64 protein-coding genes and 1 pseudogene (1 of these 65 only partly in view) are annotated in these 56,454 nt (G+C 52.5%); 12 read left to right on the top strand and 53 right to left on the bottom strand.

Annotation, left to right across the window (positions count from 1 at the left end):
* From NE584_RS10240 to NE584_RS10210, 7 genes are all read left to right on the top strand, one after another.
* Window positions 1–583, top strand: the end of a protein-coding gene (locus NE584_RS10240; RefSeq protein WP_256182726.1) for a S1 family peptidase. 626 nt of this gene lie to the left of the window's left edge; 583 of the gene's 1,209 nt are visible here — the last part of the coding sequence; its start codon lies off the left edge, out of view; its stop codon occupies window positions 581–583.
* 239 nt (window positions 584–822) lie between these two features.
* On the top strand, window positions 823–1,485 hold the full coding sequence (locus tag NE584_RS10235; protein ID WP_256182725.1) for a DUF2599 domain-containing protein: 663 nt from the start codon (window positions 823–825) through the stop codon (window positions 1,483–1,485).
* Between the two features lie 10 nt (window positions 1,486–1,495).
* On the top strand, window positions 1,496–2,341 hold the full coding sequence (locus tag NE584_RS10230) for a thioredoxin family protein (protein WP_256182724.1): 846 nt from the start codon (window positions 1,496–1,498) through the stop codon (window positions 2,339–2,341).
* A 52-nt stretch (window positions 2,342–2,393) separates the two neighbouring features.
* Window positions 2,394–2,813 carry a hypothetical protein gene (locus NE584_RS10225; protein ID WP_256182723.1) on the top strand — a complete coding sequence of 140 codons (420 nt, stop codon included), beginning with the start codon at window positions 2,394–2,396 and terminating at the stop codon, window positions 2,811–2,813.
* 246 nt (window positions 2,814–3,059) lie between these two features.
* Window positions 3,060–3,809, top strand: a complete 750-nt coding sequence (locus tag NE584_RS10220; protein ID WP_256182722.1) for a hypothetical protein — start codon at window positions 3,060–3,062, stop codon at window positions 3,807–3,809.
* Complete coding sequence (locus NE584_RS10215) at window positions 3,802–4,749, top strand: hypothetical protein (RefSeq protein ID WP_256182721.1); 948 nt, start codon at window positions 3,802–3,804, stop codon at window positions 4,747–4,749. Before NE584_RS10220 ends, NE584_RS10215 begins: the two co-directional genes overlap by 8 nt.
* Before the next feature lie 14 nt (window positions 4,750–4,763).
* Window positions 4,764–5,435, top strand: a complete 672-nt coding sequence (locus NE584_RS10210) for an ATP-binding cassette domain-containing protein (RefSeq protein ID WP_256182720.1) — start codon at window positions 4,764–4,766, stop codon at window positions 5,433–5,435.
* 50 nt (window positions 5,436–5,485) lie between these two features.
* Here the strand turns inward: NE584_RS10210 and NE584_RS10205 are convergent, their stop codons facing one another.
* The 11 genes from NE584_RS10205 to NE584_RS10155 form a co-directional block, all read right to left on the bottom strand.
* On the bottom strand, window positions 5,486–5,986 hold the full coding sequence (locus tag NE584_RS10205) for a helix-turn-helix domain-containing protein (RefSeq protein WP_108980455.1): 501 nt from the start codon (window positions 5,984–5,986) through the stop codon (window positions 5,486–5,488).
* Between the two features lie 33 nt (window positions 5,987–6,019).
* A complete protein-coding gene (locus NE584_RS10200) occupies window positions 6,020–7,054 on the bottom strand; it encodes a hypothetical protein (RefSeq protein ID WP_108980456.1) in 1,035 nt (344 codons plus the stop codon).
* Window positions 7,032–7,181, bottom strand: coding sequence for a hypothetical protein (locus tag NE584_RS10195; RefSeq protein WP_170116213.1), 150 nt, complete (start codon window positions 7,179–7,181; stop codon window positions 7,032–7,034). Before NE584_RS10195 ends, NE584_RS10200 begins: the two co-directional genes overlap by 23 nt.
* 11 nt (window positions 7,182–7,192) lie before the next feature.
* Window positions 7,193–8,020, bottom strand: coding sequence for a C39 family peptidase (locus NE584_RS10190; RefSeq protein WP_108980457.1), 828 nt, complete (start codon window positions 8,018–8,020; stop codon window positions 7,193–7,195).
* Between the two features lie 14 nt (window positions 8,021–8,034).
* Entirely contained in the window at window positions 8,035–8,514 is a 480-nt protein-coding gene (locus tag NE584_RS10185) for a hypothetical protein (protein WP_108980458.1), read from the bottom strand.
* Between the two features lie 65 nt (window positions 8,515–8,579).
* Entirely contained in the window at window positions 8,580–10,406 is a 1,827-nt protein-coding gene (locus NE584_RS10180) for a VirB4 family type IV secretion system protein (protein ID WP_108980459.1), read from the bottom strand.
* 15 nt (window positions 10,407–10,421) lie between these two features.
* Entirely contained in the window at window positions 10,422–11,366 is a 945-nt protein-coding gene (locus NE584_RS10175; RefSeq protein ID WP_108980460.1) for a phosphoadenosine phosphosulfate reductase family protein, read from the bottom strand.
* Between the two features lie 2 nt (window positions 11,367–11,368).
* Window positions 11,369–12,067 carry a hypothetical protein gene (locus NE584_RS10170; protein WP_256182719.1) on the bottom strand — a complete coding sequence of 233 codons (699 nt, stop codon included), beginning with the start codon at window positions 12,065–12,067 and terminating at the stop codon, window positions 11,369–11,371.
* Between the two features lie 29 nt (window positions 12,068–12,096).
* Window positions 12,097–12,471 (bottom strand): hypothetical protein, encoded by a 375-nt coding sequence (locus NE584_RS10165; RefSeq protein ID WP_108980461.1) that lies wholly within the window; start codon window positions 12,469–12,471, stop codon window positions 12,097–12,099.
* Window positions 12,468–12,878 carry a DUF3846 domain-containing protein gene (locus NE584_RS10160; RefSeq protein WP_256182718.1) on the bottom strand — a complete coding sequence of 137 codons (411 nt, stop codon included), beginning with the start codon at window positions 12,876–12,878 and terminating at the stop codon, window positions 12,468–12,470. Before NE584_RS10160 ends, NE584_RS10165 begins: the two co-directional genes overlap by 4 nt.
* A 17-nt stretch (window positions 12,879–12,895) precedes the next feature.
* On the bottom strand, window positions 12,896–14,113 hold the full coding sequence (locus NE584_RS10155; protein WP_368670719.1) for a hypothetical protein: 1,218 nt from the start codon (window positions 14,111–14,113) through the stop codon (window positions 12,896–12,898).
* A gap of 774 nt (window positions 14,114–14,887) precedes the next feature.
* Here NE584_RS10155 and NE584_RS10150 point away from each other — a divergent pair.
* Window positions 14,888–16,114: an IS110 family transposase gene (locus NE584_RS10150; protein WP_108980464.1), complete on the top strand. Its 1,227-nt coding sequence runs from the start codon at window positions 14,888–14,890 to the stop codon at window positions 16,112–16,114.
* 120 nt (window positions 16,115–16,234) lie between these two features.
* Here NE584_RS10150 and NE584_RS10145 read toward each other — a convergent pair whose 3' ends face one another.
* The 38 genes and pseudogenes from NE584_RS10145 to NE584_RS09960 form a co-directional block, all read right to left on the bottom strand.
* On the bottom strand, window positions 16,235–16,786 hold the full coding sequence (locus tag NE584_RS10145) for a DUF6550 family protein (protein ID WP_108980465.1): 552 nt from the start codon (window positions 16,784–16,786) through the stop codon (window positions 16,235–16,237).
* A gap of 152 nt (window positions 16,787–16,938) precedes the next feature.
* Entirely contained in the window at window positions 16,939–17,484 is a 546-nt protein-coding gene (locus NE584_RS10140) for a hypothetical protein (RefSeq protein ID WP_108980466.1), read from the bottom strand.
* Window positions 17,481–17,876 (bottom strand): DUF4320 family protein, encoded by a 396-nt coding sequence (locus tag NE584_RS10135; RefSeq protein WP_368670718.1) that lies wholly within the window; start codon window positions 17,874–17,876, stop codon window positions 17,481–17,483. Before NE584_RS10135 ends, NE584_RS10140 begins: the two co-directional genes overlap by 4 nt.
* 17 nt (window positions 17,877–17,893) lie before the next feature.
* Window positions 17,894–18,766 (bottom strand): secretion protein F, encoded by an 873-nt coding sequence (locus tag NE584_RS10130; RefSeq protein WP_108980468.1) that lies wholly within the window; start codon window positions 18,764–18,766, stop codon window positions 17,894–17,896.
* A gap of 6 nt (window positions 18,767–18,772) precedes the next feature.
* The gene (locus tag NE584_RS10125; protein WP_256182727.1) at window positions 18,773–19,228 is read right to left on the bottom strand and encodes an XF1762 family protein; all 456 of its coding nucleotides are present in this window, start codon (window positions 19,226–19,228) and stop codon (window positions 18,773–18,775) included.
* Between the two features lie 137 nt (window positions 19,229–19,365).
* A complete protein-coding gene (locus NE584_RS10120; RefSeq protein ID WP_108980470.1) occupies window positions 19,366–20,295 on the bottom strand; it encodes a type II secretion system F family protein in 930 nt (309 codons plus the stop codon).
* Window positions 20,292–21,668, bottom strand: coding sequence for a CpaF/VirB11 family protein (locus tag NE584_RS10115; protein WP_108980471.1), 1,377 nt, complete (start codon window positions 21,666–21,668; stop codon window positions 20,292–20,294). The genes NE584_RS10120 and NE584_RS10115 overlap by 4 nt, the downstream gene beginning before the upstream one ends.
* Window positions 21,658–22,413: an AAA family ATPase gene (locus NE584_RS10110; protein WP_108980472.1), complete on the bottom strand. Its 756-nt coding sequence runs from the start codon at window positions 22,411–22,413 to the stop codon at window positions 21,658–21,660. Before NE584_RS10110 ends, NE584_RS10115 begins: the two co-directional genes overlap by 11 nt.
* A complete protein-coding gene (locus NE584_RS10105) occupies window positions 22,403–23,260 on the bottom strand; it encodes a Flp pilus assembly protein CpaB (protein ID WP_108980473.1) in 858 nt (285 codons plus the stop codon). Before NE584_RS10105 ends, NE584_RS10110 begins: the two co-directional genes overlap by 11 nt.
* Window positions 23,261–23,278: 18 nt before the next feature.
* Window positions 23,279–23,725, bottom strand: coding sequence for an A24 family peptidase (locus NE584_RS10100; protein WP_108980474.1), 447 nt, complete (start codon window positions 23,723–23,725; stop codon window positions 23,279–23,281).
* The gene (locus tag NE584_RS10095) at window positions 23,722–24,417 is read right to left on the bottom strand and encodes a DUF3848 domain-containing protein (protein ID WP_256182717.1); all 696 of its coding nucleotides are present in this window, start codon (window positions 24,415–24,417) and stop codon (window positions 23,722–23,724) included. Before NE584_RS10095 ends, NE584_RS10100 begins: the two co-directional genes overlap by 4 nt.
* A gap of 132 nt (window positions 24,418–24,549) precedes the next feature.
* Complete coding sequence (locus NE584_RS10090; RefSeq protein WP_368670720.1) at window positions 24,550–25,851, bottom strand: DNA cytosine methyltransferase; 1,302 nt, start codon at window positions 25,849–25,851, stop codon at window positions 24,550–24,552.
* A 17-nt stretch (window positions 25,852–25,868) separates the two neighbouring features.
* A pseudogene (locus NE584_RS10085) lies at window positions 25,869–26,285 on the bottom strand (DUF3849 domain-containing protein); the annotation flags it as partial.
* Between the two features lie 65 nt (window positions 26,286–26,350).
* On the bottom strand, window positions 26,351–26,674 hold the full coding sequence (locus tag NE584_RS10080) for a hypothetical protein (protein WP_108980476.1): 324 nt from the start codon (window positions 26,672–26,674) through the stop codon (window positions 26,351–26,353).
* 9 nt (window positions 26,675–26,683) lie between these two features.
* Window positions 26,684–26,893, bottom strand: coding sequence for a mercury transporter (locus tag NE584_RS10075; protein WP_087359735.1), 210 nt, complete (start codon window positions 26,891–26,893; stop codon window positions 26,684–26,686).
* Window positions 26,894–26,904: 11 nt separating this feature from the next.
* Window positions 26,905–27,741 (bottom strand): conjugal transfer protein TrbL family protein, encoded by an 837-nt coding sequence (locus tag NE584_RS10070; protein WP_108980477.1) that lies wholly within the window; start codon window positions 27,739–27,741, stop codon window positions 26,905–26,907.
* Between the two features lie 70 nt (window positions 27,742–27,811).
* A complete protein-coding gene (locus NE584_RS10065) occupies window positions 27,812–28,099 on the bottom strand; it encodes a SpoVG family protein (RefSeq protein ID WP_108980478.1) in 288 nt (95 codons plus the stop codon).
* Between the two features lie 60 nt (window positions 28,100–28,159).
* A complete protein-coding gene (locus tag NE584_RS10060) occupies window positions 28,160–28,423 on the bottom strand; it encodes a DUF6133 family protein (RefSeq protein WP_108980479.1) in 264 nt (87 codons plus the stop codon).
* A 75-nt stretch (window positions 28,424–28,498) separates the two neighbouring features.
* A complete protein-coding gene (locus tag NE584_RS10055; protein ID WP_108980480.1) occupies window positions 28,499–28,861 on the bottom strand; it encodes an Mbov_0395 family pilin-like conjugal transfer protein in 363 nt (120 codons plus the stop codon).
* Window positions 28,862–28,877: 16 nt separating this feature from the next.
* Window positions 28,878–30,434: a VirD4-like conjugal transfer protein, CD1115 family gene (locus tag NE584_RS10050; protein ID WP_108980481.1), complete on the bottom strand. Its 1,557-nt coding sequence runs from the start codon at window positions 30,432–30,434 to the stop codon at window positions 28,878–28,880.
* Window positions 30,435–30,443: 9 nt separating this feature from the next.
* Entirely contained in the window at window positions 30,444–30,890 is a 447-nt protein-coding gene (locus NE584_RS10045) for a TRAG family protein (RefSeq protein ID WP_108980482.1), read from the bottom strand.
* Window positions 30,891–31,003: 113 nt separating this feature from the next.
* Complete coding sequence (locus NE584_RS10040; RefSeq protein WP_108980483.1) at window positions 31,004–31,375, bottom strand: hypothetical protein; 372 nt, start codon at window positions 31,373–31,375, stop codon at window positions 31,004–31,006.
* 146 nt (window positions 31,376–31,521) lie between these two features.
* Window positions 31,522–31,980 (bottom strand): hypothetical protein, encoded by a 459-nt coding sequence (locus NE584_RS10035; RefSeq protein WP_256182716.1) that lies wholly within the window; start codon window positions 31,978–31,980, stop codon window positions 31,522–31,524.
* A gap of 263 nt (window positions 31,981–32,243) precedes the next feature.
* The gene (locus tag NE584_RS10030; RefSeq protein ID WP_108980453.1) at window positions 32,244–32,612 is read right to left on the bottom strand and encodes a hypothetical protein; all 369 of its coding nucleotides are present in this window, start codon (window positions 32,610–32,612) and stop codon (window positions 32,244–32,246) included.
* Window positions 32,605–32,892 (bottom strand): hypothetical protein, encoded by a 288-nt coding sequence (locus NE584_RS10025; protein WP_081029173.1) that lies wholly within the window; start codon window positions 32,890–32,892, stop codon window positions 32,605–32,607. The genes NE584_RS10030 and NE584_RS10025 overlap by 8 nt, the downstream gene beginning before the upstream one ends.
* Window positions 32,893–32,895: 3 nt before the next feature.
* A complete protein-coding gene (locus NE584_RS10020; protein ID WP_108980452.1) occupies window positions 32,896–33,579 on the bottom strand; it encodes a hypothetical protein in 684 nt (227 codons plus the stop codon).
* 17 nt (window positions 33,580–33,596) lie between these two features.
* On the bottom strand, window positions 33,597–33,923 hold the full coding sequence (locus NE584_RS10015) for a hypothetical protein (RefSeq protein ID WP_108980451.1): 327 nt from the start codon (window positions 33,921–33,923) through the stop codon (window positions 33,597–33,599).
* 124 nt (window positions 33,924–34,047) lie between these two features.
* On the bottom strand, window positions 34,048–35,367 hold the full coding sequence (locus NE584_RS10010) for an ATP-binding protein (RefSeq protein WP_108980450.1): 1,320 nt from the start codon (window positions 35,365–35,367) through the stop codon (window positions 34,048–34,050).
* A 152-nt stretch (window positions 35,368–35,519) separates the two neighbouring features.
* Window positions 35,520–36,755: a MobP3 family relaxase gene (gene mobP3, locus NE584_RS10005; RefSeq protein ID WP_108980449.1), complete on the bottom strand. Its 1,236-nt coding sequence runs from the start codon at window positions 36,753–36,755 to the stop codon at window positions 35,520–35,522.
* Window positions 36,736–37,218 (bottom strand): ribbon-helix-helix protein, CopG family, encoded by a 483-nt coding sequence (locus NE584_RS10000; RefSeq protein WP_108980448.1) that lies wholly within the window; start codon window positions 37,216–37,218, stop codon window positions 36,736–36,738. The genes mobP3 and NE584_RS10000 overlap by 20 nt, the downstream gene beginning before the upstream one ends.
* Before the next feature lie 232 nt (window positions 37,219–37,450).
* The gene (locus NE584_RS09995; protein ID WP_108980447.1) at window positions 37,451–38,353 is read right to left on the bottom strand and encodes a hypothetical protein; all 903 of its coding nucleotides are present in this window, start codon (window positions 38,351–38,353) and stop codon (window positions 37,451–37,453) included.
* Between the two features lie 2 nt (window positions 38,354–38,355).
* Window positions 38,356–39,426 (bottom strand): DUF3991 domain-containing protein, encoded by a 1,071-nt coding sequence (locus NE584_RS09990; protein WP_108980446.1) that lies wholly within the window; start codon window positions 39,424–39,426, stop codon window positions 38,356–38,358.
* 26 nt (window positions 39,427–39,452) lie between these two features.
* Complete coding sequence (locus NE584_RS09985) at window positions 39,453–40,055, bottom strand: hypothetical protein (protein ID WP_256182715.1); 603 nt, start codon at window positions 40,053–40,055, stop codon at window positions 39,453–39,455.
* Window positions 40,042–40,935, bottom strand: coding sequence for a hypothetical protein (locus NE584_RS09980; protein WP_108980444.1), 894 nt, complete (start codon window positions 40,933–40,935; stop codon window positions 40,042–40,044). The genes NE584_RS09985 and NE584_RS09980 overlap by 14 nt, the downstream gene beginning before the upstream one ends.
* A gap of 155 nt (window positions 40,936–41,090) precedes the next feature.
* Window positions 41,091–42,188 carry a hypothetical protein gene (locus NE584_RS09975; protein WP_256182714.1) on the bottom strand — a complete coding sequence of 366 codons (1,098 nt, stop codon included), beginning with the start codon at window positions 42,186–42,188 and terminating at the stop codon, window positions 41,091–41,093.
* Window positions 42,178–42,486, bottom strand: coding sequence for a hypothetical protein (locus NE584_RS09970; protein ID WP_133248293.1), 309 nt, complete (start codon window positions 42,484–42,486; stop codon window positions 42,178–42,180). Before NE584_RS09970 ends, NE584_RS09975 begins: the two co-directional genes overlap by 11 nt.
* Complete coding sequence (locus NE584_RS09965; protein WP_256182713.1) at window positions 42,413–49,537, bottom strand: GNAT family N-acetyltransferase; 7,125 nt, start codon at window positions 49,535–49,537, stop codon at window positions 42,413–42,415. The genes NE584_RS09970 and NE584_RS09965 overlap by 74 nt, the downstream gene beginning before the upstream one ends.
* A gap of 194 nt (window positions 49,538–49,731) precedes the next feature.
* Window positions 49,732–50,100: a TnpV protein gene (locus NE584_RS09960; protein WP_108981558.1), complete on the bottom strand. Its 369-nt coding sequence runs from the start codon at window positions 50,098–50,100 to the stop codon at window positions 49,732–49,734.
* Window positions 50,101–50,191: 91 nt separating this feature from the next.
* Here NE584_RS09960 and NE584_RS09955 point away from each other — a divergent pair, with 91 nt between their 5' ends.
* Window positions 50,192–50,644: a hypothetical protein gene (locus NE584_RS09955; protein ID WP_170116179.1), complete on the top strand. Its 453-nt coding sequence runs from the start codon at window positions 50,192–50,194 to the stop codon at window positions 50,642–50,644.
* 236 nt (window positions 50,645–50,880) lie between these two features.
* Here the strand turns inward: NE584_RS09955 and NE584_RS09950 are convergent, their stop codons facing one another.
* The 4 genes from NE584_RS09950 to NE584_RS09935 are packed head-to-tail and all read right to left on the bottom strand — an operon-like array spanning window position 50,881 to window position 53,773.
* Window positions 50,881–51,909 carry a ParB N-terminal domain-containing protein gene (locus tag NE584_RS09950; protein WP_108980441.1) on the bottom strand — a complete coding sequence of 343 codons (1,029 nt, stop codon included), beginning with the start codon at window positions 51,907–51,909 and terminating at the stop codon, window positions 50,881–50,883.
* On the bottom strand, window positions 51,902–52,681 hold the full coding sequence (locus NE584_RS09945) for a ParA family protein (RefSeq protein ID WP_108980440.1): 780 nt from the start codon (window positions 52,679–52,681) through the stop codon (window positions 51,902–51,904). Before NE584_RS09945 ends, NE584_RS09950 begins: the two co-directional genes overlap by 8 nt.
* Window positions 52,657–53,241, bottom strand: coding sequence for a helix-turn-helix domain-containing protein (locus NE584_RS09940; protein ID WP_108980439.1), 585 nt, complete (start codon window positions 53,239–53,241; stop codon window positions 52,657–52,659). The genes NE584_RS09945 and NE584_RS09940 overlap by 25 nt, the downstream gene beginning before the upstream one ends.
* Window positions 53,225–53,773: a helix-turn-helix domain-containing protein gene (locus NE584_RS09935; protein ID WP_108980438.1), complete on the bottom strand. Its 549-nt coding sequence runs from the start codon at window positions 53,771–53,773 to the stop codon at window positions 53,225–53,227. The genes NE584_RS09940 and NE584_RS09935 overlap by 17 nt, the downstream gene beginning before the upstream one ends.
* 1,288 nt (window positions 53,774–55,061) lie before the next feature.
* On the opposite strand from NE584_RS09935, the gene rpsH reads away from it, so the two are divergent.
* The 3 genes from rpsH to rplR are packed head-to-tail and all read left to right on the top strand — an operon-like array spanning window position 55,062 to window position 56,393.
* Window positions 55,062–55,460 carry a 30S ribosomal protein S8 gene (gene rpsH / locus NE584_RS09930; RefSeq protein ID WP_050623211.1) on the top strand — a complete coding sequence of 133 codons (399 nt, stop codon included), beginning with the start codon at window positions 55,062–55,064 and terminating at the stop codon, window positions 55,458–55,460.
* A gap of 13 nt (window positions 55,461–55,473) precedes the next feature.
* Window positions 55,474–56,019 carry a 50S ribosomal protein L6 gene (rplF, locus tag NE584_RS09925; RefSeq protein WP_050623212.1) on the top strand — a complete coding sequence of 182 codons (546 nt, stop codon included), beginning with the start codon at window positions 55,474–55,476 and terminating at the stop codon, window positions 56,017–56,019.
* Window positions 56,020–56,033: 14 nt separating this feature from the next.
* On the top strand, window positions 56,034–56,393 hold the full coding sequence (gene rplR, locus NE584_RS09920) for a 50S ribosomal protein L18 (RefSeq protein WP_050623213.1): 360 nt from the start codon (window positions 56,034–56,036) through the stop codon (window positions 56,391–56,393).
* The last annotated feature ends 61 nt before the right edge of the window (window positions 56,394–56,454 follow it).

Here is a 56,454-nt window from a genome sequence, read left to right as displayed (position 1 = left end):
TGAAACCCAGTCATCATGGTCTCCTGGACAACCCGCAAGAAATGCATCAGATCAAGGGGCTCTCACTCTAGGATATCGTGCAAAATTTGGCTCAACTATTGGCATTGTTACAGCTGCTCATGCCGTTAAGATGGGAGAAGAACTAATTTGGAATGGAGATCGTTTTGCAAAAGCTACAATTCGAAATCTTGGCGGCAGTTGCGATGCTGTTTTTTGTAAAATGATCAATTCGCATGACGCAACAAACACCTTATATGGTACAGGTAATACATTATCCACCACTATCAGTGAACCTGGTGTCGGCACTACAATTAATAAAATTGGATTTACAAGTGGGCATACTTCTGGCCGAGTTGTAGCCACTGATGTATCTGCTGACACAGATACAGGAGTATTTTTAACTAACTTAACCGAAGCCACTTATGATTCCGAAGGCGGAGACAGCGGTGGAATTGTGTACTCCTACATAGGCTCGACCAATACCAGACTTACATTGGGCATCCATCTCGGACGTTATGGTAATAACGCAATCTATTCTAAAGCTAATGAAATCAACGACGCATTAAACATTTCCAGATATTAAAAGATATTCTTAAATTTTTGAGAAACACAAAAAAATCCCGTTGCATCTCTCTATTAGAAGCGTTTTATAGAGTGAAAGGGCAAAGGGTAAATGTCCATTTCAAAGTAACGTCGCAATAATCATTCACCTAATCTGATTCTACGGCGTTATGGGAGGGTGATTCCAATGCAGATCTAATAATTATTTGGAAAATTTCTAAAGCAAACAAAACAATCAAATAGAAAGGAAGAACCCCAATTATGAAGAAACTGATTTCTGTATTGCTTTCTACGGCAACTGTTTTTAGTCTGGCCCTCCTTCCTGTATCCGCCACTAGCATCCCAGAAGTTGAGAGTGCAGCAATCTTGGAGCAGCCTCAGCTCACAAATGAGGATGCCCATGTACTTACGATGGAAATGTTTAATGAAGCCTTTACTCGTGATGACGTAATCAATATCCTGGCTGCCGATAAAGCAAATGGAATGGCCAGCACCTATGCATACGTGCCAGTCACAGTCACCGAAGCTGAGATTCAGGAATTCTATGCAAAAATCGAGGCAATCGTTGCCCGAGCCCCGGCCCTGAGCTACTATTTTAGCAATTACTATTGGTGGACCAGAGATGATGATGACTATTATGACGACCTGATCTCTCTCAAACTGGTTCCTACATCTGTAATGAAAAATACAAATGATAAGGAAGAGGCACTTGCGGCATGGGCGTTGGTCAAGGATGCCTGTGACAGCAGCAGATACTGGACAAATGAGGGAAGCCTGAGCCAGCAGTTCCTTTGCCATTTCTATGGTGAGATTGCCCATCGGGCCGGACTGTGTGAAGCAGTCGGGGATTGGGATCTTGAACCTATCCGCCCCAATACGGGTCTCTTCCAATTTGCGATCAATAAGTGCAACCCGCACGACTGATCCGTAAAATATGAAGCAAAATATAAAGCGTTTTTTGGCCATTACATGTCTGATTCTTTCTTTGTTTGCAGTTACCATTACAGGATACGCAACAACTGGAACAGACAATGAGAGTACGTCAAGTGCGCAAACCAGTGGACGTATTATAGGTATTTCCAGCCAGTATTTCTTCAACAATTTACACGGGCGATATTACATCTACTTTGGCCGTCCAACATGTGTTAGTTGTGTAGAATTCGCTTCTTACTTGGAAAAATATCTGGATGAAAGCGGCTGGGTCGTGTACTATTTTGATACAGAATACTGGAAGGATAATCCGAGATATGATTTGATCTTGGAGAAGTATCAGGTAACTACTGTACCATTGTTAGTTGAAACGATGGATGGTGAGTTCCGCTCATACTATGAGTTTGACCCTGATGCAAGTGACGCAGAAATAGCAAGCCAGTTGGATAATTTTTTTGCGAAAAGAGGATCACCACTCTTTCCTGTAACTACACAAAAAAATTTCCCGTTACAATTCCATGATTATTTGTTGGCCTTTACATTTTTTATCATGGTCTGTAATGTTTCCTTCCTCCTAAAGAGGCGCCGCTCTCTAATTGAATCTGAATCGGCCTTTCCAATGCTCGCAGCAATTGTAAATTCGACTCTCTTGATGATCCTGCACTTTTCGATTGCTGGAGCAGGCTTTTCATTTGGTATCCAATATGAAGCTGTTCCAGATGAACGATTATTAGCCAAATTGGGAACGTACACATGGCTTTTGGTAACTCCAGCACTTTATTTTGCCTTACTTGCTATCTGTGCAAGCATTAAGCTCTCCCAAAATAGCAGGAAAAATAAAACTGAGTAAACCAAGCAAAAGAGTACAGGAAAAATATGTTATAAGAAAGGCGAGGTAACCAATGAAGAAACATATCTCAAAGCTATTAGTCTGCTGTTTAGCTCTTGGAGCAATACTGATTCCTACTGCCTCCGCAGCGGAAGGTATTTATGAAGATTTTACCTATGTGGACTTCTTTTTCACAGGAAACACGTATGATGTCAGTAATCCTTGTATCAAAGGCGCCAGAGGAGATGCCTCTGTAGAAGTAACAAAGTTTAGGAATGAGACCGATTCAGATGTTGTTTCCTATGGTGTTGATTATTATACCGGCCGTCGGGCAACCATTGAGCAACGCATTAGTGGTGAGGTAACATATCGCAATCTGGATTATCTGAGTGGCTTTGGAGATACCGGTGAAGTGTATTACCTTCGGGCTGAGTGTTCCCCAGAGGCGGGGTCCAATAAGGACATCCAAATAAAAGGGACTTGGATTCCTTAATCATAACCACCGTCTAAATCGAAGACTTGAATAGTCTCTATAAAGGGCCTTTCGCTAGAAAACACCTCAAGACACACTAAATTTATTCCGCTCATATCATTTGCTTCGCTCAAAGTGTGAAGTTAGGACTTACGGTGCGTCTCTATTTGCCAGATCGCCGCTTCCTCTCTCCAATAATCTATTACTCCCCCCAGGCTTCCAAGCCGGGGGGAGTAATTCCACATATCATAAGCTACGGGGGTTTTTATGTATAAAGTAGAGTGTAGAAAGCTAATTGCAAGCCCATTTTTCCTACTTAGCGTCATAGCTCTTTATTTTGTTATTTTATTAGGTATTCGTGATTTTTATCCTGAGAACGAAATATCTAGTATGTTAGAAACAGGAATGGGGCGTATTGGATTGACTTCACTGCCATTTTTAACTACCATGCCGACTGCGTGGTTTGCCTCTGAAGAAACTATTTGTACTCATTATTACCAACTGATACGTTCTAATTTAAAATCTTTTATAAATGGAAAGCTTATATCTTCTCTTTTGTCTTCCATTCTAATTGTACTTTCTTCCACATTTATATATACGCTCACAATGATACTTACAGGCCACCCGATTGGAGATGGAAGATTTAGTTATGAAGGGACAAATCTTTTACTTTTAAAACACTTAGTTGAAAATAATCACTATTGGTTACATTATATGTGTCATATTCTTGTCTTTTCAGTCATTGCTACGCTTTCTCCTTGGATCAGTTTAATTGCATCCACATTTACTAAAAATCGTTATATCATATTTTTGGCACCATTTGTAGTAATACGTTTCCTTGATGTTTTTGGAGATCTAACAGGATATTTCTGGATTAAACCAAGTCATTACCGTTTAAGCGGCACTAACATATATGAGTTAGGAATGCTCGGAACCTTTTTATATGCCTTTTGCTTTTTAGCAATATGTCAACTGATATATCGGTACTGCATAAGGAGGAAACTTCGTAATGGCTAACGCAAATATTAGGCATGAAGTTTTTTGTTTCACACGATACAACATACAACGTATATTAGGATCACCTAAACTTTATTTAATCCTTATTATATTAAGTTGCTATATTTTGCAACTTGTATTTTGTCCACGAACCTTGGATGGTCCAATACAATATTTATCAATACATAAAACAAATCTAACCGTTTTGGAGCCATACATTCTCATTGTAAATGGCTACTATCCCTTACAATTTATTATGATTGGATTTATACTTCTCATTTCTGATGCTCCATTTCTGGAAGCAGGAATAGGAAATTACTTAATCCGTTCTAAAAGAAGCCGTTGGTTTTTAGGGCAAATTGCATACATTCTTTTTTTATCTGTAATCTATAACATTTTTCTTTTGCTTATTACGACACTACCGTTCATTCCTTATTTAAGATTATCTACCAATTGGAGCCCTCTTATCCAAAATTATTTTAGTTTACAGGTTGATACAAATTATAGTCTGGCCTTTGCGGATACAAGCATAGCCGACACCTTTTTACTTTTTTTGAAAGATATTTCTCCACTTTATGCTTGGGTTATTACCATGCTAAATTCTCTTCTTTGGATGACCACGTTGGGTATAGTATATCTTACTATTTCTCTATATTCTAATTCTAGCTTAAGCTTATTTGTAATTGGGATTTTTTATGTCCTAGAAATTTTACGTAATGGAATTGGGTTCTTCCCATATGAGTTTACAGTCCTAAATATTATATTATTCTACTTTAATTTTTTCTTTTTGCGAATGTGGATAATACTTGAAACGGCAACTTCTTCCTCTATTTCCATTCCAACCTGTCAATATTCATTGCTTTTTTATTCCATTATACTTGCCCTTTCCATTATTTTAGGTTTAAAGTGGACAAAAAAATTCGATTTTCAGTTGAAAAACATTTTCACTACAAGCTATTAAAAGGGGGGCCAACTATGAAAGCTTCTACTATTCAAACTTTTGGAATTAGTCGTGAATTTAATGGTATCACAGTGCTAAATGATATTAATCTTGCTTTAGAATCAGGAAAAATTTACGGGTTAATAGGGCGAAATGGATCAGGGAAAACTGTACTTATGAAGATAATATGTGGTTTTCTTATGCCTTCCAAAGGTTACGTCCTTATAAATGGACGAAAACTTGGAAAAGACATAGACTTCCCTGAAAACACTGGAATTATTATTGAAGCACCAACATTCCTTGCTCACCTCAATGCATATCAAAATCTGAAAAATTTAGCTGACATTCGCGGCATAATTGGTCCAGATGAAATTAGGCAATCAATTTCTGCCGTAGGATTAGATCCTAATTCAAATAAAAAAGTTGGAAAGTTTTCTCTTGGAATGCGTCAAAAGCTTGGAATTGCTCAAGCAATTATGGAAAATCCTGATATTCTAATTTTAGACGAACCTTTTAATGGACTAGATAAAGATAGTGTTAAAGAAATGAGATCGTTGTTATTATCTCTACGAGACGCAGGAAAACTTATTTTGTTAGCAAGTCACAATCCATTGGATATCAGCCTTTTATGTGATTCTGCATTTGAGATAGATCGTGGAATGTTATTTCCTTTCGAAATTACCAAATCACAAAATGTTGTGGAATAGGAATAATCAATTTCTCTTTTCATCTATAAATACCTACTCATTTGTACGGTTCAAGGGGGTATAAAAATGGGCTGCCCCCCAGCCCACACAGCATCCGGGCGGCATTTCTGCCGCTCGGATGCTGTTTCAAACCCGTTGATAAAGGAGTATGTGAGGATCGAAGGGAGGGTAATCTGCTCACCAAGTATGGAGTCAGTCACAGGGAGGCAACCACTTTCAGTTCCATATGTTTTCTCGTCCGGTAAATACAGCCCCGATTCAGTGGGCCGCTGCGGCTCTTCAACACAGAGGGTATAGAGATTGCTGGTCTGCCCACCATTCTTGCGTTTGTCAAACCGTGCCTGCTTGATAATGTATCCAGCCTCCACCAGTTCATCTAGTGCCCGCTTGACCGTGGATATGCCATAGCCGCACTTGGCGGCTATGGTCTTGATGGACGGAAAACACTCGCCCTCCTTATTGCAATGCAGGACAAGCACCTGAAGCACCAGCCGCGCCCTCGGCCGCAATTCAGAGGAAAACGCCCTCTCCATATATTCAAACTTTGCCATTCTGTAATCCTCCCATATCTGATACTCTTTTTATTACAGCCGCCGTTCTCCCATGATATACGGTTCCACCAGGCGCCTATACAGCCTCCCATTGGTTCGGTTCGCAAACAAGTCATGGGATGCCTCCGCCATTTCCAGCCCACCGCCGAACAGCTCCCGACAGTATTCCCGGAACTCTCCCGGCACACTGATGGCCACCTGACAGACCTCCAGCCCGCCACAGACTTCCAGCGCTTTGTGGAAGGCAGGAATCTCATAGGGCAGGACACTCCCGCACAGGAGCCGATAATCTGCTTCCCGGAACACAGAGGTAGGCGACTGCATTACGCCGCAGTCGTAGATGACAAACTGATAGTCCCGATCCGGTTCATTGGTCAGATAGCAGTCGATTCCGTCAATGGCATAATGTTCGCCAGTGGGGGCCGCCTCATAGACATTGAGTAGGAGCTGAAGGTGCCGGTTGGTATTGACCTCAATGTAGGCCACCTCTGCGCCTCTGGCAGTAAGCCACGCCGCCAGATTGAACGCCGTCACCGTCACACCACTTCTGCGCTGTGCCCCAGCAACGGCAATACGGACATTTTTGGCGTTCCAGCGGTAGGGGGTAATCTCGTCCTCCGGTTCCAGCGCCGGTTCCTGTCGGGGTTCCGGCTGGCTTGATGCCGGCGCGGAAGACACATAACGCTGCATCCCTTCATCGGACAGTGCCTCTCTCAGTTCGTCGGCGGCGTCCTCCAGCGTTTCCGCTGTAATCAGGTTCACCACCCCGATGGACAAAAGCTGCTGGATACAGCCACTCATATCCTCACAGCCGGACAGGATTACGATGATACGGGCAGAAAACATCATCTGGAAGGAACGCAGAGCGAGGGCGAAGTCCTCGCCGCTTTCCTCAATACAGGCCGCATCAATCAGGAAGAACTTGGCCGTGGCATAATTGCGCATATCCTTTGTGACAAAACTTTTCAGGCTGAACTTCCCAACCAGCTTTTTGGACGGCATGAGCATTTCACGGGTCACGCCGTCGATCAGCCCGCTTTTCTGATTACTCGTCAAGTACAGCAGCATACGATGTACCTCCCATATCCATGTTTTCTACCGCCCTTTCCGGTTCTCCTGTCAGCAGAAGGACAACGCCAACCACTACAATGGCGATGTAGATCAATAATTCAATCAGTTTATTTCGGTTATTCATACCATACTCCTTTAATAGATTGCCCAGAAGGGGCCGCCAGCAGCGGCGCCTTTTCTGGCTTCATCCAGAATAATGGAGAGGTCCCATTCCTGTTCGCTCCGCTTACGGCTGGCAGGATCGGCCACCAGGATTTTCCCCTCCGCAGTCACACCCCGTAAGACAATGAAATGCCCGGAGTTGGTAAAATGCCCCTTTGCCATGATCGCCACAACCAGCTTCCCATCCGCCAGCGCGTCCACCATCGCCTGCGGGTCATCCGGGGGAACGCTCTCCCAGGACAGGCCGTAGGCTTCGGCGGCGGCTGGGATCAGGCTGTGATAAGAGCCATTCCCTTCACAGCGGTGCCCATTGGCTACGGACCATTCGCTGAGTTCTACCGGGTCGTGGGGCGTCCCGGTCAGGGTAGATGTGACAATCGCCATCGCCGTGGGGCCGCACCCGGCCTCGCCAATCGTGCCGGAGGTGCCATACATGGTATCTGCCCACCGCTCATCCAGTTGATTGTAGTAAATGACCTCCCGGCCGCCATCAGTAAAGACCACGCCCTCATAGCTCTGACCGCTGCCCTCAATGTAGTCCTTTTCATAAATGCCGAGCTGCTGGTTGTAGCCATACTCTTTCTGAAAATCCTCCACCACGCCCACCTCATCGCCTATCAACCATTGGGACAGCACGGAGAACGGGCTGGTAATCAGGTACAGGATAAAGGCAATCAGGAGCAGCAGGCTCAGAATGGGGGACAGAATGAGAATGAGCGTCCTTCTGCGGCTTTCCTCATCGGTCGCCGCCCTTGCCGCCGCCTGTGCCAGCAGCTTTGCCGTCAACGGATCAATCGCCAAAACAACACCTCCAATCAGCCCATTTCCGCGCCTATGTCCGCCAGCATCCGGTCAAACTGCTGGCGGATTTTTTCCCGTTCCCGCCCGGCACTGTCATCCATCACAAACACCTTTTTCCCGTCCTCATTCTCACGCACAGACACCGCGTAATCCCCGTTTGCAATAAAGAAGGAAGTATAAATGGCTTGGATGGCCGGGGCGGGCATCCGGGAAATCTCAAAGGGCGTGGCGGCACACTTGCTGTTCCAGGAAAAGAGGTTGTGGGCCGCGTCCGCCGTCAGTTTCATCCAGTCATAGTCAAATTCTTCTTTCTTCATCAGGCCGCCAAAGTCGATCCCGTCTGGGGAGAAATACCGCTCCACCTTTTCGGCAAGAGCCGGATGGGAGGCCATCAGGTAGAGGGCCGCCTGATAAGAGCAGTCCAGCTCTCCGCCCCGCCAGCGCATCGAGGACAGCTTAGTTGTCAAATATTCATACCGTTCCGCATGGTTCATCAAAAAACGCCTCCTGTTCGTAAATAAGTAAGGCGGCCGGGGAGTATCCCGGCCGCCGTGGTATATTACCGGCCGCCCGCCTTGCCCATGTAGGCAAACTTGTAGGCCGGAATCTCAAAATTGACATGAAGCCGCTTGGAGCCAACCAGGAACAGGGCATGTCCCCGGCGCTTGCTTTCCAACAATTCCTGCTCGGCGTCCGTCAGGTTGTAGAGGTCTGTGGTTTCCTGAAGGTTTTTGCCGTCGCAGCCCATCAGGATTTTGTAGCAGGGAATATCCAAAAGGGCCTGCCCGTACATCTTGATCTCCGGTGCCAGGAAATCCACCACCGAATGAGAGATGATCGCCAGGGCGGACTCATATTTTCTGGACCGCTTCTCCACATTCCGCAGAAAGGCCAGGGATTGCGGCACCTGCGGGTCGATCATCAGGTATGCCTCGTCGCATACCAGAAGCACACGCTCTCCGCGATTGTTGCTCATCTGCTCCCAGCACCAGGTCAGCAGATTGAAATACTGCGTCCGCTTGATGTTATCCGCTGCGTTTTGCAGGCTGTGGGTATCCAGGCAGACAAAATGGGAGTCGGCCTCCAGCGTGCTGTGCCCGTTCCAAAGGAAGCTGTCGCTGCCTTTGGCGGCGTCATACAGCAGCATGGCAAGGTCACGGAACACCGGATTGTCCGGGTTGGCCTCGGCTTTCTTTTCAATCAGGCCGTGGAGATCTTCCATGATGGGAAAATCCGTCGCTTTGAGCTGGCGAATGTCCGTGTCCCAGAAGATACCGAACTGATGATATAGTTCAATGACCGTCTGCTTCAGGACGGCCTTCTGCATATCGGTCAGGCTCGGCAGATACAGGGAGAAAATGATTTCCAGCGTTTTGATATGGAGCGCCATATCGGACATTCCATTTCCCTCATCCGTATAGAGCTTGTCGGTTTCGTCCTCATCGTCACGGGGCGCCGGTCTGATCTGCAAAAGGTTGGAGCGGCCGTTGCGCCCACCGCCAGCGTTCAGCCAGTTCCCACCCAGGTTCCGGCACATATCCTTGTACTCGGATTCCGGGTCGATACAGAGGATTTTGGTTCCCTTCATATACTCAGACAGCATGATATGCTTGACCACGGTGCTTTTGCCGATACCGGCCACACCCATGACAACGAAGCTGCTGTTGGTGCGGTCGTTCCCGCGTGTCCAGGGGTCCAGAATCACCAGCCCGCCACTGCTGTCCTTGGCAAAATAATAGCCCCGGCCGTCGCTGTAACCGGAGCTTGCGAAGGGGAAACCGCCCACAAAGGTACTCATGGGAATGATGCGGGAAACAATGCTGTCCACCGTCCCATTGGCGGGGTAGGTGGGCGAAATGCTCTGAAACCCCTCCTTTTGCAGATTGGCAAGGGTACGGACCTTGCATTTCTGAACGCTGAACGCGCTCTCCACACGGCGGCAGATTTTGGAGAAGGCCGCCTCGTCCTGCGCCACCGGCATCACCGTGAGCGACATCATGGCGACGGTTTCGCCCTCCTGGTCGATCTTCTGCATGATATGCTCCCCGTCCTCGGCGGCCTTCTCCGCCCGCTGACGGGTCAGCGGGTCTTTGGCGCTGTCGGCGGCGCCCCGCTGCTGGACAATGCTCTTGGAGAGGGCGGAGATCAGGGTGCTGTTGTCAATCGGGGTGATCCCCACCGACACAATGGTGCTGGGGATGTTTGTGATTTTGGAGAGCCAGCCCATCTCCACCTTTTGCGGATAGCGGACCGCACCGTAGACCTTTCCCATATTTTCACCGATCACAAGGCTGTTCCGCTTGATTTCCAGCCCCATCGGGGTAATGACATTCAACAACGCTTCATTGACAGGGAGCGTTTCTTCTTTCTTCTTGGTTCCTAACAATGATACACCTCCAAATCAGTGACACGAGTACGGCACACCGGTATAATCCAGCACGGCGCCCAGCCCCAGCTCATGGATGCAGTAGTGGTACTGCTGGGGATGGGTTTTCTCCATGAGCTGAAAACGGTTCGGCTCATGCTCCAGATGAACGCCGTACATACAATACATACACCCCGATCTGGAAACGCCGGTGGTTTTCAGAGTCAGGGCGCTGGTCCTCTTTTTGACCTCCACAATATCCCCATAGATAGGGGCATAGGGGATGCCGGTCATTTTCAGGTAGCGCAAAATATCTTCCTCCCGCCAGAACGCAAGGGGCTGGCTGAGAGGGCGTTTGCGTTCATAGCCGTTGCAGCCAAATTTAAGATAAGACTGTTCCCGCAGCTTGCTCTCGCAGGCCAGCACCCCCGTAATGGGATGCCGCCCGGACTGCCGTTCAAACTTGTTCAGCGGGGCCTTTTTCATGTGGTAACAGCACCGGGCTGAAACCGCAAAGGGGGCGTCCAGAAGATACCTGTACTTCTCACAGTTGTAAATCGACTTCTTTCCGTTCTTATCCAGCAATTCACCGTTCAGGCGGGCCAGACGGTAAGGCTGGCCCTTCCGTGCGCCGCTAATGGCATCGGACACTTCCTTGGAAATAACCGGATAGCCATATTTCTCAATGATCTGCGTAAACGGATAGCGTGGGCGAAGCCAAATCACATTGTCTTTCGTTTTTACAAAATCGCGCAGTTCAGGGTATTCCAACCCTGTGTCAACATACACGGCGGGAATATCGGGGCAGACCTGCCGTGCCAAATCAAGGAGTACCGTGGAATCCTTACCGCCCGAAAAGCTGGTAAAGACCTGCCCGTTGTACGCCCTGTACCATTCCAATATTTTCATCTGCGATACTTTGATCTTTTTTTCGAGGCTCCAACCCTGCATGATGTTCAAATCCTGCCGGGTGTGCTTCATTCTTACACAACACCTACACTTTCTAAAATCGGGATCGCCGCTTCAAAACCGGCGTCCTCCAAATGGACATAGGCCGGGTTATTCACCAGATTGCACAGCCGCACAATGTCCTGCTGCTCCAAAATCTCGGTCTGGATGCCGCAGTCGGCAAAATAGCCCGACAGATATTTCAGCTTTTGGAGCAGATCACGCTCCACTCCGTCAACCGTCCTGTCCCAGATTTTGATGTAAAACTGCCGTTCCACCACCTCGCCGGAGAGGGCAAATCCGCCCATCTCCACGATCTCATGCTTCAGCAATTCCTTCTGCTTTATATCCGATGAAGAAGTGAGGGTAGAGGACAACTCCGCCATCAGGGGAGAAATGTCCACCGGGCGTGAAACCGCCAAAAGCTGAAACGGATATTGCCCGCTGGACAGACTGGCCGTGAGCTGCTTGGAAATCAGGCGTTTTTCATTCTTGCTGAACAGCTCCGTACTGATGGGAAATATTTTCAGGTACGCCAGCGCCATGCCGTCACGGGTGTAGAGGAAACTCCCGCGAATGTCTTTGACATTGACAAACTCATTGGCGGTCATCTGCGCCAATTCTTCCTTATCCCTGCCCTTGGCCTTCTTGCGCTTTTCTGAGAATTTCAAAAAAAGAAGCGTACCGCCTCCCAGCAGTACGCATACCACAATCATAATGATTGGCAACAGCAACCTATCAACCTCCCTTTCTTTGCCGCAGCTTATAGTTCCAAATCATCCTCGTCCTCCAGTTCTGATTCCGGCTCATCGGTATAGTCTGGCAACACATCCTCAACCACAAATCCAAAGCTGTGCCCGCCAATCCAGTCCACTTGCACAGAGGCATACAGTTCTTCAAAGTTCTTGCTGAAATAGGCCAGTTCTTCTTCGCTGGCCCGTTCTGTTTCACCTTCCCCGTAGAGGTAGGTGCCAACCTCCGCATAAACCCGGTCGCTTTTCGGCAGGCTCCTCAAATCATCCCGGATGATTTCATCCTCCAGAAGATCTTCCGCACAGTCCGGGCTTCCGGGAGCGTAGTATTCTTCCAGCAGGCCGGAGTCAGAGGCCAGGGTCACAACAGAAAACATCTTGCTCATTTTGAACCACCACCTTTCCGGCCTCCAAACATCAGCCGCAGAAATTCCTCTGTATCTTTTGCTGACCGCACCTCAAAGGTCACGACGGAAGGCCGTGGCTCTGTGAAGTAGTCCCGGAAACAGGCGATTTGTTCCTCGGTCAGCGGTGCGCCGCGCCCCTCCGGGGTGTCGCCGTAGAGAAAGAAAGTCCCGTGGATCGTGTCACTCCCGAACTGTCGATTTACGGGCAGGCCCATCCATTTGCCACCGGCATTACAGCACAGGACGGTTTCATGGGGCAGGGAGATACATTCGATCTCGCCGCCGACAAGGGCCTTCCGGTGTTCCAGGGAATCCTCCAGCACAGCGGTATAGGGGGCCTTTCCCGGCTCAAATATCATCACCCTGATTTCTCTATTGTTATTCATCGTCTTTTCCTTTCTCATCATGGGTTCCCCGGCGCAATATGCCAATCGTCATATAGGGAACCGCTGATCGTCACGGAATCGGTGAGATTGGCGCAGAGCATCCCAGCCGGGGTCCAAATGTCCATCACATGGGTATTGACCGTATAGCTCCCATCGGGGAACCACACCGGAGAAAAATGGACCCGCTGCTTGTAGGTGCTGTAAATATTTTCGGCAAACTGGAACCGGGCTGTTTTTCCGCTGGAGAGCCGGTCCAGCAGGCGCCAGTAGGTCGTATAGTTAAATTCGGGGAAGTAGGAAACCGCTGTCTGCCCGTAGGTGTAGTGGGACATGGGCGCCGATGTGCTGACCGTGGCGGTGACGGTGTTGCTCACGCCGTAGCCGGATTTCATGGTGTTCCCGGCTGCCGTAGGCACCTTCTCATCCGGTTCAATCCTTGTGGTGGCGGTCATGGATGCGGAGTAATTGTCCCGGAAGAAGTCATACCAGCCCTCATCCACCCAATATCCATCATCATCGCCGGTGCTGTGCCACACCCAATATGGGTGCCACTGTGCCCACCACACGCTCCATGCGGCATAGGACTTTTCCTCCCGGCTGGGCACGCTGCTGGGCCGCCAGCTTCCAGCGGTATCGGTGGCCTTCGGGTCCGGCGGGTCGTTGCCGGAAAGATCAACCACTTTTGCCTTGATGGTGGTCTGGCTCAGAGTTCCCCGGTTTGTGCGCACCGTGATGGTAATATCCTGCGGTTCGGATGGAGTGTGCCACTTCACCCATGCAAGCTGACTGTCCCCCTCCGGGATGACGATATTGTTCATGCGGTAGGTGCTGCCCTTGATGGTAAAGGTCACAGTGGCGGGGCCGTCCGGGTTGATCTCAGAACCGGCATAGAGCGTTACCGGCGTTATCACATCGGTGTCTACCCGGTATTCGTAGTCATAGTCGGTTGGTTCCGGCTGTTCCGGGGGCTGTTCCTCAAACCGGACAATGCCCATGCCCAGGTAGGCGATGATAGTATCATTGGAACAGGTTTTGTTCGTGGGGCCGGAATAGGCCGCAAAGCCCAAATCTGAATATTCAAGATACATCGCCAGCGGGAGATTTTTATGGGTCAGGCTCGTCATGGTCCTGCGCAGGGCGCCGCCCGTCTGGTTGTCGTAGAGGGCCGCTTCATGGGCGGTCATGGCGTACATGACCCCATTGTGCTTGAAGTAGGCGATTGGCTCCAAAAGCAATTTATACTTTTCTGTTATCAAATCGTCATAAGAAATACCCGTAAGCTCTGCGATATAACGGACAATGATTTCATCACAAAAATATTTCTTGATTGCTTCAATACTCGCCTTGCTACTGCCGGTGCTGATGATCCTCGGCATTGTAATCGCAGGATTGTAATAAACATAGCTACTTGTTGTCGGAGAGATAGAGCTTCCGTCCCTATATTGGATTTTTGAAACCTTGCCAAAATGGATTTTAATTGCGGGTGTCTTGCTTGTTAAGTCAATAGAAGCGGATGCCGGTTTCTGTGTTTCGGAGTAAATCACGGTAACTCTTACTCCATCCATGCCCGGATTCCATGAGTTCTGCGAGGTTCCCTGTCCCATGCTGCCGCCACCGCCGTCCACATTCCCGCTGCCTCCGGTATCGGCCAGGGCGCTCATGGGACAGATGCCCAGAATAAGCAAAAGGCTTAAAAAGAAGGCAAAAATTCTTTTCAAAAGCGCACCTCCAATCTGTTGTTTTTGAAAAAGGGCATAAAACTTCATGCCGCATTACATGCTTGCACCACGATGAATGAAAACCAGGTGCAGCAGGCAGGACAGCATGGTAAAATATAGATGCACGGCACAAGATCGGCTTTTTTTGCCGCTATGAGCGCGCGCATAAAACTGGTTTTGCTCTCCTGTTGAACCACAAATTGTCCCAGCCAAACGGCAGTAAAGGACGTATAGCAAAATAATCGCTTTTAGGAGAGCGCGCCGTGACAACTTTTGTGGGAGTGTAGGGCTATGGAAGTTGTCTATCGGTGTTGTTGTGGGATTGATGTGCATAAGAAGATCATCGTGGCCTGTTTGAATCAGGGCGGAGAGCAGAGCCTGCGTGAATTCGGCACAACGACCAGCGAAATCAAGTCTTTGGCAACCTGGCTCACAGAATCAGGCTGTGAAATAATTGCCATGGAAAGCACGGGCGTATTTTGGAAACCACTGTATAACCTGTTTGAGCTGATGGATTTGGATGCCATAGTTGTCAATGCGGCGCACATGAAAGCACTGCCCGGACGTAAGACAGATGTGAAAGACGCAGAATGGATCGCGGATCTGCTCCGCCACGGACTGCTGAAAGCAAGTTATATCCCCAGCCGGGAACAGCGGGAGCTACGTGAAATTACCCGTTACCGAAAAAGCCTGACAGAGGAACGGTGCAGAGAAACCAACCGTCTACAAAAGATTCTGGAAGGCGCCAACATCAAATTGGACTCTGTGGTCAAAGACATCAACGGAAAGAGTGCCAGAAAGCTGTTGGAAAAGATCATTGAAGATGATGTCCCAACCAGTGAGGAGGAAATATCCAAGATGATCCACGGGCGGATGCGCTCCAAGCTGGGACAACTTGTGACGGCCATTGAGGGAATCACTACACCGCTTCAAAGAAAGCTGCTGGCACAGGTCATAGACCATATCGACGATTTGAATAGACGTATTGCCGACTTGGACAAACTAGTTCAGGATTACATGGATGAATATGAAGCGGCAATTACTGCTCTTTGCGATATTCCTGGCATCGCCCGGCGCAGCGCCGAGGTGATTCTGGCGGAAATTGGTCTGGATATGAGCAGATTTCCCAGTGCTGCCCATCTTTGTTCCTGGGCTGGGGTTTGTCCTGGCAACTGCCAGAGCGCGGGACGGCGAAAGCACGGAAAAACGACAAAAGGAAACAAGCCGCTCAAGACGATTTTGACCCAATGCGCAAAATCTGCACGTTCTGTAAAAGGGTCTTATTTCTCGGCGCAATACCAGCGGATCGCAGCAAGGCGAGGCAAGAACCGTGCTACACTTGCAGTCGCTCATTCCATGTTAATCGCCATATACCACATGCTTAGAAACAACGTGCCATTTCGTGATTTGGGCTCTGACTATTACGATTCTTTTAATAGGGACAGAAAAATACATGGTTACCTGAAACGCCTGAAAGCACTGGGCTGGGAACCTGATGCCCTGCCCGGTTCCGCCTGAACCAACAACTTATACTGTCCTTTAGTCTGCCCTCTGGGCGGGCTGGGTCGTTGCGCCCTTCTGGGGGAAGGTTTTCATAACAAAAGAGTACGGCATTTCTGCCGTACTCTTAATGCGATATTAGCCCATACTGCCAACCTGATTTCCGGTCAATTCATCTCCATCATTCCCAACTGGAATCCCAACGGAGCTGCCTCCTTCATCGGGAATCCAGCCGAAGCCCTCAATGTAGATGGAGCCATTCTGTGTATCGCCGTTTTGGGGCTGGTTTGCGGCGGGGTCGGAAACAATCGGCTCATTGTTCTCGCTGGCCGCCTGCTGTTCCTCCGGGGACGGGGCGGGCGGAGGTGTGGTTTCCGGCTTTTTCTCCCTGTCAGTCAAATCAACATCCACCTGATCCTCCTGCTCTACATCCAGGACGGGATCAGCCTGTTCCTGCGCGGGGGTGTTTTCCGGCGCGGAAACATCGGGGACCTCCACTGTGGGCGTCGTAGTTTCTTCCTCCGGGGGCTGGCTCACATCCTCCGTGGTAACATCCGTGGGGGCGGCGGCCGGGTCCGTCCCGGACGGTTGATCGCCTTTGCCGAGCATGGACACGGAAACGCCGATCACAATCAGCAGCACAGCCGCTACACCGACGATGGCAAGCAGCTTTTTGTTTTTTGCGTTCATCTGAAATCCTCCTTCAAGGTGAAATTATATCAAAAAATCAATGTGTTCTCCTGCTCTCATTATATCAGTTGCACAATACTGGTGTCCAGGTGGAAGAACACACAAACATTTTTTTGCGCTATGGAAAACCGACAGGCAGAAATAGACAAAATCTAAAACCGGGGAACATACTTGGCGTTCAGCTTCATGGTGATCTGCATGGGCGGCAGATGGCCGAACCCAAAGGAAAGGGGCACCTCCACCGTGACCATCCCCGTCACATTGAGCTGCGTAATCCCCTCCGGCGCGGAGGGGGCAAGCGGGGCATTTTCCAGTTCCATGTGCAGATCGTAAAAGCGGTATTCCAAATCCGGCCCCGCGTATTTCAGATACCGTCCATCCTCATACACCAGGCCCAACACCTGTTGCAGCCGGTCATATACATTCCCGGTGGTCACATTCTGCATCCAGGACGAACCGGAGAGCTGGTAGCCGCCCGAATACCCTTCCCGCAGACCGGGGTAGGCTTCATCCCAATTCTCCGTTGCCACAGCTACGATAGCGGATTGAACAGAATCCCGGACACCCTGCGCCACGATCACCAGCCGCATATATTCAAACACCACGCAGGCCAGAATCAGGCAGCAGACCACCACCGCAAGAATCATGGGCGTACCCTGCCCGGACCTGTCTTTCAAAACCGTTTTCAGCCTGCTCATTTCCAGTACACCTCCGAGACTCCTGTGGCCCTTGCGGTGAGCGTGACCGGGAAGGACGCAAACTCCCCGAACAGGCCGAGATTGACGGTGGTGGTAAGCGTCACCGTTACCTCGTTGCCGAGCTGGATTTTGCCGGTGTCGCTCCATGAAATATCAGGGTCAAGTCCGGTTTCCTCCCGGAGAGCCGCCGCTTTTGAGCTGGTGACGGAACCGACCTGCCCATTGATCTCCGCCGTCCGCACCAGCTCATCCGCAAACACATCCAGGTTTTGTTTCGCCACAAACACCGGGGCGATGCGGACCACCAGCGCCAGAACGAGGGCAACGGACAGGACAAGGACGCATACATCCACAAAGCCTTCCCCGCGTTTTTCTTTCAGCAGCCGCCTCAAACAGCCACCTCCCTTCATCAGAACAAATCTCCAAAGGCTTCCAGGACCACATAGCCCAGAACACCCAGATACATCAGCAGGAAACAGCCCAGAAGCATGAAGGAATATTTACGCATTTTCCCCGGCTGCTTCATGGCCTCCAGCTTCAGCTTTTGGAGTTCAAGCTGCTTGAAGGTCATGGAGAGCATTTGAAAGTACATAATGCCGTTGTCGCCGCGCTTGACGGAGATCAGCCCGCGCACCACATCGGAGAGCATGGTGCTTCCGATCCGGCTCTCCCAGCGTGTCAGGGCATTTTCCTCGTTGCCGGAGGCCATATCCGCAATTGTGATCTCCAGCTCCCGTTTCATGGCGTGACCGGCGTTGTGCTGATAGGCTTTCAGAATGTTCAGCACATCACGAGAGGAACGAAGCTCCTGCTCCACGGTATTGACAAAACGGGGCAGTTCTGTTTCGATTTCCTCCCGCCGCTGCTGGACGATCTCATCCGCCCGTTTCTGTTCTTTGAAAAAGACGGCCACCGCCAGAAAAAGGACCACCGGCGCCAGGATCGGAAAGATCAGCAGGGCCGGTATTACCAGCAGCCCGATCAGCCCGCCTTTGACCCAGGCAGCCGCCACATAGGTTTCCGGGGACATTTGAATTTCGGCGGATTTAAGCTGGGCCTCCAGCTTGCGCCGCTTATAGGCGTCCATCCGAACCAGAGGCGCCGCCTTTGCCGCCATATCGAACAGGATGGCGTTCATGCTGTTCTTTTTCGCCTTTCCCCGGTTTGTGACGGTCAGCACGGCTTTGGTGCTGGCGGAAGTGGGCAGCCGGAGAAGTCCGGCCAGTAAAAAGAACGCTCCCAGGCCAAAGAGCGTTCCAAAGCATAGTAAGATCAAATACAACCTGTTTCACCTCAATTCCTTGTAATACATTCGTTTTGGGCCGGTGTTCCGGCTCTCCGCCCGTGGGCGCCCCGGCACATTCCAGCTTCCACCGCCCCGGAATCCCGGTGCGCACAACCACCCGGAGGCCCGCAGGCTGGCCCCGTTTTCCTCCGCCAGCGTGTAGGTGATGATCTTCCGAAACCCCATCTCTCTGGCAATTCGGGCACAGCAGCCATAGAGGAAGCTGCATCCATTGAGAATACCGTCTGTGCAGAGCCGTGTCACCTCGGCGGTTCGTCCGTCATCCAGATACCGGGAGATCGGCCGTCCCACAACGGCAACGCCGTGAAGCGTCCCATGCCCATCGGAGAGCGCCACACAGAATTTGCAACCCTGCGCCCGTCCGCTGTGGCGGTGGTGCTTTTCAATAAAGCGGTTTGCCTCCCGCAAGCTGATTGGAATGATCTCCGCGATTCTCACCTCCAATGAAAAACGCCCACCGGGAAGGTGAGCAAAATGGTTTCATCTGCTTTGAATTGGAAATATCAGGCTCCCTCATTTCCATAAACTCAAAATAGCGGAAATATCTCACCTGATTTTAGAGTAGATATTTCCATTTACCTTTTGTACTCCACCGGCTTTGTCAGCCGGATGACCGCCGCAAAGGAAATGAGCAGCACCAGCAGGCAGACCGCCAAAATACCCTTGCCGAAGCCGGTGTTCACCAACACATTGTACCAGTCTTTGTTCAGGAAGTAGAGCAAAGGAATGTTGCCCACCAGCAGGAAGGCCATTGTGATGAACTCCTTAAACGGCTCATACATCAGGTAGTCCAGCTCCGCCGCCACGATCCGCATATCGGACAGCTTGCCGATGATGGGGGTGAGCGTGCTTTTCAGGCTCTTATCATCCTGACAGGCGATAGCGGCGTCCACCCATTCCCGAAAGATATAGTTGTCCAGCTTGGGTTTCATATTGGAGAGGGCCTGCTTCACATCGGCGCTTATCATGCCGGTTTCGGCCAAAAAGCCCCGGAACACATCGGCCACAGGCGGGTTTAGGTAGTGGATGTTTTCCTCTACGGCGGTGATGATACTCTCGCTGCGCAGATAGGAGCTGGTGATGATGGACAGCCCGGTTTCAATCTCATTGTTCATCAGCTTTTTGTAGCTGTGAGAGGTGAACAGGACATACCAGAACGGGACCAGGCCCATACCCGCCGCCAGCACCGGGAGCATGAAATAATTTTGGATCACAATGCAGATCACCGCGCCCATAGCCGCCAGGAACAGGGAGAGGGCGCAGAGGGCGGCAAACTTGCCGCCCCTGCCGGTCAGGATCATCATTTCCTTGGCTTCCCGCACCGTCTTTTTGATGCCCCTGACCTCTCTGGGGTGGTTGAGCTGCCCGATCCGTTTGGAGATCGGCGCCTCCCGGCTGGCAAAGGATTTCGTCAAGTCCTCCGCAAACTCAAAGGGCGTCATGCCCAGCAGCAGGAAAATACCGGCCAGCATACCGGCAAAGGCCAGCAGAATCAGTACAATCAAGCGGTTTCCTCCTTCCCATCGTCTATATCCATCCGCCCACCGGCGATCTGCTCCAGCAGGCGGGGCGGCATCCCATTCTCCAGCAGCCGCTTTTGCAGGCTTGCCGAGATCGTGGACACCTTTTGAAATTCACCGCGCACTTTTATCTTGCCGTCCTCCACGGCGGTTTCCGATACATGGTAGCGGTAGAGGGTGTGGAGCTGCCGGGCGCCGTCCTCCAAAATCTCACACTCGGTAATCTCCATCACCCTGCGGCTGTTGTCCTCCAGCTTCTTCACAAAGAGGACAATGGGGAATGCCTCCGTCACCAGGTTATACAGGGTCTTGTCACCCATATCGTATTTCTGGGTACACAGCGTCACCATGCGGTAGTAGGTGGCCTTGCAGCTATTGGCGTGGGTCGTGGTAATAACCGCGTGGCCGGTGCGGGCCGCCTCCTGCGCCGCAAACGCTTCCGCTGACTTCATCTCGCCCACGCACACCACATCCGGGTCGCAGGTCAGGGCAAACTCCAAAAGCCGCTCCTGATCGTAGTTCTGCTTGGGGTCATCGGAAAAACGGGTGACAGTGTGGACTACATTGTTGAGGACATTCCCCTCGGCATCCTCCTTCACCAGATCAAACTCCCGGCACCCGTTTTCAATGGTGAAAACTCTCTTTTCATTGGGAATGGTGGAGAGAATCCAGCTCATCAGCGTGGTCTTACCGCTGCCGGTGGAGCCTGTGACGCAGATGGACAGGCCAAACCGCAGCACCGCCGCCAGGAAGTCCAGCATTTCGGCGGTGGCCGTCCCATAGCGGACAAAATCATCCCGCCCCAACCGCTTCGGGTTGACAATTCGGATGGAGGCCGCCACGCCCTTGTCCTTGTCGGTCAGCGGATTGCCCAGAACCGTGATACGGATTTTATTGGAGAGGTGGCCCACCACTCCCGGCTGGCTGTTGTCGAGGATCATCCCGGATTTATGAAGCAGCCTGCGGACCACATCCACGGCGTGCTGGGGGCTTTGGAACCGCTCTTTGGAAGGAACCACACGCCCATCCGCATAGGTGATCTTGGTGTCCTTCCAGGAGTTGATGTTGATTTCCTCCACATCACTGGCAAAGAGGTAGGGCGTCAGGAAAGAGAACTCGGCCATTTCCGTATAGAGCTTGTCGATCAGGGCCTCGTGGTCCATGCCCTCCACACCCAGGCTGTAATCATTGAGATACTTGGCGATGTAGGCGGTGATCTGCTGGCGCTGTTCCTCCGGGTTGTCGGTTATCAGGGTGGAATACTTGCTGGCAAGGTACTCCTGCACCTGTGCCAGCACCTCCGCAAACGGGCGCGTATTTTTGCTGGTGTTGAAAAAAAGACCGATGTTATTTGCCATCTCCGAACACCTCCACCGCGATGGCAGCGATGACCGGCTCATAGCTCTTGGCCTCTTTCCCGGAAAGTGGTTCCAGCAGCTTCAGCGTAGCCGCCTGTTCCTCCACGATGGGAAGATAGGGCAGCCGGTACTTCACCCCGCCAAATGAGTTTTCATATTCCATGCCGCCCGGATAAGGCCGGGTGTTGGACAGTACACGGATGTGCTGCTCCGGCTTGAATTTCCGGTCCTCGATCAGCGGAAGATAGGATGCAAAGTAGGAGATCGCTTTCAGGTCGCATCCACACACCCGCAGCACATCGTCCGCCACCTCCAGCGCCGCCGTTGCAAGCACATTCCCGGTCAGAACGCTGGTGCAGTCCACGATCACATAGTCCGCGATATGCCGCAGAAGCACCAGCATATCCACCGCCTTTTCCTTGCTGTACTCCGCGTAGGTGAACACATTTTCCCCGGCCTTGTAGCCCAGGAAGCTGATATAGGGGTGTTTTTCACAGGGGACGCAGGTTTTCAATACCCGCTCCTGCGTCATGCCGGGAGCGGACAGCAGATCGCCCACGGACACCTCCGGCAGTTTGCCCTCCGCCGCCACAGCGGGGAGCGAGGGGGCGGTCAGATCGGTAAACACCAGCACCACATTTTTCTTCCGCTTGGCAAGCTCCGCCGCCAGCTTGACCGCCGTAACCGTTTTTCCGGCGCCGGGGCTGCCCCACACGGCAAGCATCTGTTTCTGCTTATTCGCCATCTGTTGTTTCCACCTCCTGTTCCTCCATGCCCTCTGCGGGCTGCCCGCCGTCAGCACTGTCAACAGGGACCTCCGGCTGACTGCCCTCATCGTTGGACCCTGCCTCCGGCTCGGCAAAGAAGGCGTCCTGCGCCGCCAGGAACTTTTCGGCATTGGCGCGGGTCCCCCGGTAGACAAAGGCCAGATGAAGGCTGTTGGATTCCTCCAAATGGGCTAAAAGCTGGGCCTGTTCGCTGTTCACCAGCAGGGTGATGGTGGCGGGCAGGGTTTCCTCCGGGTTTTCTTCTTCCTCATTTCCCGCCGGCGCCTGATATTCCTTGTCCGCGCCGGAACTCTGGGTGGCGGCAAGCACCTCCACATATTTCAGCTCCGGGGGCTGGGTGGTTTCGCCGGTGTCCTTGTCGGTGGCAAAGAGCATGATAATATCGCCCGCCTCCACCTTGCCGGAGCCGCCCTTGGCAAATGTAGGGATGGTGACGGAGATCGCCACCTTGGAACCATTCAGGCGGGTCAGGTACTCATACTGTGTCAGCGGCTCCGAGGACAGCCACGCCGTATTCACATCCGTGTTTTTCCGCAGCTCCACATCGGTGTATCTCCCTACCACCTCATCCAGCGAGGTGGCAACGCTGTCCTCCATGCCGGAGGCCCCTCTGGTGTAGACCTCCACCATGTCCGCCGTGATGTAGGTTCCCTGTGGGATCACCTCGGCTTTTACCCGGACGGCTTCTGTCTGAGCCTTCAGCCCCTCGTTGAAAAGCGGTGTGATCCCAAAGCAGACCAGAACCGCCAGCAGGATGCACACCGCGCCGATGACCGTCCGGCTCCGAAAAATATTCTTGTTCAATTTGATACCTCCATTTGTTCAGATTTGAAATGTAAAAGCAGTCAGCCAGTAGGCGGATACGCCGCCGAAGCAGAAAAAGGGGGCCAGGGGCAGACGCACCATAGACAGCGGTTGTTTTTGCAAACGGCATTCCACCAGCCCGACAAGCACCGCCAGCGAGAGGGAAAGAACAGCCTGTATCAGCCCAGGCCAAACGCCCAGAACAAACCCGCAGGCCCCCATCAGTTTCATATCACCGCCGCCGATGGCAAACCCGTCCCGTTTTATCAGAACCGCCGCCAGCAGGAAGGGGCCGCCGACCAGGAACAGCCCCGCCACAGACGCGGCAGGGCGGAAACCAATCAGCCCGCACAGAAGGAGCAGGGCCGGGATCAGGTTTGGAATCTCCCGGTTTCGCATATCCCATACGGCGGCGGACAGGAGCAGCAGGCCAAACAGCACCCCTTTGACCATAAGCGGCGTCACCGCTCAACCTCCCCGGCGGGTTCCAGTCCGGTGTCGCTCAGTTCGTCCCCATGAAGGTCGTAAAAGTCCTTCATTTCTGCGGGAGGCTCTCCATTGACATGAAACACACAGCGCCGAAGATCCGCCGCCTGTTTTGCCACCGTTTCCTCCAGCGTTCCCCGGATGCTGTCCCAAAAAGAAAAGTCATTGTCCAGCCATTCCGTATATAGGGCCGCAAGCGGCTGGGGGCAGGTCAGCAGGGTGTCAGTTTCCCATTCATCCAGACCTTGCTCCAACTCTCCGAGAAATTCTTCCTTGATGACCTTTTCATAAGCGTGCTCCAATATTTCTTTGGGCGGCAGGGCGGCAATCTCCTCCATGCGGGTGTCAAATTCTGCTTTGGCCCGGTCGTAGAGCAGACCAGCCCGATACTCGGCGCCCTTGTCCTGAAGGAAGTAATAGACCACCTCGCTGATGTTTTCCGGGTTCATACAGCGATCCGGGACGGGCGTATTTCGGAAAGTCCACGCCTGTTCCAGCACATTCTCCATCGCCAGAAGCATATCCCGCTGCGTACCACTCAGAGGGATGTTTTCCAGTTCGTTTTTGATGGCAAGTATCCCTTGAATTTTTACAAAGTAGGAATCACCGGGGGCCAGCTCCTCCAACGGTCTGGCTATACTATGGAGTTCTTCGTCCAGCTTCTCTTTCAACTTCTCTTGTTCCAGTTCAAACCACCTCCTGCGGTCAGGCATACAGCCCGAAATAAAGAAGGATGGCGGTCAGGCCGACCGCCATCCCAATCATCAGGGGCCACGGGTTCCATCCTTTTTGAAACATCATTTTTACTCCCCCTGTTCCAACGCCTCCTGTGCGGCGAGAATCTGTCTGCCCACGGCATAGACCACTTGAATGGTCACAGAGTTTCCCGCCTGCCGGTAGAGCTGATTGTCGCTGTTGACCGCCCGCGCCCGGTCAAACATTTCATCACTAAAGCCTTGCAGCCTCCAGCACTCACGGGGCGTAAGCCTGCGGATCAGGCCGCACCCCGCAAACGGCGTCCCCTGGTTACAGGAGGTTTCCAGCGTACCGGCGCGGTCCTTCCCGACACGCCCACGCCTTGTTTTGCTGTCAGGGAACGCCAGATTGATGCTGTCCCCACAGCGGGCAACCGCGTAGCCCTGCTTCGTGGCCTCCCGGATACGCATACCGTAGGGGCATTTTTCGCAGTCCTGAAAGACAACGCCGTGGCGGTCCTGCGTTGTAAGGGTGAAGGCCGGTTCTCCGCACTCCTTGATCCGCCGCCCATTCTGCCTTTTTTCTTCCCGTTCCGGGGTAACGACTGCGCGGCAGCCGTAGAACACGCCGGAATTGTCGCCGCCCCGGTTGGTGATCCCGCTGTTATACTTGGCCTTGATGCACCGGGCATGGCTCGTCAGTTTGGGATTGCCATTACAGAGATCAACGAAATACAACCCTGTCTTGCCGCCCCAGCCGCCGGACTGGGCGGCCATCGTGACGCTGATGCCGGACGGGTCATACACCCGCTGGCCCTGCATCCCGCCTATGAGTTGGATAAGAGCTTTTCCACAGCCCGCTGGGACAGGAAATATTTTGGGTCCACCTCCGGCTCCAGAATGTCGGCAAGCGACAAGGAATACCCGCTCTCTGTTTTGAGGGGGGCCGAAATCCTTTGTATTGAGAAGTCCGTACTCGATATGGTAGCCGAGTGAGGCCAGCGTATCGAGAACGGCCGCAAAGTCCCATCCTCCATGAATGGACAGGAGATTCTTAACATTTTCAAGGATAATCCATGTGGGTCTATTTTCAGGGTTTTGGCCTTTGACGAGTTCAGCAAGCGTAAAAAAGAGTCCGCTTCTTGCTCCGTTAATCCCTCGCTGAAGGCCGCTGACCGAAATATCCTGACACGGGAATCCTGCTGCCCACAGGTCTGCTCCGGGGAGGTCTGCGGGGGTAACTTTTGTGATGTCGGCTGCATACCATTCATCCTCCTTCACATTATGAATGGCTCTGTAACTGCGGTCGGCATATTTGTCGATCTCACAATGCCCCACACAGCGCATCCCGCACAGCTCAAAGCCCTTGCGGAAACCGCCGATACCGGAAAAGAAGTCAAGGAATGTCATCTGCGCCATCGGCAGCCTCACATTTCCAACGCCATATCCTCATCAAGCTCTTTCTGTCCGTCATTCTCCATTTGAGCGGTCGCTTCCTGTTCCTCCTCCAATTCCATCAGCTTCATAAAGATGGCGTTTGCAACACACGGATCAATCTCCGTGACATACCGGGTAGTCGGGTCAACATGGTTTTCATCCCTCGGCGTCCGGGCATCCGGGAAATCGGTCTGTCCGGCCCGGTCAAGCACCGCCTGACCGAAACGGGAATCCCAATCGGAAAACTGGATGGTGCGGGAGAGGACATAGATCGCCCGCTCCACACCGTAAAAGCGCACCAGCTCTCCAATGAAGGAATCCAATTCCCGGCTGTTCATGGCGGTCATGGCCTTGTCCTGAATGAAATTCCGGCAGTCCATGTTGATATTGTAGCTGTCGCACCAAAGAGCCGCTTCATCCTTTCAGGCGGCTTCTTCCAGCGACGGATAGTAAACGGGAATGGCTGCGTACATTATTCAAGCCCCCATTCGTCCCCGTAGCGGTACGGGTAGATTTTCTGTCCGCGCAGGAACCGGACCAAATTCTGCACTTGGTCCACCACGGACAAATTGCTCTGGTCCTTGGTGGTCATCATCACCGAACCAAAGATACCGGCCAGCGCCAGAACCACGGTGGTGGTCACATTGGCGGTGAACAGCCAGACCAGGGCGGCCACACCGCCCATCGCCAGGGAACCAATCAACGCCTGAAAGAGCTGCTTTTTCCCAAAGCCGGTGAACAGCTCCGCCTCCGGCTTCACACCCAGAGGGATATAGAGTTTCAAGTCCTCGTCCATTCGCACCTCCTACGAGTAGTAATACAAAATCAGGTCTTTGATCTGCCAGATGGATTCCGCGATCACATAGAAGATCACAGTGTTGCGGGCGCGTTTTTTGTACTGCGCCGCCTGTTCCTCGGCGGCTGCCAGCCGCACCATGCAGTAGATAAACCTTGCCACGGCGCCCACGCGCACCAGCAAGATGATGGCCTTTGAAAGATCGTCCATTGTTACCATCCGCCGCCACCTCACTTTCCCATGCCCCTGACCATCTGCACCAGGCGCACAGAATGGTATGCGTTGTTGACGATGGCTCCGCCACCGCCGCCTCCGGTCGTAACGATGAACTCCTGAAGGAACTTCGGCGTCCGCACGGCCAAAATCATGCAGGCCACGCCCCAGAAGATGTGCATATTCATCATCAGTCCCACGCCCAGCTTGGCGAGAGAAATCTGGATAATTACCGAAAGGGCTGATTGAAAGAATTTGCTCATGTAGGGCTTGAACACGCCCTTGTCGTTGTCGATCAGGCCCACGCAGGCAAGGGGCATCCCCACCCGCAAAATCAAAATCTCCAGCCCCCGCATAAGGAACTGGAAGTAGAGGATGAAATACACAATGACGAACACCAACCCAAAGATGGCAGTCACAAGGCCGAGCGTGGAAATACCGGACACCCAGCCCGCCCAATCGTAGGCGGTGGCAAGGCCGATGGCCTCCAGCATCTTGTCGCTCATTTCCTCCACAATTCCCGCAAGCCAGCCGTACATGGTGGGGAAACAGACCGCCACGGCCATCGCCTTGAAAAAGTTCGTCAGCAGGGCAATCGGTTCTTCATCCGCGTCGCCATCGGACCACAGCACATAGGTTTCAAAGCCCTTTTTGAGAAATTTCAGGATGATAAGGGACACGCCAAAGCCAAACACAATATCAAACAGGGCTTCAAACAGATCGACACCGGCCAATGTGGACATATACTGCTCCGCGTACAGGGTCAGCGGCACGATGCCCTCCATCAGCCCGTCAATGTAGGCGATGGCTCCGTTAAGCAGGGCGACGATCAGCAGAACCAGAATATATTCCAACCAGCGGCCACCTCCTTTCCGGGGGCGGCCGGGGCCGCCCCCTTGTTGTATGAAATGAAAACGGGGCGGATCAGGCGGCAGGCGTCCCGCCGCCGTCCTCCGCCGCCAGCGCCCGGTCATATTCGGCCAGCACCACGGCGGACAGCTTCTCCCGCAGCTCCTTCGTCATGGGGAAGCACTGTTCCGTCCATTCGCCTTTTACATTCCTGCGGCTGGGCAGGGACACGAACAGCCCCTTTTCGCCCTCCACCACCCGGACATTCTTCACCAGAAAGCAATCGTCCAGGATGACGCTGCACACCGCCCGCAGCTTGTCAGGGCCGGTCAGCGTCCGTTTGATCTCCGCTCTGAACTCCATAGAAAACCTCCTTGATAAAAAGTACGGCGGGGCATGGCGCCCCGCCGCTCCCACCAAACATCAGCCCGCGTAATCGAACATATCCTTAATGCGCTGGGTAATGGTCGGCAGCACGGTGCTGTCCACAATGAGATAGAGGCCCGCCAAAATCAGGGCGCCCAGGACAATGGAAATCAGCACCGTGATCGCCACATCAAGGGTGCCCTGCCCCTCACGGTTTGCCAGCGCCTCCTTCGTGCGGCCTGCCAGTTCACGGGCTTTCTGCTTGGCCATCCAGATGGAAGTCATAGCCTTAACCTGAGTGTTGCGGATGAAGTGAGTCATAAAATCGTCCTCCTGTAAAATGATTTATTTAGTAAGGCGGCGGGGCACCGCCTGTACTACGAAAGCGGCCCCGGCTTACTGATAGTAGCCGAGAATCAGGGTCAGGGTGGCGGAACCTAAAACGGCACCGATGCAGGACACCACCGCCACCACAATGCGGTTGTTCCATTTCTTCTGGTCCATCTCGTCAGCCATGCCGCGCCGGATACAGAAGTAGATGATAAGCAGGCCGGACACCACCGGGGCCAGAATCATAAGCCAGTTGGTCAGATCACCAATCAACTGCTCGGTGCCCGTCACAATCTGGCTGTCCTCCACACCGGCCGCATAAGCCTGTACGGACATGAAAAAAGAGGCGGCAAGTGTGGAAAAACCGACACCTGCCGCCCGGACGGACTTGCGCAGCCCGCCTATCGTCTGTTTCACTTTTCCTTTCATCGAAACCTCCTGAAATTTATTCATCATCAGAAACACCGCCCCCTGCGTTTTTCTGCTGGGCGAGGCGGCGCATGATGTCCTTTTGATAGTAGACCCAGATATTCCACAATGCGATTTCCTGTTTTGTATCAGTGATAATGGGCCGTTTGTTTTCCCGTTCCTCCCGCAGCTTCCGGTTATGCTCCATGTCGCCCATGCCCAGCATTTGATTGAACAGCCATTTCGAGAGATCGGGGGCGTACATCATGGCCGGATGGTCCCGGCTGGTAATGATCTGATAGGGCCGCTTGACACGCCGCACCTCATCCGTATTCAGCAGCTTACGCTCCGTCAGACTGACGCTCTGGGAGCTGGACGGCGTGGTGAACCGCCCGTTACTGGCCGAGAGCTGGTAGCTGGATGTGGTGTAGCTGCCCAGCTTGTCCGACATTTCCCGCAGGGTTTCCGGGTCGTCGCTTTGCAGATAGGCCCATATCTGGCAGTTGCCCTTGATGGTGTTGGCGATATTGTCGCTGTACTTTTCCTTGAGCTGGTCGAACCCCTGCACATAGAGAGCGTAGCGCATCCCGCGTCCCGCCGCCACGGTGAGTTTGTTCGTCATATCGCTGATGGGGGTGAAATTCCCGAACTCATCCAGCAGGAAATTCACCCGCCGCTCCAGCCGCCCGCCCCGGCGATCCGCCGCCTCCGCCAAAAGCTCATACTGCTGGGACACAATGAGAGAGGCAATCGGGTAAAAGGTGGTTTTCTCGTCCGGCAGGATCACAAAGAGCGCCTGCTTTTTGCGTCCCAAATCCGTAAGGGTAAAATCACTGGCATGGGTAATGGCGTAGATGGATTTCGAGGTAAACAGGCGCAGGGTGGTAAGGGCAGAGGTGTAAAAGCTGCCTCTGGTGCGGGATGGGGCCACATCGGAGATGGATAGCAACGCCCGCGCCGGGTGTGTTGGCGACTGCTTTTTCAGATACTCCAGCAGGGGCAATTTATTCCCGATGGTACGGCACATCTCGGAAATGAACCAATACACATTGGTCATATTCTGAAACTCCGGCCGCTTTTGGTTATCACACACTACGCATAGAATCGCGGCGGCAATAATGGAACACTCGCCGTTGGTCCAGATTTTCTCGCCCTCCGGCTTGCCCACCAGGTTGTTGGTCAAGTCCCAGGCCAGCATTTCTGCCCGGTCGGTGTCGCCCTCGTTGATGGCGTCAATGACGGGCTGAAGCAGATTGTAGCGCATACTCTTGGCCGGATTCTTGAAGTCCAGCACCAGCACCTCATATCCCAGCTTTTTCAAAAATTCCGATGTGTACTGGAACAGTTCGGCCTTGGGGTCCGAGCAGAAGATGGATTCCCCGGCAAGCCCCAGAAGGCAGATGCTCTCCAGCACCAGACATCTTGATTTGCCGGAACGGGTGGCGCCGACACAGAGCAGATGGCAGTCATCACCTATAAAATAGATTTTTTCCTTGTCACCCTCCTTTTTCATGCCCACCACCACGCCGCCCTTCGTCAACGGGGAAGGCGGTGCGTCCTTGGGAATCACTTTGGGATGCAGATTCAGTTTCAAACAAACACCTCACTTCTTCATAAAATCCAGCCCGTCATAGCCGGTTTTTAACAGCTCCCGGATGGCCGGATCATGCGGGTCAAGGGTAAAGCTGTCAAAGGCTTTGCCTTTTTCCGCGTCGCTCATCCAGCGGGCCGAACCGTGCTGATACTGGCCCACTGCTTTGGGAGTCTTGATCTCCGGCGTGATGGTGTCCAGGTCGGATTCATAGGGCCGCATATTGGTGAGAAAGAACATCACGGCCAGCACGCACACAAACCCTTGCAGGCAGAGGTACAGCATCAAGTGCTGGCGGCTGGAGAACAGGCTGGCAAGGCACTCCCCTATGGGAAGAAGGGACAGCCGGGTGATCTCCCTTGTCAGCAGCCCATGAACAGCGGTGGAGAAAAAGAGGTTTAAGACTGTGCCGGAAATGAAAATCATGGCACATATCAATATCTTTTGCTTGGTTTTCAAAAGTCTATAATCACCTCGCTTTTTTCTTTAGCAAAAAACCGTTTCTGAAAGGCGGCTACTTTCAGAAACGGTAAATGTTTTCTTTATTTTAAATTTCTCTACTGACAAACAATTCAACGGTGTACCTTTCTCCAACGCTGGAACATTCTTGAAATCAAGCTCTGCTGCTTTGCTTCTGGCGCTTCTCCAACGCATATATCATCGTCTTCGGGGCAGTCAATGAGAATATGTGTGGGAATTGGGACCGGGCCATGATCTTTCCCTGTTCTTTTTAAGCAGTCATAACCGTATTTTGTAAGCACACGCTCATAAATAAATGCAAGGCTCAGTCTCTCAATATATCCACCCAAAACCAAAAGAAAAACAGGCTCCTTGAGCTTCACTCCCCAAACATACTCCCATTCAACCGTATAATCTTCTTCCACAATCCATTCCAAAATCTCAATATCATACTCAGGTTCATCTGGGAAAAAGCGATCACACATATGAAACCTCCCCGGACATTCCTTGCCAATGACTCCAAGTATTACTTACTATACACTGGAATGTACCTATGTCAAGCAGATATTTAATAAGTGTCACAAAATAATGCAACCTCAATTTCTCACCTTCCTCTCCAAATTCAGTCCAATTAATGTTCCATCTCCTCCTCGCCCTCCAGCTCAGGGGCAAGATCCTGTACGGCGGCCTCCAGCACCGCTTCCGCCACCTCGCTGCGGATTGGCTTATCTGACAGCCATGCGGCCAGACTTTCCGGCTTTACGATACCGTAAAAGTCCTTTCGCTCCCTGTGAATGTACCGCCCATCCAGCAGGTTTTCTGCATAGACCGCCTGCCCTCTGGCCCCATAAATGCAGCCAAACCCGTCACGGGCATACCACAGGGAATCGTCTGCGGTCAAATCCATACTGCTGCCGTAAGCCTCCGGTTTTAGAACAAGAATCTGTCCCTCATAGCCGCTCTGATTGCTGCCCTCCACGCAGTCATCCAATCCCAGGAGGCGGTCTTGCTGACGGATTTTAACTTTATCTTGTACCATTTCGTCTGATACATAGAAAATGGGCATATAGAGTTTCTTTGCAAGTTCCATTTCTTCCCGCATCCCGGAAAAAATGGCGCTGCCCATAACCCAAAGCTCGTCACATCGGGTCAGAAGCTCACCACCCATCCGCAATCCCTGTTCCCGCTACTCCGGCTGTTCATCGTCCAGATATTGCGTGAAGATCGTGTGGGGCGCCAGGGGAATCACCCCGCAGGATGCCGCATACGCGCAGTAGTCCCTTGCCCTTTGGATATTCCGCTCCACATCCCCGCGCAGGGGGGATGAGATATAAACCAGCCGCAATTTATCACCTACCTTTCCAAATCCAGCCCGTCCAGCTCTAAATCGCTGATGGGTGGCTCAAAGCCGGTGTCATAGGACACATCATCAAGCTGCCGGATGGCCTCCAATCGTGCGGCAGCCTTCGGGTCGGTCACAAGCTCCTGCTCCAGCAGGGCGTCGGCAACAATGGCGTTGGAAACCGGATCGGTAAAGCACAGGGCCTCGCCGTCCTGTACGGCCTGCTCCATGACGGATTCCGGCAGAATTTCCTCCGCAACGGCCTTGGGTATCTCAAGCCCCCGCTTTTTGCTTCCGACAATCTCATAGATGCCTACGGCGATCTCGCCGCAGGTGATGATGTTCCCCCATATATCGGGATTTGGGCGCCCGTCACGCATACCTCACACCTCCATCTTCCTCATAGGGCATAAACGCAATCACAGAGAGATAGTCCGTCCCCAGCCGCCTCAAAAGCGCGTCCTGATGCTCCATGACCTGATCCACCACATTTTCCGGGCAGTACCGCATCAAATCCTTCACATAGCTGCCCACATCCAGTCCGATAGGGTCGGCCAGATATTCCTCGTCCGTCATGCCGTCAAGCTGCTGGTTCAGGCTGTGCTTATACATGAGAAACCGGGCGATAGCGATTGTCTGGTTCCGCTTGCTGTTCATCATAGGCTATCCTCCCATCTCCATTTCATCATTCAGCCCAAATTCCATATCAAAATCAAAGTCCATGTCGGCCTCCCGCAGCTCCGGCATAATTTCCTCGATTTTATCAAGAATCCGCTCCACGGATTCACGGGCGTCATTGGAAACATCCTGATCGAGTATGCTCATTTTGACAAGTCCGGCGTGAAGAACCCTTAGTTCTTCCTCGCTGAACAGTGCCTTTTCGTCCACCAGGCCGCTGCGCTTGGCAAAGTCCTGACCGGCAAACTCTTTGTTGTAAAAGACCTGACGCGCCAGCATTTCCCCGGAATCCGGGGCTGTGCGGTAGGTGGAGAACACATAGCCGAACAGGTGATGCTCCTTGCAGGCCAAAGTCACGCCGTTGTATTCCGCCAGCTTGTAGGAACCGTTGGGCAGCTTTTCGTTGGCGTCCGTGTAGGGGCAGTCCCGGCAGATGCCCACCTTGACCGCTGTGTTCTGGGCGGTGTCGTTGATAAGTCGCATGACCTTATCCTTCACAGCGACAAACGGGTTTTGGATCACCGTATCCGCCTTGGAGAAGTAGGCCACAAGCTGATTTTTATAGTAGATGTCCGCAATATAATCCGAAGATTGGGATCGTTTTACATCAAAGCCCTTTCGGGCGAGCTGTTCAAAGAACAGCCGGTAAAAATCTGTTTTGCTCCGCAACCGGCAATCCTCCTTTCTTACGAGTAACCTTTTTGTTTCATCATCTTTTTGAGAACTTCAATGAAATCAAAAATCCGTTCTACTGCCGCCTGATTCTGGGGATAGGTGTGCGGCAGGGGCGGGCGCTTCTTCCGCTTCAGATCGTACCAGAGGCACCCGCCGTCCTTTCGGCTGGGGAACATACAGGACGGAACGGAAGTCCGTAAAGTAAAAGGGCACCCCCGGCAGGGATGCCCTTTGGGGTACTCATACAGCCGGGCCGTCAGGCGGGTCACGCCATAGGACCCTCTGGGGATAGACACCGGCACCCCGTTATGCTTATAACTCGTTGTTACTGTGTTCATCCAAACTCCTTTCTCGAACCGGGCGGCCGGTTGTTTGATTTGTTTGATGCCGCAGGACAGCAAAAAAGGCAGCCCTCAATGGACTGCCTTTCGCATTGGACATATTTAAGTTTGAGCTATCCGCTCACAGTTCTTTCAGCAGGAACGCCATATACAGCGGGAGTGTGAGAAGCTGTTCGGTGCGTCCTACATTGTAGTCCCCCAGCTTGATTGCCTGGCTGACATGGTACTTTTCAGGATGGCGCAGGATCGTTCTGGTGCTTTTCGTATTCCCTGTGGACGCTTTGACCTCCACCAGTGTGCATTGTCCTTTATAACGGATCACAAAGTCCACTTCCAAGCCGCTGTCTTTGTGGAAATAGTAGAGTTTTCGTCCCATCTTACCGAAAACATCCGCAATCAGATTTTCAAAAATCGCGCCTTTATAGCCGTAAAGATTTCCTTGCAGGATGTCGTACTGTGTGCCATCCTCCAGCATACTGACAAAAAGGCCGCAGTCCCGCATATACACCTTGAATATATCTTCCTCGGCATTCCCATCCAAAGGCAGTTCCGTAATGCTCAGATTATAGCAGCGGACAATGATCCCGGCATCCTCGATCCATTGAAGGCTCCCGGCATATTTTGATGCGGTTGAACCTTTTTTGACAACGGAGTATTGAAATTTCTTGTTTTCTTTACTGAGCTGCTTCGGGATAGACTGAAAACACTCCTTAATCCGTGATTTGTCCTTCTTCTCGGCATACTTCACCATATCGTCCTCATAGGAGCGGACAATATCGCGCTGGATTTGCAGTACCTCATCCATCTGCTTCGTATCTACAAAGGTCTGTACGGCATCCGGCATACCTCCGACAACCACATATTGCAGGAGCAGTTGCTTCATACGGTTGTGCAGGGCCTCCGGGACAGGCGTCTCTTTCTGCAAGCACTTCTTTAACATATCAATTACAGGGTCAGCAATCCTGTTGGCCCACAGAAATTCTTCAAAATCCAGAGGGTACATATCAATCACCGTTTCCGATCCGACCGGAACAGATTTCGGTTCTTTTCCATACCCCTTCACACCCAGCAGAGAGCCGGTGCCTATCACATCATAGCGCCCATCAATTCGGAAAAACTTCAGGGCGGTTCGGGCCTCCGGGCACTCCTGAATCTCGTCCAGAATCAAGACTGTACTTCCGCTTTCAAACACCGCCTCGCTGCCCAGCAGGGCGGACAGCATCATCACGATTGTGTCCACTTCCAGGGACCCGGCAAATACAGAGGCATAGTCTGGATTTTCAAAAAAATTCAGGTACACAACATTTTTATAATTTTTCTTTGCAAAGTCAAGGACAGAAAATGTCTTGCCGCACTGTCGGCAGCCCTTGATAATCAATGGCTTGCGATTTTCTGTGTTTTTCCAGTCAATCAGTTTCTGCTCAATTTTCCTTTTCAGCATGACAGTTTCGCCTCCCTTATTCTGTTTTATTTCAGTATAGCCGAAAGCAACAACTTTTTCAAGGGAGTTTTAACGCAAACCGAAAACTTTTTCAAGCGACTTTTATCGACAAGCATCAACTTTTCCGATTTTTCTCTTGCGCTGCACATTGGTTATGGTTCCATGCCCCTGTCCTTGTGCCGTAAATACCATTCCTTTTTGGCTGCCTTGGAAAGATCACCTCCCATAGCCTTCTGGCAATCGTCGTACTCCATACCCATGTTGACGGCGTTCTGTTCCAACGCCATCAGGATTTCACAAATCATCTGCTCCGTATAGTAGGCTTTTCGGGCCTCCGCATACTCAAAAGCGCCGGTTTCCCGATCCTTGCGAAGCATGGCGCGTATGGCCTCCAATACCTTGTTGGCGATCAACTTGTCCGCTTCCGCGATTCCTTTCTGCTGCTGTTCCTCTACATGGGCGGGGTCGGTATCATAGAGCATGGCAAGCTGGCACTTGGCGTCCGCATATTCGTTTACCAAATCACCGATGTATTTACAATTCGCTTTCAAGCTGGCGACGAAGGTATCCAATTCGGCCTTTACTTCTTCTGGTAACAGTTTATAGGCCAGGCGGCCTTTTTTCGGCATCTTTTCTTTCAGGGAAAACAGGCCGGGAATGAAATGGGCCAGCTCATCCGCACTCAAAATGCCGTCCAGTGGGACGGCGCCCAACTCATCATCCGTGATATGGCCGAAGGTTTCCCGCAGGCGCTTATACTCGCTGGGATGAAGCCGCTCCATATATTGCTCAAACTCATCAACCAGATCAACGGCGGCTGCGGTAAGCTGCTCTCTGGCCCGCTGCTTCGTTTCACAATATGCCTGAATTTTGTCCGCGAAGGTGTCACGGATCAACTGCCTGCGTATTTTATCCGGTATGCTGGGATGGACAAAGGGAACCATTGTGCGCTGATTTTTGTCCCAGAACACCACATGGATGTGCGGATGGCCTCGCTCATTATGGTGGGCGGCTGCCCATTGTAGATTTTGCACCCGGATTCCGTTGTATTTTGCCAGCGTTAAAATGTGACGCTCAATATAGTCCTCCCAGGCTTTGTGATCGGTCAGCCCCAGCTCGGCCGCTGTTTCCGGGGAAAAAGAGATAATACCCCGATACATATTCACACGGCGGTAAGACAGCTCCCGCACCAGACGGGCTGCCTCCTGCCAGGTGGCAAACTCCCGCACCTCGCCGGGTTCCAGCTTCCCGAACAGGCCGTGACGCATCCCCTCATTTTTCACCGCGCCGGGACGGGTGGCGATATAGCCGATGTGGGCATAGTTGCACTTGGGCGTCTTTTTCTGATTGGGGTGCCGGTGGCACTGCTTATAGATCAGGATCGACACGGCGACCTCCCTGAACAGCCTGAATCGCCTTTTTCATTTCCTCGTCATCCAGAAAAATACGCAGGGCGTCGGCGTTCTTCTGGTTTGCAAACGCCAACGCCTCTTTTCGGGCCGCCGCCTCGATCTTCTCAAAAGAAGAATAGCGGTCCCGGTCGATCAGGTCAGCGATGATGGCAATATTGGCATAGTAGCCTGCGGCGGATATGATCGTCAGGCGGTTGATAAGTCCGGCCAGCCGGTTTCCCAGCCCCTTGATCTGTCCGCTGAGTTCCTGCCGAATTACGCCGCTTATCATGTCGATGTTCTCAGCGGTACTTTCCAAATCCAGATATTCGTCAATCGCCCGCCGTACCTCTTTGGAGAAGTCCGTCCCATTCCTGGCCGCCAGCTTATTGAGCGCCTGAATGGTGTCCGGGGGCAGATGGATGGTTTTGCGCTCGGTTCGGATGGGGGATTCCTTCAAGTCAAGCCTCCCTTCCATAAGGTGTGACAAAAATCACACCAAAATCAAAAAATCATACCTTGTAAAATTCTCAAAAACCCGTTGAAAGCACGGCTTTCAAGCAGTCGGCCCGCCGTCAGGTATGACGGCTATTCCTGCCTTAACCGGGGAAACGCAGGCCCAGCCTGCGGTTTCCCGGCTTCGGGGCGCCCCGGTGGGGCGGTCAGTACGGATGAAAAGAGAAGTGAGAGGGTCAGCGTTCCAACTCGTCCTCCGGTTCTTCAGCAGGTTCCCAATCTGTGAAGATATCCGCCATGATCTGTTCCTTGCTCCCACGGGTGGAACTGCCCTGTGTTTCATAATCCCGCAAACCGTTCATCCGTTCCGGGATGGAGAAGAACGCAAAGCGCCCGTCCTTCATCTGCGTCAAAAGCCGCATTTCACAGCCGGTTGTAGCATCCATGCTGTCCATCAGTTCTTCCAGCGTCCCCACCTTTTCCGCCGCTTCACGGACAATGGAGCGGAACATATCGGACGGAATCTCCACATTCCAGACAGCGTAATCGTCGCGTCCATGACAGGTGATGGTCTGGATGGCCGTGCAGGGGGCGCCAGCGAACTTCTCCAGAGCGGAGGACAACAGTGCCTCGGCCTCCGGCTCCAAATAGCCGCACAGATCTAATTCCACCGAATTTGCAACGGCTGCGGCCTCTTTCTCGGTCAGCACGATGTTCACATTGTTTCTTTCATAGGAAAAGCCTCGCCCATTCAGCATCAGGGAACATTCGGCAGCGATACGGAACATTCGGAAATAATCATCTGCCGTTTCGCCCAGCGTCTTGCCGGTGGCGAAAGATTGGAAATACCGTTTGCCATCGCTGTCCCGGCAGGCCAGGGAAATATCCAGGTAGATTCCCTCGCTGGAACCGAAATTCGGGATGCAAAGGGCTTCTTCAAATTCAGGAAGTTCGCCGGTCAATCCCTCATACTTGCCGGAGAACGAAAAGTATTCATCCGGGAGAAGTCCATGAGCCTCCAAATGCGTTTTCAGCTTATCAAAGGTTTCCTTGGCGTCAGCCATACCGATGTGTTTGACCCGGTGGTTCTCATCCGGTTCACTCCATCGGTCCAATTCAAAGGTCTGTATCTTTGCCATAATCAAGCCTCCATTTCCTGTTCATCTTCGTTTTCAGGTTCTTCAGTAGCGTCCCTGTTAAACTCCGCCTCCAGCTCCGCCATACGCAGGCGGTCTAAAGCCTCCACGGTGCGGCCTTTCCGCCGCTCCACCAGGTCGGTGTTAAAATCATTCAGATGGGGAACATGGACGGCACACTGAAAACCCCGTCCGGTGTATTCCCGAACCCACTTGGCCGCCGTAAGCTGCCCCCAATTCCGAAACCGCCCGTCCTTGTCACGGGCCAGATAGTCGTTGTCCACCGCAAATACCAGCCGCCTGATCTGCGGATGGCCCTCCAGATAGCGGTCAATGGCCCCGTTCCAGAGGCAGCCGGTGGAGATACGGTGATCCTCCGTCCAGTCCCGCCCGTAAAAGTCAGCGGCGATGGACGCATGGCTCATCAGGTCAATCGGGGCTTCGGTGACGATCAACAGGTCGCTTGTTCCCTCATGGAAAAAGGGGTAGCTTTTATCAGAGCCGGTCGCGTCCATCTTGAATGAGCTGTTTTCTCTGGCCGCCCGCATAGAGCAGTACCGGGGCGTTCCCTCGGCGTCATAACCCACAAACACGCAGTTGCCGTACTTTTTCTCCTGATAGATCATTTTCCGGTTCATAAAATGGCTGACGATTTGGGGGCTGATCCCCCGGATGGACACCAGATACCAATAGGCCCGCTTCATATTGTCCGCCTTTTCAGGCAGCGCCAGCGGCCCGCGCTCTTTCTTCTCATAGGGCGTCACCTGCCGGGCTTCCGCCGCGTATTCCTTGCCGATCAGCTTGCCCACCGCTTCCGGGAAGGACAGATTTTCCTCCCGCATGACAAAATCAATGGCGCCGCCCTTGATGCCGTCATCCGGCCCCGTCCACTGGAAAAAGCGGTTGTTCTCCGGGAAGATATACAGACCGCCGCTGTGCTTCATGTGGACGGCCTTGCGGCCAGCCTTTTCCGGCTCATAGCCATATCCACGGGCAAGAGAGAGAATGTCCACACTGTTTGCCTGCCGTATCTCGTCCTCGGTGAATTTCTGATACGCAGCGGCGCTTCTTCGCATAGAATCACCGCCTTCCTGACTGTGTGTTATAGTTCTTCATCACAATCTTCCTCATAATCGTCCTCCGGCTCATAGTCCGCTTCGTCCTCCGGCGCCTCATCCTCGTAGAACTCATCCAGTTCAAACCCAGCACGGGAGATCTCCTGATCCTCCATGCCCAAATGATCTTTTAGGTGGCGGTACAACTCCCAGCCATCGTAGTGCGCGGCCGCCCACTCCAGCGCCTTACTTAAAATCTGGTGCTTGCGCTCTCCCGGAAGGGTTTCCAAAGTTCCGTTACGGATTTCGTCAAACTCCCGGTCGAGCATATTCAGATATTTGTAGGCTCTTGCGTACAGCGGTTCTTTGGCGCAGTCGGGCAGCAGAAGATTTTCCGTTTGCTCTACAAATCCATAGGACAGGTCATCATATCGCTCGTCCCCGTTGCGGCAGGCAGCCCGGAACTGCTGAAATCCTTTCATGTTGCTGAAACCACGGTAGTCCATGACACCAAGGAGAATTTGGGAGCCAATAATGACCTTCAGCATTTCCTCATCCGTAGTGGCGGCAACCAGCCGCATGGTACTTCGCTCCTTGACGATGTTGCACCCATAAAGGATATACAACGGCTGTGTTTTATCCAGCTTCACAATCCAATCCCTCCGTTTCTTCCCTCAATTCTTCCAGATATTCGTCAATTTCCAGCTCCTCATAGCGGAACTGGAGCAGTTCCACGATAGCCGGATCGCAGTCCTCCGGCAGATAGTCTTTTACATCATCCTGCACATCCCTGATTTCCCCCAGGAAGCCCCAGCAGCTATCTACCTCCACATCTTCCCGGAATAGCTGGAACCCGTAGCACTGGCCGGTCAGGAAGTAGTCGTAGGACTTTACCTCGCCCTCCAGCACTTGGCAGGCCTTCTCCACAGTTTCAGGCGTTACCTTGCCGTACTCCGCTTCAATCCTCCGTTTATCCGCATAAATCCATCCTACCTGACCGGAATCCCACGGGCAGGAAAAGCCGGTGGTGTTCATGGTGATGCCCGAATGGTCGTAGAGATAGAGGGGCAGGATCACCATGCCCTCCATCTGCTCCACCAGCGAAAACAGTTCGCCGGTGGAGAGAGCGGAGAGGCAGTCGTCCAAAAACCAATCCGGCACATCATCTTTCAGCGAGGCGGCATAGCTGGACGATACATACCAGTCACTCTCGGAAGTCCAGCGTTGGTTCTCCAGCAGCTCCCACTCCCTTGTGGAGCGGTTGTACTCCAGCTTGGCGTCCTTGGCCTTACCAGATTTGAGAAACGCAAAGATCGGATTGCTCCGGTTATGGCTGCTGGAATATTCAGAAAACAGCAAATCCTTCAAGAAATCACGGGGTTCCTCGAAATCGTGCTTTTCACCCAGAGAGTAGCGCCCATGCCAGCAGACCATTTTCCCCAGGCAGTCGTAATCCTCACGGGGGTTCAGGGGCATATCATCGTCTACGATAAACAGAGTGTAGGGCGCCCTTGTTGCCGCAAGCGGCATAATGCCTCACCTCCTTGCCCGCTGGGACCACATCACCGGATCGCGTCACGGTAATGCCGGTACCAGGCAAAATAGAAAAAGCCGCCAACCACGACGGCAGCGGCGGAAATACCAACAATTACTTTTTTCATACGCACTCCTTTCCAAAAACAGGTTTACAGTTCCATGTCCTGCTCATCCTCATCCACAGCGGCAGGAGCCTCCGGGCTGGCCTCGCCCCGTTCCTCAAACTGCTGCTTGGTTTGAATTGCCGCTGACAGCTTCGGGAGCAGTTCAAACATTTTCGTGCTGTCACGGCTGCCTTTATAATAACGGTAGTCCCATTGTCCGCTCTCCGGGGAATAGCGGATGCTGTGCAGCGCATTGATGATCCAGCCCTGTGTTTTCAGAGGAACCGGAATCTCATGCTCCCGGAAAAGCTGCATAATCAGGGCCTTGCCGTTGACCTCCCGGTTTACCACCTCCTTTCCCGCCAGAATATCCTTCTCAGCCTCCTGGATAGCGGTATCATAGCGGGCCTGCTGTTCCTGTTCCCTCTGACACCTTTCTGCTTCACGCTCTGCCGCCCATCGTTCTTCCCGCTGCCTGCGCTCTGCTTCTAATGGAATATTGTGCCGTTTTGCCTCATAGTACCGGCCCAGCAGATTGGCAAAGCCCAGGTCTGCCCACCGCTTCGGATCGCCCATACTCTCATTAAAAACCCGTTCAATCTCACCCCGGATGCCATGCTCCAATGTAGGCAGCCATTTCAAGATTTCCTCCAGCCGGTGCCGCTGGTCAATGCCTACCATGAACCCCTCGCAGGGGATAAAGACCGTCTGAAAAAACTCCCGTTTCTTTTCCATCGTGTAGAGTTCAATACCATTCTCATTGTAGAAGCGGTAATAGTAATGCTTATTGCCCATCAGGTCTTTAGCAAACACCCGGTTTTCATCCTTTTCCTTTGGCGGGAAGATGTCCTTTTTCTTTTCGACCGGCCGGGTGTAGCGGGGAGAGAGGCCAGTTCGCTCTAAACTGCGGGTGATTATTTGCTGAACCTGTTCGATCCCGCCATGCGACTTGATGAACAGGTCCAGGTATTCCGCCTCCTGTAAGGGGCAGAGATGCAAACCCGTCCTGCCCTCATAGACGGCGCCCTTGTACTGAAACAGGTCCAGGCAAAAATCGTTGCGGAACGGCTTGGCCTCCCGTACAGGAGAGAAGGCGCCTTCCCGGAAGATATAGCAGACGGAGGAATGCTTTTCATTCATCATGCCGCCCCTCCATTTCCTTTACCAGCGCTTCAATGGCTTCATCGCTGAATTTGGCAGACAGGTATTTATGGATACAGTCCACTTCCGAATCCCGCAGAGATTGTGTAAGGGCCTTTTCCAGTTTCTCGTGATCTTCTGCCTGTATGCCAGGGTAGTTGTCCATAATCCGACGCACATACGCTTTCAACAGCGAATACTGGTCAAATGAGTTCAAAATAATTTCCTTATAACTCGGCGCCAGCGCCGGGAAGAACACAGTCAGCAGATTGAGCTTTCTTGCAATCAGATCGTTCTCCATCCTCATCTAAAACCACCTCGCTTTCCTGTCCCTGCAAAGACTCGAACTCCAGCTTTGTATTGATCTCCGTCAGGGTAGCAACTTTTTCGGACAGTTCTTCCTCATAAATAAAAGGCTGGCCCATCTGCTGACGGGCAGCCTCCAACTGCTTTTGCACTTCTTCCAAATCCCGCTGTGCGTATGTCAGATAAGAGGGAATACGCTCGGCAAGGTTCTCAATGCGGGTGATTGCTCCCTGACCAGAAGAACCAATGTCTGTGTTGTACCGGGAGCTTCCCCGTAAAACAAGCCCCGCTGAGAATGGATCAAAGCTAAGATAGAGCCGAAATCCACGGTAGGTGCCGATCTCAAAATCGTAGTCATCTTTTTTTCGCCCCTCGCTTATCCTACGGTATAGCAACGCCAGGGCCTCGCCTGCTTCGGGGCGTTCTGTATAGCGTTTCCCATCCAGCACGATGGAGAAGTTCCCACCTCTGGACTGTTCCAGCAGGGCCGCATCCTGACTAATCTGCTCGATTTGGCGCTGGTACTGCTGGATGCGGCTGGGATAGGTCGTGTTCACCTTCCGTTCCAAAGAAAGCTGCTCGTTGCTCCACGCACCTCGCAGGATTTTCAGCTCCGTCACCCGGTTTTCCAGCTCCATCTTCTGCGCCAGCATGGGGTTATCCGTAGCGGCCGCCTTAAACTGCGCGGCGGAAAGCACGGTTTCATCCACATCCTCACAGGACCGGGCGAGGCTCCTGCCTGTCATAATCTGTGTGATATAGCGCAGTTTCTGTTCCTGTATCTGCCAGAGATAGGCGTCAAATGTACCTTTCGTTACAAATTGTTTGACAATAACCTCTGGGTTTTCGTTGCCCTGCCGGACCCCGCGCCCATTCCGCTGGGTAATATCAGAAGGCTTCCATGGACAGTCTAAGTGATTGATAGCAATTACTTTGTCTTGGACATTTACACCAGTTCCAAGTTTACCAGTACTGCCTACCAAAATGCGAATATCACCTTTACGGGTGAGTTCAAACAATGATTGCCTTTGAGCTTCAGTAGCGGCGTCATGGGCAAAGGCAATCTCTGATTCCGGGACCCCTTTCTCCACCAGAACTCGTTTTATTTCGTCATACACATTAAATCTTCCGGGTTTGGGAGTTCCTACATCGCAAAAGATAAGCTGGACTGATTTCTGCTCCTTGGTATCCACCCAAAGTGAATAGACCTCATTGATACAGACATTCAATTTACTTTCGGGGTCATTTTCCGCATTGGGGTCTACCAGACGGGGATCAATCGCCATCATACGAGCCTCGCTGGTCAGCTTCAGCATATTATCTTCTTCCGGCTTTACGCGGCCAGCGCGGATTGCGTCTGCCCGCAGGATAAACTCCGCCATGATCGCTTTTTGTGCAGGAGTCGTTTCTGTGGTGATAATTTCTGCCTTGCCACCGTGAACAGAAGGTAAACCCGGAATATCCAGCATATCAGAAGTCTTGATGTCGGCAACCTCACGGAAAACAGCCATCAGTTCCGGCATATTATAGAACTTTGCAAAACGATCCCGCATTCGGTAGCCGCCGCCCTCTGGCTTGATCTCCAAAGCGGAGGTCCGTTTTCCAAAATGAGCGGCCCAAGTATCAAAATAGGACCAGCCGAACCGTTCCAATTCCTGCGGCTGCAAATATCGCTGCATAACGAACATCTCCGAAAGAGAGTTGCTGATAGGAGTTCCAGTGGCGAATATCACACCCCGTCCATTGTTTACTTCCTGCAAATACTGGCATTTCAGCAGCATATCAAAGGCCCGCTGGCTGGAGGAGGTGGTGATGCCCGCCACATTCCGCAGTTTTGTAAATACAAAGCAGTTTTTGAAAAAATGAGCTTCATCCACAAACATCATATCCACGCCGAGCTGTTCAAAGGTCAGAAGATCGTCTTTCTTTTCCTCGGCAGACAGCTTTTCCAGTTTGGTTTCCAGATTCTCACGGAAAATCGCCATCTGCTTTACGCTCCAGTTTTCACCCTTCTCATGCTTCATTTCGCTGATTGCGGCCTCGATCTCATTGATTTGCTGTTCCAACTGCATGATCTGCCGTTCTCTTGAAATAGGGATTTTCTCAAACTGACTGTGCGCCAAAATCACCGCGTCATATTCTCCGGTGGCGATTTTGGAAACATAGCGGTTCCGGTTCTTGGGGGTGAAGTCCTCCACCGTGGACACCAGCAGATTGGCGTTGGGGAAGAAGCGGTAAAACTCGGTCGCCCACTGTCCCACAAGGGGATTGGGAACCACAAACACCGCTTTGTGGATCGCGCCCAGGTTCTTCAGGTACATCCCGGCTGCGATCAGGGCGGCGGTTTTTCCAGCGCCCACCTCATGGGCCGCAAGCCCTGTGCCGGTATAAATGACACGGGCAACAAAGTCAAGCTGGTGTTTCCGCAGCTTCATCTCGGAGTTCATGCCGGGGATCACCAGATGGCTCCCATCGTATTCACGGGGCCGGACAGTGTTAAAGGTATCGTTATACAGTTTAAGCAGGGCGTCCCGGCGTTCCGGTTCCCTCCATATCCAGGATGCAAAGGATTCCTGAATCTGCTGCTGTTTGGCGCGGGCGATCATGGTTTCCTTCGGGTTGATGACATACCGAACCGCCTTATCGCCTCTGTCATTGGTATATTCCTGCCGATCCCGGACGGTTGTGGACTGCATATTCAGGCAGTCCTCCAGTATCTCATAAGCATTTTTACGGCTTGTGCCGAGCGTCTGATTGACCGTCACGGAATCGGATTCGGAGTTTTTATTGCTGATTCGCCAAGTGGTGGTATAGGGGAAATACTCAATATCAATGCGGTATCGGTTGTCCCCACCGTCGATTACTTTGGAATAGCCGCTGGTCTGGAAGGTTTCATACATGAATTGACGGTAATACTCAACCGGCACCCAGATGGCGCCCAGATTCACTTCAATATCGGCAGGGGTCAGAGGTTCCGGCTGGACCGCCTCCAACGCCTCCACATTCCGGGTAAACAGTTCCGGTTCCTCCGCCGCCTTCTGCCTTGCGTAGAGCAGCTTGTCCCGCACATGGCCGCTCAGATATTCCTCCGCCAGCTCCCAGCCCTCATCCGGGTTTCCATAGTATTTCTGCGGATTGAGATAGATGCGGTCGCCCAGCTCTGTCACCAGCTCGTGCGGTCCTTTCCCGGTCAGGAATGACATATAGGAGAGGTCTACCCGCAGCTTACGGTTCAGGCAGATATGCAGGGCGTCCTCGGCGGTATCGGCGTGATTGACCTCCCGGAATGGCCGGATGGTCGCCTTATGGAAGATGGCCGACTTGTCCCAGCCGCTTTTATCCTTGCGCTCGTCCTCAATGGAGCGGAGCAGAGGGAATTGATCGTCGTCCGAAAAGGCGAGGATATTTCCCTTGCTGTTGATGGCTCCATACTTGGCGGTGAAACGGTCATAGACCTGATTGAGTTTATCCTGCGCTTTACGGAGGTCCAAGGGATCATACTCACGGGACTGGATACTGATAACCTCCAGCAGCGCGGTACGGATTTCACACAGGCCCTTGATGCGGGCTGCCTTCATGCCGGTGTAGGGCTGTGGGATCAGCTTGTTCTTCTCGCAGTAGTAGATTTCGCCGTCCTTCACCACAAAGGTGAAGTTCCGGGTCCCTTCGGGGGCGTCCTCATAATCGGTCGGCTGTTCTTCCTCCGCTTCTTCTATCGGTTCCACATCCGGCTCCGCGCTGAAACGGGCGTACAGGCTTTCCACCGCGTCGGAGAGGTGTTCATACAGGTCGAAACCCTCCGGCGCGATACAGGCCGTGCCATCCTCGTTACCATACATATTCCGGCTGCTCTCCATCTTGCCCATGAGCATTTCCGGGTGGTCCATGAAATAGCGGTTGTAGGAAATCCATTTGCCCCTTTCCAGGTCTGTCTGCACCCATGATGGGGTGTTTGTCCGGTCAAGCGTCATGGGGACAGCCCGCTTTTTCAAAAAGACAATATCGGCGGTCACTTCGGTTCCTGCCAACATTTTGAACGCCGTATTGGGCAGGCGGACGGCGCCGATGAACTCTGCCCGCCGTGCGATATATTCCCGCAGGCTCTCGTCCTTCCGGTCCAGGATACCCTTGCTGGTGATAAAGGCGATGATGCCGCCCGGCTTGGCAAGGTCCAGGGACTTAATGAAAAAGTAGTCGTGGATATAGGGGTTCAGTTCATTGTAGCGGCGGTCATAGATTTTGACGCTGTTGAAGGGGATGTTTCCCAGGATCACATCAAAGCTGTTGTCCTCAAACTTGACCGCCTCATAGCCCATAACGGAAATATCCGCCTCTGGATAGAGCTGCTTTGCGATCCGCCCGGTGATGGAATCCAGTTCCACACCGTACAGCTTGGTTCCCTGATACTGCTCCGGCAGCACAGAATAGAAATTGCCGGTCCCCATGCCGGGGTCAAGAATCCTGCGGTCAGGGCCGCCCTCAAACCCGAACCGTTCCAAAGCGCGGTACATATAGCGGATCAGCTCCGGCTCGGTGTAGTAGGCGGTGATGGTGGAGCGCATGGCCGCCTTATATTCTTCATCGGTCAACAGGGCCTTTAACTCCTGATATTCGCTTTCCCACCCGGCCGCTTTATCGGAAAAAGCGTTGGCAAGGCCGCCCCAGCCCACATATCGGGCAAGGGTGATCTGTTCCTCCGAGGTGGCCGTCCTCTGCTCCGCCTCAATCTGCTTCAAGGTCTTAATCGCCAAAATGTTGTTTTTATATTTGGTCTTGGCGCCGCCGGGGTAGAGGTCATAGTCTGCGGAAAAGCGGAAATTGCGGGGGACGGATGGTTCCGGCCGGGGATTGGCAGGCGGTTCAGAGGCCGCCTTTTCCTCCGACTGTGCGGGTGGCTCATCCTCCATGCGGATAAAGGCCCGTGCAGGTCGAAGCTCATCCAGTTCCTTTTCCAGCCGGTATTGAATGTCCTCTAAATCATCCATATCAGCGGCTTCCGCTGGGGACAGGATGCCGCCGTTATCCATCCGCTGCACATAGCCGTCGTACAGACGGGTAATGTCCTCCAGATCGGTCTTGACCTTTTGATATTCCGGGTTGGGCTGTTCGTCCACCACCGCCCGGTAGAGGGCAGAACCGTCCTCTGTCAAATAGCCCCATTCAATTTCTTCATTGGGATACTGCCCTTGCAGATAGCGGAGCATCTGGGTGGCGATCCCCTGACGGCGGTAATCCTCCAGCACCTCAATCATATTGATATGGGGCCGTTCCTCGAAAATGCTGTATCGGATGGTGCCTACCGTCAGTTCCCCACGGACGGCCTGCATGAGCATATCAATCTGGCCGTTGTGGGAGTCCAGCGCCTCATCCAGTATCCGGGTTTCCTCCGGCGGTTCTGCGCTGGGTTCCGCGACAGGCTCCAGGGCTGACATACGGCGGGCATATTCGTCGATTTTTTCTGTGGAAAGCCATTCGGGTTTTTCCGGCAGTTGGGCATACAGCTCTCGCATTTTGACGATCTGTGCATCCACGCTGCCCGCCCACAAATGCTTTTCCGCCCGCTGTCCCGCGCCCAGAAAATACTCGCAGTCTGTACGCAGACGGTCTAACAGGCGGTATTGGCCGCTGAAAGGCTGCGCTTCATCCTGCTGCACCGGCTGACTGACGGCGGGTGCCTCCAGATAGCGCCCCTCATCCACCAGGCGTTGGACGATACCGGCAACCTGCGGCCAGGACAGTTTGGTTTCCCTCTTTTCCCCATGTTCATCGGTCCAGTGCAGCTCAATGCTGTCCGTACCGGAATACACATAGTCAAGCCCCGCCGCCTCATCGGGAAACCCCTCATAGCCGTACATCTCTTTCAGGAAAGAGGCAAAAGCCGAGCCTGTGGGATGGGTCAGGGCAAATTCGTAGATACGCTCTTTTTTCTGTGTATTCAGAGGCCCACGTAGCATAGCGCGCTCAATCAGCAGATCTTCCGGGCTTCTTTCAGGAGGCGAGGCCAGCAGGGAAAGCTGCTCCGGTTCCTCGGCTTCTGCGGCTGGTGCTGCTTCGGGGGCTGGCCGCAGCTCCACATCTACTTCCTCATCGTTGACCAGCATGGTGGCGCGTACCGGCTCATAGCCCTGACTGGCGATGTTATTCAGCCAGGTGGCAAAGAACTGGCCGAACCCGGCGATCCGCTTTTCCTGCGTCGGGTCTGCCGGGTCTGCCTCTTGATATACGCCAATTCCGCTGTTTTCATAGCTGAAGGCCCGTAGGGTCCCGGCCTCCCGGTCAATCAGGAAGTCCATATAGGGGTCATACATCCGGTCGCCATTCTGCATATAGTAATGTTCCATGCAGTAGTGAGCGCCGTATTTGTGGTGGATCACCAGGGGGTCATAGGCGTCCCCAGCCTCCAAACGCAGAGATTCATACTGGCCGGACACGATCTCCGGGAACAGCTTTTGAAAACGCCGGAAGTTTTTATGGGCGGTGGTATTCCCTCTGGACTCATGCGGGGATGGAGATTCTTCCGCTGGTGGAATCAGATTGTCTTGATCTCCCGCCACGATGACCTGTTGCCCGCCAGCAACCGGCTCCGGCACAAAGGAGTCTATTTCATCTGCCTTTGGGATTCCCTTGATTTCAGTAAATACCGCTTGCGGGCGGACAGGTTCTTCCGCCGTTTCACCTGCTTCATAAGCCACAGCACCCAGAACATAGTCATAGTCGGCCTGACCGATCTCCCTCTGGGGGACACCGCCCATTTCTTCTATTTCATCCGGGATATTGTAGTCCCCGATGGGGTCCGGTTCTTCCTCTGCGGCTACATCCGGGTAAACACCCGTTTCGATCAAGGCATCCAGCAGATTGGCAAGGCTGGGCCAGGGAAAGTAGGTGTAGCCATCATCAAAATAAAAGGAAATGCCGTCCTCTCCACGGAGCTTTGTGCGGTACAGTACCTCGCCCTGAAACTCCCGGTCGCCATAGGCCGTGAACAGACCGCAGATCTCCCGGCCTTTTTCTGTCCAGTTGTAGTCTGCAACGCCGTCCGCCAACACCGCCCGCACCGCCTGATGGAGTTCAGGGGGATAGAGGTCGGTGCTGGTCAGGATATGCTCATAGTGGCGGCGGACTTCTTCATCGGAAAAGTGATGTTCAACCTTCGTGGGAGCAGAAAAAGAGCCGTCCTGTGCGGGCGGCTCTCCTTCATGCTCCGCGCCTTGCGGCGCCTCGATATGCGGTTGTTCTTCGGTCAGCGGGGGATCAGCACGATGGTCTGGAGTACCGTTTCCTCCGCCATCAGCTTCAGGTCGTTCAGGTGGCGAGTCCGCTCCAGAATATCCTCGGTCTGCGGCATCGGCTCCTGCTGAAGCATCTGTTGGGTCAGAGCCTCGATCTTCTCCATGGCCTCGTCCTGTACCCGGTGCATGACTTCCATCAGACTGCCATCCATTTTCAAAATCGTATATCGCTCCGGCTGGTTGTCCTTGAGATATTCCAGCGCCATCCGCCCGTACCGGCCCAGGGGCCTGTCCGCCTCGCTGCTGTTGGAGATTTGCAGGTCGGGGAGAAGCATCCCGCCCTGTTCTTTGTAGTTCAGATTGATGTTCGGCTTGCTCATATTGCACCTTCCTTTCCCGATTGATGATCCTGATGTTGCGCTCCATCTCCAGAAGCACCGCTTTTGAAATGGAGGTGACCGCCATGCCCAGATGGGCAACCAGCGGAACCGTGTTGAAATGATTGACCGTCGCCATTCCATCGCTCGTGCGGATCGCATCATCTGGCAAGTGGCATTTCTTTCCGATGAAATAGGAAACACTGTCCGTCAAGAGCTGGATATACTGCGCTTCAAAGCCGCCTGCCGGTATTTCCTCAAACAGATGGTTTTTGGTTTCCTGCCGAAGTCCCTGCAAATAATGCTCGTAGTTGTCATTGACGGACTCACGCGCCAGGGCATACAAGAGATCCGGGAATGGCTGCGCCTGAAACCCATGCGAGAAGGTAAGCCGTTCCCCCAACGCCTTTTGCATCTCATCGGAAAGCCGCCAGTTGGTAGGGTGAATCTCCCTGCCCACAGTTTGACTTATATCAAAGAGATAGTCAAGCGTAAGACGGGCGTTGCTGTAAACGCAGACAGCAATCCCTTTGGGACGGGAAATTAGGTTCCTGCCCACGCTGGCCCACTGTTTCTTGCTGGCAAGGATGGTCACATCCTCATCCTGCGCGTAGACCAGCAGGATATTATCAAAGCTCTGCTTGTGGAACCGGGACGCAAAGGCCAGGTAATCCCGCCAGTTCCGCTCGCTGCGGACGATGTAGGGGGCCATGACCTCATAGATCGTCCGCAGGCGTTCATCGTTTCTCAATAGGCTCCTCCTTCCTGTGATGGATTTCCAGTTTAGACGGCCGCGGCCTCTTTCTGGGCAAAGTAGAGGGCAAGGGCCTCGTCTACAATGCTGTCAAATTCCTTCTGAGTGATGCTGGCGGTAAAGTATTTCTTGTAAATCGCCGGTTTGACTTTGAACGCCGCAGCCGTGGATTTTTTTGGTTTCCGGCTGAACTCACCGGAGAGGATTTGTTCCGCCCGTTCCGGGGTCAGCTTGCCGGTGTATTCCCGCAGCAGGACAGCTTTGCCCTCGTTGACCTTATACTCGCTTTCCGACAAAACCGCCTCCACCATCTGCTGTTCCTCTTGGGCCAGATAGGAGAGCTGGACTGCTGCTGCAATCGTAAATTCTCCATCGTCGATCCTGATTTTCAAAGCAACAGACAATTCATTGATGCGGAGATAATTCGCCACGGCACGGCCTTTCAGGTTGTACTCAGCCCCCACAACATCCCTGCTTTTGGACTTGTGGCAGTCAATGCCACAAGTCTTGTTTTCCCTGATTTCATCAGGGTTTTCCAGCTTTTTCAGTTCCTCGATAATATCATTCCTGCGCCCCTGACAAATCATCTTGGAGTAACGCAGCGCCAGTACAGCCGCCTTTTCAGAGGGCAACATTTCGGAGAAAGAGCGTTGCAGGACATTGGTTTCAATGACATAAATCCATGCGTCATGGTCGGAAAGATTTTCTTTTATGATACAGGGAAGTGGGCGCTTCGCAGCAATAGCGGCGTTCTGCCGGTTATGACCGGCCAGCATTTCGTATTCAAACCCATTCTCGTCCGGTTCGATCTTTCGGACAATGGCAGGAACCAAAACACCATTCTCTGAAATGCTCTCCACCAGGTCATTGAGCCGTTCGCCCTCATACAGCCGGAAAGGATGCCCCCGGAAACCACGGATGATCTCCGGCGAAAGCATTTGAATTTCGTTATTTCCAGGCTGGGCAGGCTTGTCCTCCGCTGCCGCCGTGTTCTCTACCTCCCGCGCAACACCCAGAAGGTCATCCAGAGAACTGATACGGGGATTGATTTTAGGCATACGCAAGCACCTCCTTTGCCAGATTCATATAGGCTGCGGCTGCGGGGCTTTTGGCGTCCAGCTCCATCACGCTGAGTCCCTTGCTGTTGGCGGTCCCCACCTGAACGGTAGCCGGAATCTGGCTCTCAAAAATGGGGAGGTGGCTGAATACGGAACGCACCTGTTCGCTGGTCTGGCGGTATAGGGTTGTCCGCTTACTGCATTTCGTGAACAGGATGCCGATGATCTCCACCTTGGGGTTCAGTTTTTGCTTGATTTTAGAGATCGTTTCCGTCAGTTCCTTCAAGCCCACCAGAGCGAACAGCTCCGGGTCGATGGGGATGATGATCTCATCCGCCGCAGTAAAGGCGTTGATGGTGAGAGAGCCAAGGGACGGGCCGGTGTCCACCAGAATGTAGTCATAATCTGCCCGGAGGGGTGCCAGCAGTTTGGCAAGGCACTCGTCCTTTCGTTCAATCAGTAGATTCACTTCTGCCACGGTCAGCGTCTTTTTGGATGGGAGCAGATCTACCTTGCCTATGTTCAGGATGTAGCTTCCTTTTTCTGGCATGGCTTCATCCATGACTAACTTCATCATCAGGCTGGCCGTCGTTTCCTGCAAAGCGGCTGGCGCCACGCCAAAACTGATCGTCAGGTTGGTTTGGGGGTCGAAGTCCACCGCCAATACCTTTTTACCCAGCTCCGCCAGGGAGTAGGCCAGATTCCGGGTGCTGCTGGTCTTTGCCACGCCCCCTTTCTGGTTTGCCATTACAATGATTTTCCCTGTTTCCATGCCAGAAAACCTCCTATAATCTCATTTTGTTTTTCTGATTTTAACTGCCTTTTCCGATACTCACTACTGGTCATGAAGTCCAAAAGGCAAACTTTAGGGATGATAAAAGCTGTACCATGAAGGAGGGCTTTTAGTTTTTTTGATCGCACCCATTTTGTGATTGTGGATGCTGTGACACCTGCCATTCGAGCCGCCTGCTTTGTGGTGACTATATCATCTGGAATATCCTTAAACCGATCCGTATAATATTCTCTCAGCTCTGATTCCGTCACAGATTCGGGAAGGGTCGGTTTGATGGCGTATGTACTCTTATACGAACCGGGAGGCAACTTGTATTTTTCTGGATAAATTTCCCTCTGGTTCAGATAACGAACAATATCTTTTACCTTGATCGTATAATTTCGGGTCTTTTTCCCGCTTTGCACACAGGGAACCAAACCGGCTTGTAATAAATATCGGGCAGTTCTTTTACTTATGTGACACATTATACGAAATTGTTCTTTTTGTACGGTTTCTGGATATTGCTTTAGTAAGTAGCTATATTTAGAAGCTCCCGGCATTTTGCTCACCCCCTCTTACCAGCCACAGATTTTCAAAGGTAGCTAACGATTCCCGCTGAATGGGGGTTTTATTTTTTATGCGACGATAATACGGGCTTATCAAAAATTCTACAAAAAAGTCTTTCGGAATAACATATCCTTTGCCAGGTTGGAACGCCTTTAAGATATTTCGGCTGATCCATCCCACCACAGCAGATGAAGAAAAGCCCGTAACTTTTTGAACATCTTTCACAGAAAGAAGGTCTGGATAGGGAATTAGGCGCCTCTCGTAAAACTCTTTCATAGCACAAATGTATGGACTATCAAGTTCCTGTCTGCACTCCTTTTTGTAAAGATATTCGAGAATATCTGTCAGTTTGATCTTATGGGTACGAATTAGGCGGTTTTGCTCAACTGTGTAGGAGATTTCTCCTCTTTGTTCCAAATTGTAGGCGGTCTTTGCACAAATTTTGCAAATTTCGCACAGCTCGGTTTGAGTAACATAGGTGGGGTATTTCTCTATAATATCGGAATAGTATCTCATCAAATCCATATGCAACACTCACTTTCTTGTTGGTCTGTCATTGGCAGGTGAGCTATGCTGTTGTTGATGATTTCTGGTTTGACATTGTATATGACAAATACAATACTTCCATAAGTAGTATAGAGTGATTGCGTTTTTGTCATAAAAACATTTGAATCCTCTTGTCCAAAGTCGGGTATTATTCTATCCTTGTTCTATCTTCCGGGCGCTTCTGAGGTAAAATTGGGAAGAATACAGAAAGAACTAGCGGGGTCAAATAAAGGTAAAAAAGCAAGTCAAGAACTCCGGTTAATTCAGTTTTTCTACTTCCTTTATGTACTATCATCTTCACTTAATTTCCGTCAAATTTTCGATTTAAGATATGACTGAAATCATGTTACAGAGATGGTAGGACTTATAGCCGGAAATTCAGTAATCGTGCGGGTTTACAGGTGCATTCAAATCAAAAATTTGGGGCTGTTATATCCTGTTGTTCTATCCATTTCCTGTTGACCAAATTACGGGAGAAAAAGCACAATGAAGAAAACAGCCTCCCATTTTTAAGGTGCGTTTCAGGTTCCATCAGGTACATTTTTCTTCTCCGACTTTCCGTCATGTTACGGGTTAGTAGCATGATTCGAAATCCGGTAGGTCGGCTTCGCCGGCGCAAGAGTTCGAATCTCTTCACCTCCGCCAAAAAGAAGGGCATGACCTATGGTCATGCCCTTCTTTTTGGGGCCCGCCGCCCAGAGTGCGGCTTCCCCCCTTCGGCCTTTGAATGCTTGGGGGCGGCAAAGCCGCTCCTGCACAATTCCCGGCCTGCGGTCGGGAATTTACGCGCCACTCATCGCGCACTCATCCTGCTGCTCCTCGCTCCAAATCACAACCGCTTATGCTGGGTTGTGATTTTGTTTTTGGTGCAGACTTACAGCTACTGCACATTTTTCGCAGCTGCCGTCTATGTGGGCGCAAAGTCCCCTTTGCGGCCGCGTCTTTTTATTTCTGCAGCAAAAAAGACGACACCTCATGATCCCTTGTTCCTCCTCTCCCAACCTCAGCCACTTACATTGGGTTGCGGTCAGGGCCGCCCGGGCGGGGCCTGATAAATGACCGCACGCCCCCCCCCGGGGGGGGGGGGGGGGGGGGGGGGGGGGCGCGCGGGGGCCCCCCGCCAGTGGTGGTCAACTCCGCCTGCGGGCGGTTTTGATAGATGCGCCCAAAGGGCGCAGAGGCGGTCAACAGGTCGGGGACGAGCCTAATTCCCGATACCTTGCCGTCTGTACCGGCTTGCCGGTAATCTGAATAGGAGGTAAGACTCATGCACATCACCGATCCCATTGCGGATATGCTGACCCGGATCCGCAACGCGAACAACGCCAAGCATGACACCGTGGATGTCCCCGCGTCCAACATGAAAAAGGCCATCGCGCAGATCCTGCTGGAAGAGGGCTATATCAAGAACTTCCAGCTGATCGACGACGGCACGCAGGGCGTGATCCGCATCACCCTGAAGTACAATGCCGGCAAGGAGAAGGTCCTCAGCGGCCTGCGCCGGGTGTCCAAGCCCGGTCTGCGCGTCTATGCCGGTGCCGATGAGCTGCCCCGCGTCCTGCGCGGCCTGGGTACTGCCATCGTGTCCACGTCCAAGGGCGTCATGACCGACAAGAAGGCCCGCGAGGCCCATGTCGGCGGCGAAGTCCTGGCATTCATTTGGTAAGGAGGGTATAGGAATGTCGAGAATCGGAAGAGCTCCTATCGCCATCCCTGCCGGCGTGGAGATCAAAATCGAAGAGAACAACGTGGTGACCGTCAAGGGCCCCAAGGGCACCCTGACCCGTCAGTTCCACCCCAACATGACCATCGCCCAGGAGGGCGCCGAGCTGAAGGTGACCCGTCCCAACGACGCCAAGGAGAACCGCGCGCTCCACGGCCTGACCCGCACTCTGCTCCACAACATGGTGGTGGGTGTGACCGAGGGCTTCAAGAAGGAGCTGGACGTGAACGGCGTGGGCTACCGCGTGGCCATGGAGGGCAGCAAGCTGGTCATGAACCTGGGCTTCTCCCATCAGGTGATCGTGGAGGAAGTCGAGGGCATCAAGATCGAGGCCCCCACCCCCAACAAGATCATCATCAGCGGCTGCGACAAGCAGCAGGTGGGCCAGTTTGCCGCCGAAGTGAGAGAGAAACGTCCCCCCGAGCCTTATAAGGGCAAGGGCATCAAATACACCGACGAGGTCATCCGCCGCAAGGCTGGTAAGACCGGCGCCAAGAAGTAAGGAGGTGTGCCACTATGATCAACAGACCTGATACTCGTTCCCAGCGCATCAAGCGCCACAAGCGTGTGCGTGCGAAGATTTCCGGCACGCCCGAGCGTCCCCGCCTGAACGTCTTCCGCAGTGAGACCAACATCTACGCCCAGATCATCGACGATGTGAACGGCAAGACCCTGGTCTCCGCTTCTTCCCTGGAGAAGGATTTCTCCTGTGAGGGCACCAAGACCGACGCCGCCAAGCAGGTGGGCGTCAACGTGGCCGAACGTGCCAAGGCGAAGGGCATTGAGAACGTGGTGTTCGACCGCGGCGGCTATGTGTACCATGGCCGTGTCAAGGCTCTGGCCGAAGGCGCCCGTGAGGGCGGCCTGCAGTTCTAAGGGAGGAGGAAACGACAATGGCTAGATTTGAGAGAGAACCCAGCGAGTTCGTGGAGAAGCT

This window comes from Clostridium sp. DFI.5.61 (assembly GCF_024462915.1).
GTDB lineage: Bacteria > Bacillota > Clostridia > Oscillospirales > Oscillospiraceae > Lawsonibacter > Lawsonibacter asaccharolyticus.
This window is presented reverse-complemented; position numbering and strand designations above follow the sequence as displayed.

Coding starts and splice junctions, on each gene's coding strand:
- NE584_RS10080 (WP_108980476.1), bottom strand. CDS start 26,674: ATGGACGAGGACTTGAAACTCTATATCCCTCTGGGTGTGAAGCCGGAG.
- NE584_RS10065 (WP_108980478.1), bottom strand. CDS start 28,099: ATGGAGTTCAGAGCGGAGATCAAACGGACGCTGACCGGCCCTGACAAG.
- rpsH (WP_050623211.1), top strand. CDS start 55,062: ATGCACATCACCGATCCCATTGCGGATATGCTGACCCGGATCCGCAAC.
- NE584_RS10030 (WP_108980453.1), bottom strand. CDS start 32,612: ATGCGTGACGGGCGCCCAAATCCCGATATATGGGGGAACATCATCACC.
- NE584_RS10175 (WP_108980460.1), bottom strand. CDS start 11,366: ATGAAGCACACCCGGCAGGATTTGAACATCATGCAGGGTTGGAGCCTC.
- rplF (WP_050623212.1), top strand. CDS start 55,474: ATGTCGAGAATCGGAAGAGCTCCTATCGCCATCCCTGCCGGCGTGGAG.
- NE584_RS10010 (WP_108980450.1), bottom strand. CDS start 35,367: ATGCTGAAAAGGAAAATTGAGCAGAAACTGATTGACTGGAAAAACACA.
- NE584_RS09975 (WP_256182714.1), bottom strand. CDS start 42,188: ATGATGAATGAAAAGCATTCCTCCGTCTGCTATATCTTCCGGGAAGGC.
- NE584_RS10195 (WP_170116213.1), bottom strand. CDS start 7,181: ATGAATAACCGAAATAAACTGATTGAATTATTGATCTACATCGCCATT.
- NE584_RS10150 (WP_108980464.1), top strand. CDS start 14,888: ATGGAAGTTGTCTATCGGTGTTGTTGTGGGATTGATGTGCATAAGAAG.
- NE584_RS10055 (WP_108980480.1), bottom strand. CDS start 28,861: ATGAAAGGAAAAGTGAAACAGACGATAGGCGGGCTGCGCAAGTCCGTC.
- NE584_RS10115 (WP_108980471.1), bottom strand. CDS start 21,668: ATGGCAAATAACATCGGTCTTTTTTTCAACACCAGCAAAAATACGCGC.
- NE584_RS09980 (WP_108980444.1), bottom strand. CDS start 40,935: ATGCCGCTTGCGGCAACAAGGGCGCCCTACACTCTGTTTATCGTAGAC.
- NE584_RS10025 (WP_081029173.1), bottom strand. CDS start 32,892: ATGATGAACAGCAAGCGGAACCAGACAATCGCTATCGCCCGGTTTCTC.
- NE584_RS10035 (WP_256182716.1), bottom strand. CDS start 31,980: ATGGAACTTGCAAAGAAACTCTATATGCCCATTTTCTATGTATCAGAC.
- NE584_RS09940 (WP_108980439.1), bottom strand. CDS start 53,241: ATGCCGGGAGCTTCTAAATATAGCTACTTACTAAAGCAATATCCAGAA.
- NE584_RS10230 (WP_256182724.1), top strand. CDS start 1,496: ATGAAGCAAAATATAAAGCGTTTTTTGGCCATTACATGTCTGATTCTT.
- rplR (WP_050623213.1), top strand. CDS start 56,034: ATGATCAACAGACCTGATACTCGTTCCCAGCGCATCAAGCGCCACAAG.
- NE584_RS09935 (WP_108980438.1), bottom strand. CDS start 53,773: ATGGATTTGATGAGATACTATTCCGATATTATAGAGAAATACCCCACC.
- NE584_RS10225 (WP_256182723.1), top strand. CDS start 2,394: ATGAAGAAACATATCTCAAAGCTATTAGTCTGCTGTTTAGCTCTTGGA.
- NE584_RS10200 (WP_108980456.1), bottom strand. CDS start 7,054: ATGCTGCTGTACTTGACGAGTAATCAGAAAAGCGGGCTGATCGACGGC.
- NE584_RS10075 (WP_087359735.1), bottom strand. CDS start 26,893: ATGGTAACAATGGACGATCTTTCAAAGGCCATCATCTTGCTGGTGCGC.
- NE584_RS10205 (WP_108980455.1), bottom strand. CDS start 5,986: ATGGCAAAGTTTGAATATATGGAGAGGGCGTTTTCCTCTGAATTGCGG.
- NE584_RS10165 (WP_108980461.1), bottom strand. CDS start 12,471: ATGAGCAAGATGTTTTCTGTTGTGACCCTGGCCTCTGACTCCGGCCTG.
- NE584_RS09995 (WP_108980447.1), bottom strand. CDS start 38,353: ATGGCAAAGATACAGACCTTTGAATTGGACCGATGGAGTGAACCGGAT.
- NE584_RS10060 (WP_108980479.1), bottom strand. CDS start 28,423: ATGACTCACTTCATCCGCAACACTCAGGTTAAGGCTATGACTTCCATC.
- NE584_RS09955 (WP_170116179.1), top strand. CDS start 50,192: ATGGGCAACCAGCGGAACCGTGTTGAAATGATTGACCGTCGCCATTCC.
- NE584_RS09945 (WP_108980440.1), bottom strand. CDS start 52,681: ATGGAAACAGGGAAAATCATTGTAATGGCAAACCAGAAAGGGGGCGTG.
- NE584_RS10210 (WP_256182720.1), top strand. CDS start 4,764: ATGAAAGCTTCTACTATTCAAACTTTTGGAATTAGTCGTGAATTTAAT.
- NE584_RS10090 (WP_368670720.1), bottom strand. CDS start 25,851: ATGACATTCCTTGACTTCTTTTCCGGTATCGGCGGTTTCCGCAAGGGC.
- NE584_RS09990 (WP_108980446.1), bottom strand. CDS start 39,426: ATGCGAAGAAGCGCCGCTGCGTATCAGAAATTCACCGAGGACGAGATA.
- NE584_RS09970 (WP_133248293.1), bottom strand. CDS start 42,486: ATGGAGAACGATCTGATTGCAAGAAAGCTCAATCTGCTGACTGTGTTC.
- NE584_RS10185 (WP_108980458.1), bottom strand. CDS start 8,514: ATGAACCATGCGGAACGGTATGAATATTTGACAACTAAGCTGTCCTCG.
- NE584_RS09950 (WP_108980441.1), bottom strand. CDS start 51,909: ATGCCTAAAATCAATCCCCGTATCAGTTCTCTGGATGACCTTCTGGGT.
- NE584_RS10015 (WP_108980451.1), bottom strand. CDS start 33,923: ATGAACACAGTAACAACGAGTTATAAGCATAACGGGGTGCCGGTGTCT.
- NE584_RS10220 (WP_256182722.1), top strand. CDS start 3,060: ATGTATAAAGTAGAGTGTAGAAAGCTAATTGCAAGCCCATTTTTCCTA.
- NE584_RS09960 (WP_108981558.1), bottom strand. CDS start 50,100: ATGAGCAAGCCGAACATCAATCTGAACTACAAAGAACAGGGCGGGATG.
- NE584_RS10145 (WP_108980465.1), bottom strand. CDS start 16,786: ATGAACGCAAAAAACAAAAAGCTGCTTGCCATCGTCGGTGTAGCGGCT.
- NE584_RS10215 (WP_256182721.1), top strand. CDS start 3,802: ATGGCTAACGCAAATATTAGGCATGAAGTTTTTTGTTTCACACGATAC.
- NE584_RS10040 (WP_108980483.1), bottom strand. CDS start 31,375: ATGTGTGATCGCTTTTTCCCAGATGAACCTGAGTATGATATTGAGATT.
- NE584_RS10140 (WP_108980466.1), bottom strand. CDS start 17,484: ATGAGCAGGCTGAAAACGGTTTTGAAAGACAGGTCCGGGCAGGGTACG.
- NE584_RS10160 (WP_256182718.1), bottom strand. CDS start 12,878: ATGAATAACAATAGAGAAATCAGGGTGATGATATTTGAGCCGGGAAAG.
- NE584_RS10110 (WP_108980472.1), bottom strand. CDS start 22,413: ATGGCGAATAAGCAGAAACAGATGCTTGCCGTGTGGGGCAGCCCCGGC.
- NE584_RS10235 (WP_256182725.1), top strand. CDS start 823: ATGAAGAAACTGATTTCTGTATTGCTTTCTACGGCAACTGTTTTTAGT.